Annotated in this window: 51 protein-coding genes, 7 pseudogenes and 1 riboswitch (1 of these 59 cut by a window edge); of the genes and pseudogenes, 34 read left to right on the forward strand and 24 right to left on the reverse strand. The window is 72.0% G+C overall.

Annotated elements, in window-relative coordinates; genetic code table 11:
- Window positions 1-105, forward strand: a 105-nt coding sequence (locus ACZ4WV_RS17420) for a cold shock domain-containing protein (RefSeq protein WP_360333732.1), incomplete at its 5' end; no start/stop codon positions are given.
- Between the two features lie 98 nt (window positions 106-203).
- On the opposite strand, the gene ACZ4WV_RS17425 is transcribed toward ACZ4WV_RS17420, so the two are convergent.
- Entirely contained in the window at window positions 204-1,793 is a 1,590-nt protein-coding gene (locus tag ACZ4WV_RS17425) for a PTS transporter subunit EIIC (RefSeq protein WP_465747499.1), read from the reverse strand.
- A 31-nt stretch (window positions 1,794-1,824) separates the two neighbouring features.
- Window positions 1,825-2,331 (reverse strand): MarR family winged helix-turn-helix transcriptional regulator, encoded by a 507-nt coding sequence (locus tag ACZ4WV_RS17430; protein ID WP_465747501.1) that lies wholly within the window; start codon window positions 2,329-2,331, stop codon window positions 1,825-1,827.
- 247 nt (window positions 2,332-2,578) lie between these two features.
- Between ACZ4WV_RS17430 and ACZ4WV_RS17435 the strand changes: the two genes are divergently transcribed.
- The 4 genes from ACZ4WV_RS17435 to ACZ4WV_RS17450 all read left to right on the forward strand — a co-directional run bounded on the left by ACZ4WV_RS17435 (window position 2,579) and on the right by ACZ4WV_RS17450 (window position 6,365).
- Window positions 2,579-3,778, forward strand: coding sequence for a cytochrome P450 (locus ACZ4WV_RS17435; RefSeq protein WP_465747503.1), 1,200 nt, complete (start codon window positions 2,579-2,581; stop codon window positions 3,776-3,778).
- Between the two features lie 186 nt (window positions 3,779-3,964).
- Window positions 3,965-4,162: a ferredoxin gene (locus tag ACZ4WV_RS17440; protein ID WP_465747505.1), complete on the forward strand. Its 198-nt coding sequence runs from the start codon at window positions 3,965-3,967 to the stop codon at window positions 4,160-4,162.
- Window positions 4,159-5,358: an NAD(P)/FAD-dependent oxidoreductase gene (locus ACZ4WV_RS17445; RefSeq protein ID WP_465747507.1), complete on the forward strand. Its 1,200-nt coding sequence runs from the start codon at window positions 4,159-4,161 to the stop codon at window positions 5,356-5,358. The genes ACZ4WV_RS17440 and ACZ4WV_RS17445 overlap by 4 nt, the downstream gene beginning before the upstream one ends.
- A 278-nt stretch (window positions 5,359-5,636) precedes the next feature.
- Entirely contained in the window at window positions 5,637-6,365 is a 729-nt protein-coding gene (locus ACZ4WV_RS17450; RefSeq protein WP_465747509.1) for a hypothetical protein, read from the forward strand.
- A gap of 12 nt (window positions 6,366-6,377) precedes the next feature.
- Here ACZ4WV_RS17450 and ACZ4WV_RS17455 read toward each other — a convergent pair whose 3' ends face one another.
- Together ACZ4WV_RS17455 and ACZ4WV_RS17460 are read right to left on the reverse strand one after the other, a co-directional pair.
- Window positions 6,378-7,442 (reverse strand): SDR family NAD(P)-dependent oxidoreductase, encoded by a 1,065-nt coding sequence (locus ACZ4WV_RS17455; RefSeq protein WP_465747511.1) that lies wholly within the window; start codon window positions 7,440-7,442, stop codon window positions 6,378-6,380.
- 302 nt (window positions 7,443-7,744) lie between these two features.
- The gene (locus ACZ4WV_RS17460; protein ID WP_465747513.1) at window positions 7,745-8,719 is read right to left on the reverse strand and encodes an alpha/beta hydrolase family protein; all 975 of its coding nucleotides are present in this window, start codon (window positions 8,717-8,719) and stop codon (window positions 7,745-7,747) included.
- Between the two features lie 174 nt (window positions 8,720-8,893).
- Between ACZ4WV_RS17460 and ACZ4WV_RS17465 the strand changes: the two genes are divergently transcribed.
- A complete protein-coding gene (locus ACZ4WV_RS17465; RefSeq protein ID WP_465747515.1) occupies window positions 8,894-9,490 on the forward strand; it encodes a TetR/AcrR family transcriptional regulator in 597 nt (198 codons plus the stop codon).
- Window positions 9,491-9,705: 215 nt separating this feature from the next.
- On the opposite strand, the gene ACZ4WV_RS17470 is transcribed toward ACZ4WV_RS17465, so the two are convergent.
- On the reverse strand, window positions 9,706-10,644 hold the full coding sequence (locus tag ACZ4WV_RS17470; RefSeq protein WP_465747517.1) for a LysR family transcriptional regulator: 939 nt from the start codon (window positions 10,642-10,644) through the stop codon (window positions 9,706-9,708).
- A 139-nt stretch (window positions 10,645-10,783) separates the two neighbouring features.
- On the opposite strand from ACZ4WV_RS17470, the gene ACZ4WV_RS17475 reads away from it, so the two are divergent.
- Complete coding sequence (locus ACZ4WV_RS17475) at window positions 10,784-12,082, forward strand: MFS transporter (RefSeq protein WP_465747519.1); 1,299 nt, start codon at window positions 10,784-10,786, stop codon at window positions 12,080-12,082.
- Between the two features lie 85 nt (window positions 12,083-12,167).
- Here ACZ4WV_RS17475 and ACZ4WV_RS17480 read toward each other — a convergent pair whose 3' ends face one another.
- Entirely contained in the window at window positions 12,168-12,800 is a 633-nt protein-coding gene (locus ACZ4WV_RS17480; protein ID WP_465747521.1) for an SAM-dependent methyltransferase, read from the reverse strand.
- A 124-nt stretch (window positions 12,801-12,924) separates the two neighbouring features.
- Here ACZ4WV_RS17480 and ACZ4WV_RS17485 point away from each other — a divergent pair, with 124 nt between their 5' ends.
- From ACZ4WV_RS17485 to ACZ4WV_RS17495, 3 genes are all read left to right on the forward strand, one after another.
- Window positions 12,925-13,512: a helix-turn-helix domain-containing protein gene (locus ACZ4WV_RS17485; RefSeq protein WP_465747523.1), complete on the forward strand. Its 588-nt coding sequence runs from the start codon at window positions 12,925-12,927 to the stop codon at window positions 13,510-13,512.
- A gap of 168 nt (window positions 13,513-13,680) precedes the next feature.
- Window positions 13,681-13,860, forward strand: a riboswitch (M-box (ykoK) riboswitch).
- Window positions 13,861-14,175: 315 nt separating this feature from the next.
- The gene (locus tag ACZ4WV_RS17490) at window positions 14,176-15,543 is read left to right on the forward strand and encodes a magnesium transporter MgtE N-terminal domain-containing protein (RefSeq protein WP_465747525.1); all 1,368 of its coding nucleotides are present in this window, start codon (window positions 14,176-14,178) and stop codon (window positions 15,541-15,543) included.
- Window positions 15,540-16,985 carry a divalent metal cation transporter gene (locus ACZ4WV_RS17495; protein WP_465747527.1) on the forward strand — a complete coding sequence of 482 codons (1,446 nt, stop codon included), beginning with the start codon at window positions 15,540-15,542 and terminating at the stop codon, window positions 16,983-16,985. Before ACZ4WV_RS17490 ends, ACZ4WV_RS17495 begins: the two co-directional genes overlap by 4 nt.
- A gap of 55 nt (window positions 16,986-17,040) precedes the next feature.
- Here ACZ4WV_RS17495 and ACZ4WV_RS17500 read toward each other — a convergent pair whose 3' ends face one another.
- From ACZ4WV_RS17500 to ACZ4WV_RS17510, 3 genes are all read right to left on the reverse strand, one after another.
- Window positions 17,041-17,247, reverse strand: a complete 207-nt coding sequence (locus ACZ4WV_RS17500) for a hypothetical protein (RefSeq protein WP_465747529.1) — start codon at window positions 17,245-17,247, stop codon at window positions 17,041-17,043.
- 119 nt (window positions 17,248-17,366) lie between these two features.
- Window positions 17,367-17,612: a hypothetical protein gene (locus ACZ4WV_RS17505; RefSeq protein WP_465747531.1), complete on the reverse strand. Its 246-nt coding sequence runs from the start codon at window positions 17,610-17,612 to the stop codon at window positions 17,367-17,369.
- 650 nt (window positions 17,613-18,262) lie between these two features.
- The gene (locus ACZ4WV_RS17510) at window positions 18,263-18,967 is read right to left on the reverse strand and encodes a hypothetical protein (protein WP_465747533.1); all 705 of its coding nucleotides are present in this window, start codon (window positions 18,965-18,967) and stop codon (window positions 18,263-18,265) included.
- 1,713 nt (window positions 18,968-20,680) lie between these two features.
- Here ACZ4WV_RS17510 and ACZ4WV_RS17515 point away from each other — a divergent pair.
- Both ACZ4WV_RS17515 and ACZ4WV_RS17520 read left to right on the forward strand, forming a co-directional pair.
- Window positions 20,681-22,078, forward strand: coding sequence for a UDP-N-acetylmuramoyl-tripeptide--D-alanyl-D-alanine ligase (locus ACZ4WV_RS17515; protein ID WP_465747535.1), 1,398 nt, complete (start codon window positions 20,681-20,683; stop codon window positions 22,076-22,078).
- A gap of 552 nt (window positions 22,079-22,630) precedes the next feature.
- A complete protein-coding gene (locus tag ACZ4WV_RS17520) occupies window positions 22,631-23,026 on the forward strand; it encodes a hypothetical protein (protein ID WP_465747536.1) in 396 nt (131 codons plus the stop codon).
- On the opposite strand, the pseudogene ACZ4WV_RS17525 reads toward ACZ4WV_RS17520, so the two are convergent.
- Both ACZ4WV_RS17525 and lepB read right to left on the reverse strand, forming a co-directional pair.
- A pseudogene (locus tag ACZ4WV_RS17525) lies at window positions 23,018-23,148 on the reverse strand (IS5/IS1182 family transposase); the annotation flags it as partial. The gene ACZ4WV_RS17520 and the pseudogene ACZ4WV_RS17525 sit on opposite strands and share 9 nt — an antisense overlap.
- A 271-nt stretch (window positions 23,149-23,419) precedes the next feature.
- Window positions 23,420-25,144 (reverse strand): signal peptidase I, encoded by a 1,725-nt coding sequence (lepB, locus tag ACZ4WV_RS17530; protein ID WP_465747538.1) that lies wholly within the window; start codon window positions 25,142-25,144, stop codon window positions 23,420-23,422.
- A gap of 815 nt (window positions 25,145-25,959) precedes the next feature.
- Here lepB and ACZ4WV_RS17535 point away from each other — a divergent pair.
- On the forward strand, window positions 25,960-26,292 hold the full coding sequence (locus ACZ4WV_RS17535) for a hemerythrin domain-containing protein (protein ID WP_465747540.1): 333 nt from the start codon (window positions 25,960-25,962) through the stop codon (window positions 26,290-26,292).
- 382 nt (window positions 26,293-26,674) lie between these two features.
- Entirely contained in the window at window positions 26,675-28,102 is a 1,428-nt protein-coding gene (locus ACZ4WV_RS17540) for a glutamate decarboxylase (protein WP_465747542.1), read from the forward strand.
- 499 nt (window positions 28,103-28,601) lie between these two features.
- On the opposite strand, the gene ACZ4WV_RS17545 is transcribed toward ACZ4WV_RS17540, so the two are convergent.
- On the reverse strand, window positions 28,602-30,197 hold the full coding sequence (locus ACZ4WV_RS17545) for an eCIS core domain-containing protein (RefSeq protein WP_465747544.1): 1,596 nt from the start codon (window positions 30,195-30,197) through the stop codon (window positions 28,602-28,604).
- An 896-nt stretch (window positions 30,198-31,093) separates the two neighbouring features.
- On the opposite strand from ACZ4WV_RS17545, the gene ACZ4WV_RS17550 reads away from it, so the two are divergent.
- The 6 genes and pseudogenes from ACZ4WV_RS17550 to ACZ4WV_RS17575 all read left to right on the forward strand — a co-directional run bounded on the left by ACZ4WV_RS17550 (window position 31,094) and on the right by ACZ4WV_RS17575 (window position 33,942).
- A complete protein-coding gene (locus tag ACZ4WV_RS17550) occupies window positions 31,094-31,510 on the forward strand; it encodes a CBS domain-containing protein (protein WP_465747546.1) in 417 nt (138 codons plus the stop codon).
- Between the two features lie 58 nt (window positions 31,511-31,568).
- A complete protein-coding gene (locus tag ACZ4WV_RS17555) occupies window positions 31,569-32,024 on the forward strand; it encodes a DUF6098 family protein (RefSeq protein WP_465747548.1) in 456 nt (151 codons plus the stop codon).
- Window positions 32,025-32,245: 221 nt separating this feature from the next.
- Window positions 32,246-32,458, forward strand: a pseudogene (locus ACZ4WV_RS17560) (GTP cyclohydrolase I); the annotation flags it as partial.
- Window positions 32,459-32,674: pseudogene (locus ACZ4WV_RS17565) on the forward strand (integrase core domain-containing protein); the annotation flags it as partial.
- 98 nt (window positions 32,675-32,772) lie between these two features.
- Window positions 32,773-32,946 (forward strand): annotated as a pseudogene (locus tag ACZ4WV_RS17570) (IS5/IS1182 family transposase); the annotation flags it as partial.
- 378 nt (window positions 32,947-33,324) lie between these two features.
- Window positions 33,325-33,942: a hypothetical protein gene (locus ACZ4WV_RS17575; protein WP_465747550.1), complete on the forward strand. Its 618-nt coding sequence runs from the start codon at window positions 33,325-33,327 to the stop codon at window positions 33,940-33,942.
- Window positions 33,943-34,172: 230 nt separating this feature from the next.
- Here ACZ4WV_RS17575 and ACZ4WV_RS17580 read toward each other — a convergent pair.
- The 3 genes and pseudogenes from ACZ4WV_RS17580 to ACZ4WV_RS17590 form a co-directional block, all read right to left on the reverse strand.
- Window positions 34,173-34,561: pseudogene (locus ACZ4WV_RS17580) on the reverse strand (IS701 family transposase); the annotation flags it as partial.
- A 16-nt stretch (window positions 34,562-34,577) separates the two neighbouring features.
- Window positions 34,578-35,888 (reverse strand): SgcJ/EcaC family oxidoreductase, encoded by a 1,311-nt coding sequence (locus tag ACZ4WV_RS17585; protein WP_465747552.1) that lies wholly within the window; start codon window positions 35,886-35,888, stop codon window positions 34,578-34,580.
- Window positions 35,885-36,139, reverse strand: coding sequence for a hypothetical protein (locus ACZ4WV_RS17590; protein WP_465747554.1), 255 nt, complete (start codon window positions 36,137-36,139; stop codon window positions 35,885-35,887). Before ACZ4WV_RS17590 ends, ACZ4WV_RS17585 begins: the two co-directional genes overlap by 4 nt.
- A gap of 512 nt (window positions 36,140-36,651) precedes the next feature.
- Between ACZ4WV_RS17590 and ACZ4WV_RS17595 the strand changes: the two genes are divergently transcribed.
- The 3 genes from ACZ4WV_RS17595 (at window position 36,652) to ACZ4WV_RS17605 (ending at window position 38,539) form a co-directional block, all read left to right on the forward strand.
- Window positions 36,652-37,173: a SigE family RNA polymerase sigma factor gene (locus tag ACZ4WV_RS17595; protein WP_465747555.1), complete on the forward strand. Its 522-nt coding sequence runs from the start codon at window positions 36,652-36,654 to the stop codon at window positions 37,171-37,173.
- The gene (locus ACZ4WV_RS17600; protein ID WP_465747556.1) at window positions 37,163-38,098 is read left to right on the forward strand and encodes a hypothetical protein; all 936 of its coding nucleotides are present in this window, start codon (window positions 37,163-37,165) and stop codon (window positions 38,096-38,098) included. The genes ACZ4WV_RS17595 and ACZ4WV_RS17600 overlap by 11 nt, the downstream gene beginning before the upstream one ends.
- A 318-nt stretch (window positions 38,099-38,416) precedes the next feature.
- Window positions 38,417-38,539: a hypothetical protein gene (locus ACZ4WV_RS17605; RefSeq protein WP_465747558.1), complete on the forward strand. Its 123-nt coding sequence runs from the start codon at window positions 38,417-38,419 to the stop codon at window positions 38,537-38,539.
- Window positions 38,540-38,646: 107 nt separating this feature from the next.
- On the opposite strand, the gene ACZ4WV_RS17610 is transcribed toward ACZ4WV_RS17605, so the two are convergent.
- Entirely contained in the window at window positions 38,647-39,156 is a 510-nt protein-coding gene (locus ACZ4WV_RS17610) for a J domain-containing protein (RefSeq protein ID WP_465747560.1), read from the reverse strand.
- 361 nt (window positions 39,157-39,517) lie between these two features.
- Between ACZ4WV_RS17610 and dnaK the strand changes: the two genes are divergently transcribed.
- From dnaK to ACZ4WV_RS17635, 5 genes are all read left to right on the forward strand, one after another.
- Complete coding sequence (gene dnaK, locus ACZ4WV_RS17615) at window positions 39,518-41,371, forward strand: molecular chaperone DnaK (protein WP_465747562.1); 1,854 nt, start codon at window positions 39,518-39,520, stop codon at window positions 41,369-41,371.
- Window positions 41,368-42,069, forward strand: a complete 702-nt coding sequence (gene grpE / locus ACZ4WV_RS17620) for a nucleotide exchange factor GrpE (RefSeq protein ID WP_465747564.1) — start codon at window positions 41,368-41,370, stop codon at window positions 42,067-42,069. Before dnaK ends, grpE begins: the two co-directional genes overlap by 4 nt.
- Before the next feature lie 243 nt (window positions 42,070-42,312).
- Window positions 42,313-42,585 (forward strand): hypothetical protein, encoded by a 273-nt coding sequence (locus ACZ4WV_RS17625; RefSeq protein WP_465747566.1) that lies wholly within the window; start codon window positions 42,313-42,315, stop codon window positions 42,583-42,585.
- Between the two features lie 366 nt (window positions 42,586-42,951).
- Entirely contained in the window at window positions 42,952-43,110 is a 159-nt protein-coding gene (locus ACZ4WV_RS17630) for a hypothetical protein (protein ID WP_465747568.1), read from the forward strand.
- Between the two features lie 168 nt (window positions 43,111-43,278).
- Window positions 43,279-44,925 carry a PP2C family protein-serine/threonine phosphatase gene (locus ACZ4WV_RS17635; RefSeq protein ID WP_465747570.1) on the forward strand — a complete coding sequence of 549 codons (1,647 nt, stop codon included), beginning with the start codon at window positions 43,279-43,281 and terminating at the stop codon, window positions 44,923-44,925.
- A 590-nt stretch (window positions 44,926-45,515) separates the two neighbouring features.
- Here ACZ4WV_RS17635 and ACZ4WV_RS17640 read toward each other — a convergent pair.
- Window positions 45,516-45,977 (reverse strand): hypothetical protein, encoded by a 462-nt coding sequence (locus ACZ4WV_RS17640; protein ID WP_465747572.1) that lies wholly within the window; start codon window positions 45,975-45,977, stop codon window positions 45,516-45,518.
- A gap of 702 nt (window positions 45,978-46,679) precedes the next feature.
- The gene (locus tag ACZ4WV_RS17645) at window positions 46,680-47,420 is read right to left on the reverse strand and encodes a helix-turn-helix domain-containing protein (RefSeq protein WP_465747574.1); all 741 of its coding nucleotides are present in this window, start codon (window positions 47,418-47,420) and stop codon (window positions 46,680-46,682) included.
- A 123-nt stretch (window positions 47,421-47,543) separates the two neighbouring features.
- Here ACZ4WV_RS17645 and ACZ4WV_RS17650 point away from each other — a divergent pair, with 123 nt between their 5' ends.
- The gene (locus tag ACZ4WV_RS17650; protein ID WP_465747576.1) at window positions 47,544-48,161 is read left to right on the forward strand and encodes a DUF2867 domain-containing protein; all 618 of its coding nucleotides are present in this window, start codon (window positions 47,544-47,546) and stop codon (window positions 48,159-48,161) included.
- Between the two features lie 25 nt (window positions 48,162-48,186).
- On the forward strand, window positions 48,187-48,588 hold the full coding sequence (locus ACZ4WV_RS17655) for a DUF6463 family protein (RefSeq protein ID WP_465747578.1): 402 nt from the start codon (window positions 48,187-48,189) through the stop codon (window positions 48,586-48,588).
- 336 nt (window positions 48,589-48,924) lie between these two features.
- On the opposite strand, the pseudogene ACZ4WV_RS17660 reads toward ACZ4WV_RS17655, so the two are convergent.
- Both ACZ4WV_RS17660 and ACZ4WV_RS17665 read right to left on the reverse strand, forming a co-directional pair.
- Window positions 48,925-49,014: pseudogene (locus ACZ4WV_RS17660) on the reverse strand (DNA-binding response regulator); the annotation flags it as partial.
- Window positions 49,015-49,045: 31 nt separating this feature from the next.
- Window positions 49,046-49,663 (reverse strand): TetR/AcrR family transcriptional regulator, encoded by a 618-nt coding sequence (locus tag ACZ4WV_RS17665; protein ID WP_465747580.1) that lies wholly within the window; start codon window positions 49,661-49,663, stop codon window positions 49,046-49,048.
- A 98-nt stretch (window positions 49,664-49,761) separates the two neighbouring features.
- Here ACZ4WV_RS17665 and ACZ4WV_RS17670 point away from each other — a divergent pair, with 98 nt between their 5' ends.
- From ACZ4WV_RS17670 to ACZ4WV_RS17685, 4 genes are all read left to right on the forward strand, one after another.
- The gene (locus ACZ4WV_RS17670) at window positions 49,762-50,046 is read left to right on the forward strand and encodes a hypothetical protein (RefSeq protein ID WP_465747582.1); all 285 of its coding nucleotides are present in this window, start codon (window positions 49,762-49,764) and stop codon (window positions 50,044-50,046) included.
- Window positions 50,047-50,181: 135 nt separating this feature from the next.
- On the forward strand, window positions 50,182-51,186 hold the full coding sequence (locus ACZ4WV_RS17675) for an AI-2E family transporter (RefSeq protein ID WP_465747584.1): 1,005 nt from the start codon (window positions 50,182-50,184) through the stop codon (window positions 51,184-51,186).
- A 438-nt stretch (window positions 51,187-51,624) separates the two neighbouring features.
- Window positions 51,625-52,302, forward strand: a complete 678-nt coding sequence (locus tag ACZ4WV_RS17680; RefSeq protein WP_465747586.1) for an NAD(P)H-binding protein — start codon at window positions 51,625-51,627, stop codon at window positions 52,300-52,302.
- Window positions 52,303-53,221: 919 nt separating this feature from the next.
- On the forward strand, window positions 53,222-53,437 hold the full coding sequence (locus tag ACZ4WV_RS17685) for a hypothetical protein (protein WP_465747588.1): 216 nt from the start codon (window positions 53,222-53,224) through the stop codon (window positions 53,435-53,437).
- Between the two features lie 39 nt (window positions 53,438-53,476).
- Here the strand turns inward: ACZ4WV_RS17685 and ACZ4WV_RS17690 are convergent, their stop codons facing one another.
- From ACZ4WV_RS17690 to ACZ4WV_RS17705, 4 genes and pseudogenes are all read right to left on the reverse strand, one after another.
- A complete protein-coding gene (locus tag ACZ4WV_RS17690) occupies window positions 53,477-53,773 on the reverse strand; it encodes a hypothetical protein (RefSeq protein ID WP_465747590.1) in 297 nt (98 codons plus the stop codon).
- An 11-nt stretch (window positions 53,774-53,784) separates the two neighbouring features.
- Window positions 53,785-53,883: pseudogene (locus ACZ4WV_RS17695) on the reverse strand (DUF4235 domain-containing protein); the annotation flags it as partial.
- Between the two features lie 19 nt (window positions 53,884-53,902).
- A complete protein-coding gene (locus tag ACZ4WV_RS17700; protein WP_465747592.1) occupies window positions 53,903-54,385 on the reverse strand; it encodes a DUF3618 domain-containing protein in 483 nt (160 codons plus the stop codon).
- Window positions 54,382-54,538 carry the 3' end of a phage holin family protein gene (locus tag ACZ4WV_RS17705; protein WP_465747721.1) on the reverse strand. Its footprint extends 215 nt past the window's final position, so the window shows 157 of its 372 coding nt (coding positions 216-372); the start codon falls outside the window, past its right edge; it ends in the stop codon at window positions 54,382-54,384. The genes ACZ4WV_RS17700 and ACZ4WV_RS17705 overlap by 4 nt, the downstream gene beginning before the upstream one ends.

The raw sequence follows: 54,538 nt of genomic DNA on the forward strand, positions 1-54,538 counted from the left end.
ATCAACGCCAACGGCTTCCGTGAGCTGCTCGAGGGCCAGAAGGTCGAGTTCGACGTCACGCAGGGCCAGAAGGGCCCGCAGGCCGAGAACATTCGCCCGCTGTAGTTCTCTGCGATGGCTCACGCCTAGCAGTGACGGGCCCGCACCGCGCATTTCGATGCGCGATGCGGGCCCGTCGGCGTTTCCGCGTGACGCTCCCCGCTTCAGGAGCGGAGGTCCGCTCCCCCGGGCGCCTCGGCGGCGGGCTGGGCGGCAGCGGAGGGCTCGGCGGCGGACTGACCGGCCGACGCCGTGGCGGGCTGAGCGGCGGGTTCCGCGGTCACGGCGTTGTACTCGGCGAGGCTCGCCCGGGTGAAGCCGAAGAAGTAGGTGGCCAGGAAGCCCACCACGTAGCCGGTCAGCAGGCCACCGCCGTACACGGCGGCGCTCGCGGCCATCCCGTGCGGGCCGGCCAGCAGCGGGAACAGCGCCCAGCCGGAGGGGCCGACCGCGGTGGAGCCGACCGCGCTGCCGAGCTGGCCCGCCACCCCGACGAAGGCGCCCCCGGCCGCACCGCCCACGCAGGCCGTCACGAAGGGGCGCCCCAGCGGCAGGGTGACCCCGTAGACCAGGGGCTCGCCGACACCGAGCAGCCCGGCCGGGAGCGCGGACCTGATGACGGCCCGGATGGACGCGTTGTGGCGCAGCCTGAGGTAGACGGCCGCGGCGCAGCCGACCTGTCCGGCGCCGGCCATGGCGAGGATCGGCAGCAGGACGGTGGAGCCCTGTTGCTGGATGAGCGTGGCGTGGATCGGGATCAGCGCCTGGTGCAGGCCGAGCATGACCAGCGGCAGGAAGAGGCCGCCGAGCACCAGTCCGGCGAGCAGGCCCCCGTGGGCGAGCAGCCAAGTGGCGGCGTGGCCGATGGCGGTGGAGACCTCCCCGGCGATGAACATCAGGCCGAACAGGGCGGCGAGGCCGCCGACCAGGACGGTGACGGTGGGGGTGAGCAGGACGTCGAGGGCGTCGGGCAGGAGCCGCCGGGCCCAGCGCTCGACCTGGACGGCCAGCAGCGCGGCGCCGAGCGCTCCGACCACACCGCCCTGCCCGGGGGTGAGGTGGTGGCCGAAGGCCTCCACCTTGGCGACGCCCGCGTAGACGATCACACTGGCCACGGCCCCGCCCAGCACGGGCGTGCCGCCGAACTCCTTCGCCGTGTTGTAGCCGACGAAGACGGCGAGCAGGGACATGAACCCCGCCGAGACCGGCCCGAGGGCGGTGACCAGCCCGGGCGCCCAGCCGAGGTTGGCGAGGGCGCCGGAGAGGGCGGCGACGATGCCGCAGCCGATCAGGGCGGGGATCAGCGGGACGAAGATGTCGGCGATCCTGCGCAGTGCCCGTTTCACCGGGGTCGCGTTGCGGACGCGAGCCTCGGCCCGGATCCGCGCGCCGCTCTCGGCGAGGTCCGCCGCGGTGGGGACGGCGCCGGCCCCTGGAGCGGCCGCTGAGACGGCCCCAGGACCGGCCCCCGGACCGATCGAGGCAGCGGCGGCGCCGCCGGAGTCCAGGAGCCGGCGCAGCTGCGCGGTGACGCCGGCGACGGCTCCGGGGCCGAGGACGATCTGGTAGGTGTCGTCCTCGACGGTGCCGAGGACGGCCGGCAGCGCCCGCAGGGCCTCGTGGTCGACCAGCGAGCGGTCCGTCAGGCCCAGCCGCAGCCGGGTCATGCAGTGGGCGACCGAGCGGATGTTGGGGGCGCCGCCGACCAGCGGGAGGATCGCCTCGGCCGTGGCGCGGTTCTTCTCGTCCGACATGCCGGGGGACGTACCCGGATGGTCGCCGGGCTCAACCGGCGCGGTGCGGTTCGTCCTCCGACCGCATCGTGGTGCGCACCCGGTGCACGTACCGGTCGACCAGGTGGCGCAGCACGCTGACGGTGGCGGCGACGTCCGGCTCCGGGACGCCGTCCAGTGCACTGGTCAGTCCGGCGATGTTGGCCTGTTTCAGCCGGTCGAGCATCGTCCGCCCGTCGGCGGTGATGGCCACCTGGCGGGCCCTGCGGTCCAGCGCGTCGTGGCTGCGTTCCACCAGGTGCTGGCCCTGGAGGCGGTCGATCTGGCGGGTGACGTGGGAGGGCTTGACCATCAGCCGGTCGGCCAGGTCGCTCACCCGGCTGGCCCCTTCGGCCTCGGCGAGGGCGCGCAGCAGGTAGACGTCCGAGCGGGCGGCCGTGATGCCGGCCCGGGCCGTGCGGCGTTCGTGCTCCTGCGAGCGCGTCAGCAGGTAGGCCAGGGAGGCCAGTACGGCCTCCAGGTCGGAGGTGGTGGTCCGATCGTCTTCGGCGTCCGGCATGGGGGAACTGTAGCGATCCGGTACGGGCCGCGGCTGCACCGGGCACCGGTGACCGGATTTCGGACAGATTCGGCCGTCACCCGATGCGCCCTTTCCTCACCACGGACCGCGAGTTAGCGTGACGATCAGTTAGTTGCTTTTGGCACGTAAATTGCGCGCCTCAGCGGCCCCGACGACCTGCGCCGCCACACCCGCAGGCCCACCGGCACCGCCGGCCCCACCCAGCTCCGAGAAGGGGAGCCTCCTGATGGCCACTGCCGCGAAGACCCCACGCTTCAGCCACCCCGCCGCCCGCGGCGCCTGCCCGTTCGCCCCGCCGCCCGTCTACCAGCAGGCCCGGCAGGAGGAGCCGATCAGCCGCGTCTCCCTGTGGGACGGCTCCACGACGTGGCTGGTCACCCGCCACGAGGACGTCAAGGCGGTCCTCGCCGACGCGCGGTTCAGCTCCGACTCCACCCGCCCGGGCTTCCCCTTCATCAGCGCGGGTGCCCGACAGCTGAACGCCGGTCAGCCCACCTTCATCCGGATGGACGACCCCGAGCACTCCCGGCTGCGCCGGATGCTCACCGGCGAGTTCATGATCAAGAAGGTCGAGGCGCTGCGCCCCGAGATCCAGCGCATCGCCGACGAGCTGCTGGACCGGATGACCGAAGGATGCTCCAGCGCCGACCTGGTTCGCGAGTTCGCCCTCCCTCTGCCGTCCCTGGTGATCTGCCTGCTGCTCGGCGTCCCCTACCAGGACCACGCCTTCTTCCAGGAGTGCAGCCGCGTCCTGCTGCGCCGTGACTCCCCGGCCGAGGAGGTCACCGCCGCCCAGGACCGGCTGGCCGACTACCTGGTCAAGCTCACCGAGGCCAAGCGCAGCGAACCCGACGACGGCATCCTCAGCCGCCTGGTGGAGCGCGGCGACCTGAGCACCGAGGAGATCGGCGCGATGGGCCGGCTGCTGCTGGTCGCCGGACACGAGACCACCGCGAACATGACCGCGCTCTCCGTCCTCGCCCTGCTGCGCAACCCCGAACAGCTCGACTTCCTGCGCAAGCACCCCGAGTCCGTCCCCGGCGCGGTCGAGGAACTGCTGCGCTACCTGACCATCGTGCACTCCGGGCTGACCCGGGTCGCCACGGAGGACGTCGACCTGGGCGACGTGCGGATCCGCGCGGGCGAGGGCGTCATCTGCATGGTCAACACGGCGAACCGGGACGAGCAGGAGTTCCCCGGCGGTGACGACCTCGACGTGACCCGCGACGCGCGCCGCCACCTGGCCTTCGGGTTCGGCGTCCACCAGTGCCTGGGGCAGCCCCTCGCCCGGCTGGAACTGCAGATCGCGCTGAACACCGTGCTGCGGCGGTTGCCCGGGCTGCGCCTGGCCGTCCCGTTCGAGGAGGTCAGCTTCCGCGGCGAGATGCTCATCTACGGCGTCCACGAACTGCCGATCGCCTGGTGATCCGGCCGGTTCCACCGGATCCTGCCCCAACCCCGGGCACCGCGCACCGCCCACGCCGCAGTGAGCAGTGAGCACCGCGCACTGAGCAGTGAGCACCGCGCACCGAGCGCGCCGACGCGCCCACCATCCAGCGGAGCCGGCCCCGTCGGGGGCCCTCCCCGTCCGCCATGTCCCGAAGGGAAGACCATGCTCATCCAGATCGACCAGGAGAAGTGCTGCGGCGCCGGCCACTGCGTACTCGCCGCCCCCGACGTCTTCGACCAGCGCGACGAGGACGGCATCGTCGTCCTGCTGGACGCCGAACCGCCCGCCGAACTCCACCAGGCCGTCCAGGACGCCGCCGCGGTCTGCCCGGCCGCGGCCATCCGCCTGGAGCAGGTGTGACCGCTCTGCGGGACGTCGCCGTCGTCGGCGCCGGTGCCGCAGGGCTGCACGCCGCCGAGGCGCTGCGCCGGGCCGGCTACGACGGCCGCCTCACCCTGATCGGGGCCGAGGACGAACTGCCGTACGACCGGCCGCCGTTGTCCAAGCACCTGCTCGGCGGGGAGTGGCAGCCCGACCGCCTCGCGCTGCGCGGACCCCAGGCGCTGGAGGAGCTCCGGCTCGACCTGCGCCTGGGGGTCCCGGCCGACCGCCTGGACCGCCGGGAGCGGACCGTACACCTCGCCGACGGCCACCGGGTACGCTGCGAGGCCGTCATCGTGGCCACCGGGGTTCGCCCGCGCCGGCTCCCCGGCGCCGACGCTCCGCTGACCGGTGCCCACGTGCTGCGCACCCTCGCCGACGCCCTCGCCCTGCGCGAGGAACTCCGCGCAGGCGTCCGGCTGTTGGTGGTCGGCGGCGGACTGCTCGGCGCCGAGGCGGCCGCCACCGCCGTGGGACTCGGCGCCGAGGTGACGTGGCTGGCGTCGACCGCCGTTCCCCAGGCCGCCGTCCTCGGCACCGAGACGGCGGCGCTGCTGGCAGGCCTGCACCGCGAGCACGGGGTGCGGATCCACCGGGGCACGGCCACCGCACTGCTCCGACGGCACGGCCGGGCCGTCGGCGTGCGCCTGGCCGACGGCTCCGAACTGGCTGCCGACGCCGTCCTGATGGCCATCGGCTCCGAACCGGCCACCGAGTGGCTGGCCGACAGCGGCGTCCCGCTGGACGACGGAGTGGTCTGCGACGCCTACTGCGCCGCCGGCCCGGGCGTCTGGGCCGCCGGCGACGCCGCCTCCTGGCCCGACCCGCACACCGGCCGCCACCGCCGCCTGGAGCAGCGCACCAACGCCACCGAGCAGGCGATGCACGCCGCCCGGAACCTGCTGGCCGGGCCGGACGGCGTCCGGCAGGCCTACCAGCCGGTCCCGTACCTGTGGACCGATCAGTACGGACTGCGGGTCCAGGCGTTCGGCCGGCCCGGTGACGCCGACCAGTTCGAGGTGGTCGACGGCAGCCTCGCCGAACACCGCTTCGCCGCCGTCTGCGGCCGGGACGGCGTGGTCACGGGCGCGGTCGGCATCGCCTCCGCCCGCGCCCTGCGCCAACTGCGGGCCCAAGTGGCGGCGCACAGCGCGTGGCCGTCCGGGGCGGGCTGACTTCCGCCATCGATGAGGTGCCCCGCCGCCCCGGCCCCACCCGGCCGGGGCGGCGGGCGTTCCTGTCCTGACGTACGGGCCGGGCCGAACCGTTCGGGGACGACGCTCGAAGCGGTCGTATCCGGGGGCGTAGTGATCCGGTGACGCGGAAGGCGTCATTCCGTCGATTGTTCGTACTAGCTTCGATCGTGCACGCCCACTCCGCCGCCTCCCGGCCCCCTTGCGGGAGAGGCGCACAACGGGCGTGTCCTCACCCGCACTTCACTCAGGAGCACCGCATGCCCACCGTGACGACCCGCCACGCGACCGCCGTCCGCACGCTGGCCGGCACCGTCCTGGCCGCCGCCCTGCTGGTGCCCACCGCGACGGCTTGCGGCCCCACCTCCGACGCACCCGCCAGCACCGCGGCGGCCGACGCACCCGCCACGAGCGCGCCGGCCACCACCGCCGCCACGCAGGCCACTTCGGCCACGCCCGACACGAACAACACCACGCCACCCAGCGCCGCGCCGACCAAGCACGCCACCACCGTGCCGGCCGCCACGCCCGACGCGCGCCACAGCACCGCGCCCGCCGCCCCGGGCAAGGGCGCCTCCCCGGTCCGCACCCAGACCCTGGTGGACGGCAGCACCGCCGAGATCCGCGACCTCGGCAACCAGCGCTACCAGGCCAGGATCGTCAGCCGCGGCGACGTCCTGGCCACGCTGGAGACCACCGACACCGACGCCGGGCTCGACGCCAACGACATGTTCGTCGTGCTCTCGATGGACGGAACGGTCCACTCCTGGATGGGCGGTGGGCACCAGGGCCCGGGCACCTTCAAGCTCGCGGGCGGCTGGACGGCCAAGGTCACGAAGGTCGGCGAACTGCACTACCGCGCGCAGATCATCGGCAACGACAACGCGGTGGACGGGACGTGGGAGGCGAACCAGCACGACGCCGGCGGCGTCGCCAACGGCGTCTACATCGTCCTCACCGCGGGCGGCGAGATCAGCGCCCACATGTGAGTCGAACGGCCGCTACGACATCGGGCGGCCCTGTTGTCCGGCCGTTCCTTCCGTCCCGGTCCTGCGATCCGAACCGGGCGTCCGGTCGGCGGAGTCGAGCGTTCGGCCGTCCGGCCCACCGGACCCGTCCAGGACGGCGAAGGCCGGGTCGAATCCAGTCAGGTCGCGGCTGGCCGCCCACAGTCGGGCCGCGGCCGTGGCGTCGGCCAGGTGGTCCCACAGCGGTTCGGCCCTCGGTGTGCCGCGCAGTCCGAAGGCCCGGGGGCTCCACAGCCGGCCGCCGCGGACGTTCGGGTCGAGCACGGCCCGGACGGCGGGCCACGCGGCGGCGTCCTTGCCCTGGACGACGAGACCGAGCGGCAGGTGGCGCACCCGGTCGCCGGTGGTCCGGACGTGGAACGGCGGGCGCGAAGGGGTGAGGGAGTCGAGTGCGCCGCCGGGGTGGACGAGGATGCTCAGCGTCGTGCTGTCGGCGGCGCGCAGGCGGCGGTCGAGCTCGACGGCGAAGAGCATCTGGGCCAACTTCGAGCGTCCGTAGGCCCGTTTGGGCCGGTAGTCGCGGGCGCTCTGGAGGTCGTCGAAGTCCAGGCGTTCGGTCTTGGCGGCGAAGCTGCCGGTGGTCACGATCCGGCTGCCCGGCGTTGCCGAGAGCAGTGGTGCCAGGAAGTGGGCCAGCGCGAAGTGCCCCAGGTGGTTGGTGCCGAACATCAGCTCGTGGCCGTCCCCGGTCTGCCGGCGCGGTGGATGGTCGAGGGCCACACCGGCGTTGTGGACCACCGCGTCGAGGCGGTCCAGCCGGAGCGCGCCCACGGAGGCCCGGAGCGAGCCGAGGTCGGCCAGGTCCAGGGGCAGGTGTCTCACCTCGGCGCCGGGGACGCGCGAGTGGATGGAAGCGATCGCGGTTTCGGCCTTCGCCGGGTCACGGCTGCCGAGCACGACGGTGGCCCCGGTGCCGGCGAGCTGCTCGGCGACGAAGTACCCGATGCCCGCGTTGCCGCCGGTGACCAGGAAGGTCTTCCCGTCCGCGCGGGGCAGCCGGTGGACGTCCCAGCGCAGGACCTTGGGTACGGATGACATGGCGGGCTCCCGGAGTCGAGCTGGTCTGGAGTCGGGCGGGCCGGAACTTCGCCACCGGTCACGCCCGGTCCCCAGCCTCCCCGGGGCCACTCACATCCCACTGACAGGCCGCTGTCCGCGCTGACGGCCGGCCGGTATCGCGCGACGCGGCGCCAGTGACGGATCGACGCCGGTGGTCGGCCGCCTCGGGAGCGGGCCGACCACCGGCGTACGGGTGGTGCCGTGCGGCGGTCAGGCGGTCAGGCGGTCAGGCGGTCAGGCGGTCAGGCGGTCAACTGCCGGGCGGTCAACTGCCGGGCGGCCTACTTGGTCTCGACTCGCCCGACCGGGTCGGGCCCGGTGGTCAGCTCCTCGCACGCGGCGTGCCAGGCGCGGTCACCGGGGTTCAGCTCGGTGCGCAGGTAGGCGGCGGTGAGCCGGGCGAGGGCGGCGACCCGCTCGGGGTTCTCGTCGGTGGTCTCGGCGGCGTCGTATCCGGCGATCCCGCCGAGTCCGTGTTCGGCGTCGAACAGGGTCAGCAGTGTCTTGGGGCCGGGGGCGAGGGCGTAGGGGTCGGCGTGCCAGTCCGGCCCGACGTCGGTGAAGTGCCGGGAGTCGTCCTTGTCGCCGGCGACGACCAGCGCGGGTGTGGTCATGGTGGAGAAGTCGATGCCCCGCAGGATCGGCCACTGCTCGGCCATGGGCCCGTTCTGGACGTCACCCCGGCCGGGCGCGGCCAGGAGTACGCCGGCCTTGATCCGGTCGTCGGCGAGATGTGCTTCCTCCCCGGTCTCGGGGTCGGTGAGCCCGGCGCCCAACAGCAGGCTGGCGGTGAAACCGCCGAGCGAGTGTCCGGCCAGGGCGACCTTGGTGCGGTCGATCCGCCCGGCGAGCTGCGGCACGGCGTTCTCGATCACGTCCAGCCGATCGAGGATGTGCGTCATGTCCTCGGCGCGGGAGCGCCAGAAGAACGGCGCGCCAGGGGCGTCGGCGACGAGGTGGGTGAGCGTCCGGGAGGTGAGGTGGGTGGGCTGGACGACGACGAATCCATGGGACGCCCAGAAGTCGACGAGCGGCGCGTAGCCGTTCAGCGAGGAGAGGTGGTTCGAGGGGCCGTGGCCGTGGGAGAGGAGGAGGACGGGGAGGCCGCCCCCGGTCGCGGGTGCCGAGACCCGTAGGTGGAGCTCGACGGGACGCCCGGGCACGGGTAGGACGACAGGGCTGAGGGAGAGGACCGGGACGGGCGCGCGCAGGGCGTCGGCGGTGGCGGGCCCGGTGGTGGAGGCGGAGTTGCTCACGATGCGGGTTGCCTTTCGACAGGCGGCTGCCGGTCCGCGGGCGGGTGTCGGCAGACGCGTGCGGGGCGATCGGCGGCGGCCGGCCCCTTTCGGATAAGCTGAAGCGGAACAGTGCTCCACTTAATATCCGGATCACTGCTCCGTTTTGTCAAGCGGTACTGAAGGAGCAACCTCATGACCTCCGAGAGCCCCGCCGGCCGGCCATCGACCCGGAACCCGCGGGCCGACGCCCAGCGCAACCGGCAGACGGTGCTCGCCGCCGCCGCCGAGGTGTTCGTCGCCTCCGGCGTCGACGCGCCGATCCGGCAGATCGCTACCCGGGCGGGCGTCGGAATGGCCACCGTCTACCGCCACTTCCCCACCCGGTCGGACCTCGTCACCGCCGTCTACCGGCACCAGATCGAGGCCTGCGCCGAGGCCGGCCCGAGGCTGCTGGCCGCCGCCGACTCCCCGTTCGACGCGCTGCGCCAGTGGATCGACCTCTTCGTGGACTTCCTGGTCACCAAGCACGGACTCGCCGACGCCCTGCAGTCCGACAGTGACCGCTTCGCGGCGCTGCACACCTACTTCCTCGACCGCCTGTTGCCCGTCTGCGCCCAACTGCTCGACGCCGCGGTCGAGGCCGGCGACATCAGGCCCGGCACTCAGCCGTACGAGCTGATGCGCGGCATCGGCAACCTCTGCATCGGACGCGACACCGACTCCCGCTACGACCCCAGGCGCCTGGTCGACCTGGTCCTCCGGGGAATGCGGCGATCCGGACCGGCCTGACGCCCACGGCCGGGAACCGGAACCGGTCTGCGCGGAGGCGTCCGCCGTCGGCATGCTGGCGGCGGACGCGCCCGCACCGACAGCGCCGACAAGCTGGAGCTGCGCGCCGTCATCGGAACCCAGCTCACCGACGCCCCGCGCTGACCGCGCGGCTGTCGCGGCGGCGCCGGCGGCGCCTCGGGTCTCGGTACCGCCGGGTGGCCGGCCCGCTCCCGTCAGTGCGGGAGCACCCAGCCCGGCCGCCACGTCCCGGCGGCGTCGCGGCCGACCGCCGCCGTGGCGGCGAGGTGGGCGCGGAGGGTGGCCAGCGCCGGGTGGGCGTTGTCCCGGTGCCAGAGGAGCGAGTGCGGGTACACGGGCGTCGGGTCGGTCACGGGGATCCGGCGCAGGCCGTAGCCGGCGGGCCAGACCAGGCGGGTCTGCTCGCTCATGAAGGTCGCCAGGGCCGGGGTGTCGGCGATGGTGTCGAGGAGGGCGTCGGAGCCGAAGTTGGGGCCGGTCGCCTCGATGGTGAGGCCGAACTCGGCGACCAGGTCGTCGTAGTAGGCGCCCCACTCGGTGCCGGGGACGATTCCGGGCATCCAGATCCGGTGGCCGACCAGGTCGGCGACGGTCACGGACTTGGCACCCGCCAGCGCGTGGGCGGGCCCGGTGAGCAGGTGGAGCGGCTCGTCGAACACCCGCACCGACTCGATGTCGCCGGGGAGGGGCCGGCCCGGCATGGCGACGGCGCGGAAGGACGCGTCGATCGCACCGGAGCGGATGGCGGTGACGGCCTTCTCGACGTCAAAGAGCATCACCACGTCGAGGTCGATCTCGGGGTGCGCGCGGTGGAAGCCGCGCATCAGGCCCGACTGCGCGCTCCGCGAGGTGAGCACGTCGACGCGCAGCGGGCGGCGGCCGGCGTGCACGGACGACACCGCGCGTTCGGCGACGCGCAGCAGTTCGCGTGCGTGCGGCAGGAAGGCCTGCCCGTCGATGGTCGGCTCGGCGCCGCGCGGCGTACGGGTGAACAGCCGGACGCCGAGGTCGCGCTCCAGCGCGGCGACCCGCTTGGAGACGGCCTGCTGGGTGACCGCGAGGTCGACGGCGGCCTTCTGGAACTGGCCGGCCTCCGCGATGGCGACGAAGGTGCGCACTGCTTCGAGATCCATGGCGGCCAACCCTAGTGAACAACCTGTGGTTGTGCGTATGCCGGGGGTCGGTTGTTTGACCAGCCACTGTGGTCTCCGATTAGCTCTCATCGGTCAACTCCGGTTTGTTCGGTCGAGGCATCGAGGGGAGCCGCACACGATGGGCAGGAGACGGCTGGGCCGGCGGTTCGGCTGGCTGTGGGCGGCGTACGCGGTGAGCGCGTACGGGTCCGGGCTGGGCTTCGGGGCCCTGCCGTTGATCGCCGTGACGGCCTTGCACGCCTCGCCCGCCGAGGTGTCCGCGCTGTCCGCGACGGGCCCCGCGGTGGGCACGCTGATCGCGCTGCCGCTGGCGCCGTGGGTGGAGTTCCGGAGCAAGCGCCCGGTGATGATCGCCATGGACCTGGCCCGGTTCGCGGCGATGGCGACGATCCCGGCCGCCTACGCCCTCGGTTGCCTCGGTTTCGTCCAGCTGCTCGTGGTTTCGACGGTGGTCGCCGCCGCCAAGATCGCGTTCAACGCGGCCGGCGGCGCCTTCCTGAAGGCGCTGGTCCGGCCGGCTGACCTGCTCACCGCCAACGCGCGCTTCGAATCGACGAACTGGAGCTCCATCGCGGTCGGGCCGCCGCTGGGCGGGGCGGCGATCGGCCTGTTCGGGCCGGTCACCACCGTGGTGGCCGATGCGCTCAGCTACCTGCTCTCGGCGCTGGGCATCGCCGCGATCCGCGGCCGGGAGGAGACGCCCGAGGCGCCCGAGCGGAGCACGGTGCGGGCGGGCGCGGTACGGGCGGGCAGTGCAGGGACGAGCAGTGCCCGGCCCGGCGGCGCACGGGCGGGCACGGTGCTCGACGGCTGGCGGCACATCATGGGCGATCCCGGGTTGCGAGCGCTCTACCTCAACAACATGCTCGTCTCCGGTCTGATCATGGCTACCGAGCCGGTGCTCGCCGTCCTCCTGCTCCGCCGCCTGCACTTCGCCCCGTGGCAGTACGGCCTCGCCTTCGCGGCGCCCTGCCTCGGCGGGCTGATCGGCTCCCGGCTGGCCCAGCGCGTCGTGACCCGCTACGGCCGCGACCGGGTGTTCCGGACGGTCGGCACCCTGCGCGCCGTCTGGCTGATCGGCCTGGTCCTGGTCCGCCCGGGCGTCGTCGGACTCGTCACGGTGATGGCCGTCGAGTTGGCGATCATCGTCAACATGAGCCTCTACACCCCGGTGCTGGCCACCTACCGGCTCGAACGCACGCCCACGCACCTCGTCGCCCGCACCCTGTCGGCCTGGTCGATCGGCCAGCAGGCGGCCATCGCCTCGCTCACCGCGCTCGGCGGCCTGCTGGCCGACGTCACCGGTCCGCGCGCGGCCCTCGCGGTCGCGGGACTGCTCATCCTGGCGACCCCGCTCCTCCTCCCCCGGCCCGGCCAGACCCCGCAGCTCCGGCCGGACCCGTCCCCCAACCCCTGAGAGATGTCGGTGCGAGGGGAGCGGGTGGGCACGGCGGTCCTCCTGGCGGGGCTGGCGACGGCCTCGGGCCGGCGGTTCGTGGCGGTCAGACCGTCCGGCGCACGGCGATGACGTTGTCGGTGACGGTCGCGCGCTGTCCTTCGGGGCCGGTCGCAGTACGCCGGGGCGCGTGGCAGCGCTCGATGTGCCAGCCGTCGCCGAGGCGCAGGTCGGCGAGGGCCTCCTCGGCCGTGGGGAAGCGCACGTCCTGCCCCGCCTGCCAGGACCACGGCGCCACCGAGGCGTGGTCCACCACGATCAGCAGGCCGTTCGGAGCCACCGCCGCCGCGGCGCGGCGCAGGACCTGGGCGCGGGGGATCTCCACCGGCGTGTGGAAGTAGCCGGCGCTCACCAGGTCGAAGTGGCCCTCCGGGAAGGTCCGGGCCAGGTCGTGGCGGACGGGGTGGACGCGGGCGGACAGCCCGGCGGTCCTCGCCCGCTCGGCGACGCGGTCGAGGGCGGTCCGCGCGACGTCGACGGCGGTGACGTCCCAGCCCCGGGCGGCGAGCCAGAGCGCGTCGCCGCCGTGTCCGCAGCCCAGGTCCAGCGCCGCGCCGGGGGTGGACACGAGGGCGGTGACGAGCTCCTCCAGGACGGCGTTCGGCTCGGTGCCCCACTGGGCGTCGAGGCGGGAGTAGTGGTTCTCCCAGAAGGTCGCGGAGTCGTCGGCGGTCTGCATGGCTGGTCCTCTCGTCGGGCGGGGGCGGTTCGCCGCGGCCGTGCGGCCCGGGCGTCCGGAACGACGGTGCGCCCCGCCCTGCCGGGCTTGCAAGGAAGCATGCCGTTTCGGCAACCTGGCCGGCATGGGCACCACGAAGAAGGACGTCCTGGCCTCGGTCGGCCCCCGGCTGCGCGAACTGCGGCACCGGCGCGGGATGACGCTGGCGGAACTCGCCGAACGGACCGGGATCAACGAGAGCACCCTGTCCCGGCTCGAGGGCGGCAGCCGCAAGCCCACCCTGGAGCTGCTGCTGCCGCTCGCCGACGTCCACGCCGTCCCGCTGGACGAGCTCGTGGGCGCGCCCCGCACCGGCGATCCGCGCATCCACCTGCGCCCGGTGGTCCGGGACGGGATGACGTACGTGCCGCTCAGCCGCCCCGGCGGTGTCCAGGCCCACAAACTGCTGATCCCGCCGCGGCCGGACAGCGAACCGGAGCTGAAGACCCATGAGGGGTTCGAGTGGGTCTATGTGCTCAGCGGACGGCTGCACCTGCTGCTCGGCGACCAGAGCCTGGTGCTCAAAGCGGGTGAGGCCGCCGAGTTCGACACCCACGTGCCGCACTGGCTCGGGCCCGACGGCGACAAGGCCGTCGAACTCCTGGTCCTCTTCGGGCACCAGGGCGAACGGGCCCACCTCCGGGCTCGCACGGTACCTGACGACGCATCATAGTCCTGGTGGCCGAGCCCTGTTCGGGTACCGGGCGGCCGCCGGGCGGTCCGCCACGCGGTACCACCGGCCGCACGCCCGGCGGCGCCCCCACTGATCGGTCCACGGTCAAGCTCGGGTCAAGGATTACGCCGTAGGGGCCGCGACCCCCTATCCTGGGGCGGATTCGAACAGACACCTCGTTCGGTGAGGCGTCTTCACGGACACAGGCCACTGATCCCACCCGTCGAGAGACGCTCCGGATCAGGACAGGTCTCCCCGGCTCAAGGGGTGACCCCAAGTGGCTTCCCGTCGGGCAACGACCAGGGACACGCCGTGGAGTGCCAAAGCTCTGACGAGTGGGGGTGCCCAGGCGGCGACGTCGGTCTCCCCCTGCCGCGCCGCCGCGACCTCGATGCGCGGCCGAGACCGGGAGGAGGCGTGATGGACGAAGGTCCTGGCCATAGTCGGCCCTTTCCCTTGACGTATTCGCCGTCCTCGCCGTCCCACCGCCGCCCGAGGCGCCCCGTCCTTCCCTGACCCGATCCGGTCCACTCCGCCCTTCCGCCCGTCCCGGCGCGGGCGGCCCTGGCGCATGCCTGGAACCGGCTCCGCGGTCGCGGACGGCGGCGGCGCACCGCCGGGCGGCCCGATGCCCCGTCCTGTCGGGGCGAGGGGGTTCCCACCATGGCTGCCGCCACCCTGTTCACGTCCACCACCGCCCGGCTGCGCGACCGCACCGTCGCCGCCGAGCGCCGCACCGCCGTCACCCGCGCCGTCCGGTCGTCGCTGGTCTCGCTCGCCGGGCTGGTCGGCGGGCCGGTCGCCAACCAGGCCGGTGAGGAGGTCGGCCGCGTCGTCGACGTCGTCGCCCGCCTCTACGGTGCGGAGCCGTACCCGCCCGTCACCGGCCTGATCATCCGGATAGGCCGGCGCCGCACCTTCATCGCCGCCCGCGCCGTCGACCGCATCATGACCGGCCGGGTCCGGCTGCGAACCGCCCGGCTGGACCTGCGGGAGTTCAACCGCCGCCCCGGCGAGGTGCTGCTCGCCCGCGACGTGCTCGACCACCAACTCGTCGACGTCGACGGCGTCCAGGTCACCCGCGCCGCCGACCTCTACCTGGCCCCGCTGGCCGCCCGCACCGTGCTCGTCGGCGTCGACGTCTCACTGCCCACCCTGCTGCGCCGGCTCGGCCCGCGCCGCTGGCAGGTCCGGCCCACCCCGGAGCGCGTCCTCGACTGGCAGTCCGTCGCCCCGTTCGGCGAGCAGGCCACCCACGGGCCCGCCGAGGTACGGCTGCGTGCCTCCCGCTCCGCGCTGCACCGGCTGCGCCCCGCCGACCTCGCCGACATCCTGGAGGACCTCGGCCGGCACGAACGCCAGCAGCTGCTGGGCTGGTTGGAGCCGGAGCAGGCGGCGGACGCGCTGGAGGAGATGGAACCCGCCGAGCTGGAGAACCTGCTGCGCGAAGTGCCGCCCGAGCACGCCGCCCGGCTCGTCGACGAGATGGAGCCGGACGAGGCGGCCGACGCCCTGCGCGACCTCGCACCCGGCGAGCGCGAGACCCTGCTGGCCCGGATGCCCGAGCCCGAGGCCGCCGAGCTGCGCTCCCTGCTCGCCCATCGCGAGGGCACCGCGGGCGGCGCGATGACCACCCTGCTGGTCACCGCCGGCCCCGCGCACACCGTCGCCCAGGTGCGGGCGGAACTCGCCGCGCAGGCCGAGCACCGCACCGACATCGACGCGGTCACCGTGCTGGACGACGACGGGCGGCTGCTCGCCGACATCCCGCTGTTCGACCTCGCCGTCGCCGAGGACACCACCGTGATCGGTGATCTCGCCAGCTGGCTGGGCCAGTTCGGCCCACCGGTGACCGTACGGCCCGACACCCGCCTGGCCGAGGCCGCCGACCGCCTGGTCGCCGCCCGGGCCACCTCCCTGCTCGTGGTCGACGACTTCGGGCGCCCCCTCGGCCGGGTCCTGGCCGACGACATCCTCGACTCGCTGCTGCCCGAGCGCGGGCGCCTGCACTTCCGGAGGCTCCTCAAGTGACCCGCGACCTCGACGCCCACCGGGACGTCGCCACCCGACCGGACACCGCCGACGCCGCGTCCGTCCCGGCGCCCGATCCCGCGTCCGACGCCGCATCCGTCCCGGCGTCGGCGCAGCCATCGGCGCAGCCATCGGCGCAGCCATCGGCGCAGACGTCCGCGCAGGACACCGGGAACGCCCCGAGCACCCCCGGGCGCACCGGCCGCCGCCGGGGCCTGCGCCGACTCGCCGCCGTCGCCATGGTGGCCGGCCCCGGCCTGGTCGCCGCCAACGCCGGCAACGACGCCGCGGGCATCGCCACCTACGCCAGCGCCGGCTCCCAGTTCACCTACGGGACGCTGTTCTTCATGGTGCTGGTCACCGTCGCCCTGGTGATGGTGCAGGAGATGGCCGTCCGGCTCGGCGCCCACACCGGCAAGGGCCTGGGCGCGCTGATCCGCGAGCAGTTCAGCCTGCGCCTGACCGCCCTCGCGGTGTTCTGCCTGCTGCTGGCCAACACCGGCCTGGTGGTCAGCGAGTTCGCCGGCATCGGCGCCGCCTTCGAGCTGCTCGGCGTGCCCAAGTGGGCGGTCATCCCGCCGGCCGCCGTCCTGCTCTGGTCGCTGGTGCTGTTCGGCTCGTACAAGTGGGCCGAGCGCATCTTCCTGGTGATGTCGCTGGCGTTCTTCGCCTACCCCGTCGCGATGGTCCTCGGCCACCCGGACTGGGGGCAGGTCGGCGAGCACCTGGTGGTGCCGCACCTGGAGCCCGGCAAGGACTTCATCCTGCTGGCCGTCGCCCTGATCGGCACCACTGTCAGCCCCTACATGCAGTTCTACGCCGCGGCCGGCGTGGTCGACCGCGGCGTCAAGCCCGCCGACTACAAGCTGATCCGGGCCGACGCCGTACTCGGCGCGGTGTTCGCCTGCGTGATCAGCCTGACCATCATCATCGCCACCGCCGCGGCGATCGGCGGCACCGGCCCGCTGGAGTCCGCCGCGCAGGCCGCCGAGGCCCTCAAGCCGGTCGCCGGGCACGGCGCAGAGCTGCTGTTCGCCTTCGGGCTGATCGGCGCCTCCGCCCTGGCCGGTGCGGTGGTGCCGCTCTCGGCCAGCTACGCGATCGGCGAGGCGGCCGGCGTCGAGCGCTCCGTCTCCCGCAGCTTCCGCGACGCCCCGCTGTTCCTCGGGCTGTTCACCGCCCAGATCGTCCTCGGCGCCGTGGTGGCGCTGACCCCGGTGGACGTCATCCAGCTGCTGATCGGCACCCAGGTCCTCCAGGGCCTGATCAGCCCGATCGTGCTGGTGTACCTGCTGGTCCTCACCAACCGCCGCGCCGTGCTCGGCGCCGCGGCCAACGGCCCCCGCTACCGCGTCGCGGCCACCGTCGTGGTGGTCGGTGTCGCCGCCATGTCGACGATCCTGCTCGTCCAGACCGTCCTCGGCTGGTTCGGCCTCGGCTGACCCGGCCCGGGCGGCGGCCCGCTCCGGCCCCGCCGGACGCCGGGGCGGGTCGTGATCAGTACTCGTTCTTGATGACGAAGAACGAGCCGCGGATGGTACCGGCGAGCTTCGACTTCTGCCGGGCGAACTTGAACCGGGACGCGAGCTCCTCCGGGACCTCCATCCCCTCGGAGAGCTTGAATCCGACGGCCCGCTTCCCGGCGTCGTCGAGGGTGGACATCACGCTGACCGACACTCCGCTCTCGTAGAAGACGTAGGCCATGCGGACGTTCTCGACCTGGAAGGGCTCGGCCCCCGCAATGGGGAGCCGAGCCCTCTCCAGTAGCGATCAGCTCGCGTCCGGGCTCTTGCCCGTCAGCGCGTTGCGTAGCTGGGCGGTGGTCAGTCGTTGTAGTAGGGGGTGACCGAGACTGTGCCGTCAGGGTTGATCATGCAGTTGTAGGACACGATCAGGTTCTGCGAGACCAGCTTGTTGCCGACGGCCTGGCAGTCCGCGATGGTGGTGCCCGGGACTACGATGTCCTGTCCCTGGTGCACCGCCGAAGCGGCCTGAGCCGCGCCGACGGCGGTGCCGGAGAGGGCCAGGAGGCCGGCGCCGGCAATGGCTGCACGCGTGAAATTGCGCATTCTTCCCTCTTTCATCGGGTTGTCGAGCACACCCCGCGGGGCGCGGGCGCTTTCCACCCGGGGGCACGGAGCAGCGTGTGCCCCTGCCACCCGGTACCGGCCCCGTGGACCGTTGCATATGACACCTTTCTCCGGTGCGGAGCTGCAAAACGAGCGACATGAAGTGACGTCTGCCACAGGAGCGTTGACCTGCCGTTATGTGATCAGGACGCCAGGGAGACAAACAGGGCCAGTCGACGTCCTGCAGCCAGGACGCGGATGGACGTCGTCGAGCACCACGTCGAAGGTGCGTGGGTGATCGTCTACGGCCCGTCTACACGAGTCCAGCGCCGCCGCGGCCTGTCCGACGCGTTGCCGAGCCTGCGCACCCGCATGCCCGCTGGGGGGGGTCTTCTCCATGCCGGGCTGGGACACGTACAGCTGTGGCCGAGGACGAGATCGATCTCGGCGAACAGTTCCTCGCCGACGGCCACGGCAGAGCCCAGGTACAGGCCCTGTTCCTTTGCGTGCGAGTGACGCCCTCGCCCACTCCCCAGCTGCGTAGCGGTCACGACCCGTCGGCCAGGGCGGCCTGCCCGTCGGGCCGGCGTTGTTCGGCCCACCCGCTGCCGGCGATCAGCCGAATGCCGAGCCGCCGATCGCCGCCGCCATCACGGCATGCGCGCGCTGAGGGTGCGTGCAACCTGGCGCAGCACCTTGTCGCTCCAGTTCCGGTCCGCTTTCAGGTACTCCCCCAGGCCGCTGGCCGTCGAGGTGCCGCCCACCTCGAACTCGTACGGTCCCTGGTGACAGGTCAGGTTGCCCCTGGAAAGGTCGCCGGCGTAGCAGCCCTGCGGGCCCAGTGAAGTGCCGAGGTCCTCGAACTCCTTGTGGTACTTGGTCGCGTCGTCACGGGCGTGGGCCAGGTCATCGGCATAGCTCTTCGCGACGAGCGCGGGATCGGCGACAGCGGTGAAGGTGAGCTTGATGCTGCTGTTGCTGGTGCTCTCGGACTTGTCGGGCAGGCCGAAGCTGAATTTGCAGCCGCCCTCGGGCACATCGCCCGTCGTGCCCTGATCTGCCTCGGACAGCGGGTTGAAGTTGATCACGGTGACCTTGACCGGCTGTCGCTTGATGCCGTCGGCCTGCGGAAGGATCGCCTTGATCTCGGCGTCGCTCAGCACCTCGCAGCCGCGCGGCCATTGGGCCAGGGCCAGCGAGCGACCCGACGGCGGCTGCGCGGCGAGCCGGTTCCCCGACGGCTGCGCGGAGCCGAACCTCAGGGCGGGCACCTCCTTGCTGCATCCGGCGAGCAGGAGTACCGCGGCCCCGACCAGGGCCGTGGCAGCGGACAGTGCGTGGGTGCGCGTCGTCATCGTTCCCCCCGGAATCGTGCGTGTGCGTGACTGGCAGGCGCGCCAGCGAACAGGACAGGGATGATCCTTCCATTGGAAATACCCATGGTCCATCCGGCCATCACCCGCCTCTCGGTCCTGCACGGGGAACCGAGAACACCGGGCGACACCGTCGACTGGGACGAGTCACCCACGCCGGCTCTGCCAGGTCGCCCGGACGATCATCCCTTCCAAGGAGAGGTGCTCGCTGGACAAAGGTGCTGGCGGGGGTACTGCAGGCGCAGTCGGAGCCGTCGTAGAGGTGGCAGTGGACGAAGTGCCGGACGGCTGGCGTGCTGGGGCTGGCTCATCGGACTTCCCCGCTCTGCTGGGGGGAACCAAAAGCCGTCGCCGTCCTGCCGAAGCGCTCCGCGCCGCCGTCGCCGCTGACGGGCCGGCGAACGGCGGGTTCGACGGCGTCGCAGTAGTGGTGCGTCTCTTGGTGCTTTCGGGGGAGGCTGCACTGGACGTTGGCAGCCGGAAGGTTTCGGGGCAGCGGACCTGCTCGCCCCACTGCGGGGTGTCGACGGGCTGCGGGCTGGTTCATCGGCTGGTCTCCTCGATGGCGAGCCGGTCTGCGGCGGCGCCGCGGATTCGGGCAGGGGCGAACCGGACGAGGGCGTCCGGGTCGATCACGCGGACCGGATCAGCAGGTGCGGGGACGCGGGCGCAGCCGGACGGCCCGCCGGCGCGGGCGCCTGGTCGAGGGTGTCGTCCATGCCGGAGGCTCTACCCGCCCCGCCGAACCTGACCACCACCCGGACGGATCAGCTCGCCCGTTCTCACCGGTCGCTGATCTGGCATCCGAGATTTTACCGGCGGTGTCGGGGACGGCTATGACCAGCTCAGGACGTCGGTTGCGGCTGCACGCGGAACGCAGGCGGCTGCGGTGGGCAGCGCTGGGTCTTCATTGCTTGACGCGCGGGCAAGGCTTCAAGAGGAGCTCGAAATGCCATACCAGCCGCCGTTTTGCTGGCGCCCCTGCTGTGTGTCGATATGACGGCGCCAGCCGAAGCAGCCATCGATCACGTCAAGCCGGTGCCCCCATCCCCGGTGACGGGCCAGCTCAGCAGCGGGTGCGGGCGTGACGCGGCCCCTGGACATCCTTCCGAACCCCCTGCGCCGCGGACCTGCGCGGCCGACCCCGATGGGCGGCGGAGGGAGCGGTCACGGCCAGGACCATCGCCAACCCAAGCGGAACCAGCAGCAGAATCATCGACACGGCCATCCACGCCTCCCAGGAATCGTCGAGCACGGCACCGGTCCCTGCGTCCTGCCCCGTATCGCGGACACCATGTCAGCCGCTGTGGTCGTCGCCCTGGCCCATGACGGCGCCCTGCGGCGTGAGGAGCTCGTCCAGCTCGACGTCGGCGACTTCGAGCCGGCCTACTGGCTGATCCACCTGCGCGCCGTCACCACGAAGTCGATGCACGGGAGGTGGCATACGGCGAGGCGACATCGCAGCTCTTCGCCGCGTATCTCACTGAACGCCGAAGACTCTTCGGGGGGAGCAGCTCGGTGCCCTCCCACCGGTAGGGGCCAAGCGTCGGGTACTCATGCCTGATTCAACGAGGCGCCGCCCAGCCGAAGGACGGGTCCCGGCGGGCGTGGGACTTCGAGCTAGGGCCTGGGGAGCCGATAGCGTCGGTGGAAGACGCCCCGAAGCGGGGCGGGTGTCGATGGATCGGAGCCACCGTGGTCCCCATGACCGTGCAAGAGATCGCCGAGGCCGTCGGGGGCGCCCTGCACGACGTCCCGGACCCGGACGCGGTGGTGGACCGGCCCGGCGTCATCGACTCGCGGCTGGTGGAGCCGGGGGCGCTGTTCATCGCGCTGCCCGGTGAGCACACCGACGGGCACCGCTTCGCCGAGGCCGCCGTGGCCGCGGGCGCGGTGGCGGTCCTGGCCGCGCGGCCGGTCGGGGTGCCGGCGATCGTGGTGGGGGACGTACAGAACGCGATGGGCGCGCTGGCCCGCGCGGTGCTGGCCCGGCTGAACGCGCCGACGGTGATCGGCCTGACCGGCTCGGCCGGGAAAACCAGCACCAAGGACCTGCTGGCCCAGGTGTTGCAGACGATGGACACGACGGTGGCCACCCCGCTGTCGTTCAACGGCGAGATCGGCCTGCCGCTGACCGTCTTCCGGGCGGACGAGGGCACCCGGCTGCTGGTACTGGAGATGGGCGCGCGCGGCAAGGGGCACATCGCATACCTGACGGGGATCGTCCCGCCGAAGGTGGGCCTGGTGCTCAACGTCGGGACCGCGCACGTCGGCGAGTTCGGCGGCGGGAAGGAGTCGATCGCCGCCGCGAAGGGCGAACTCGTCGAGGCCCTGCCCGCCGACGGCCTGGCGGTTCTGAACGCCGACGACCCGTACGTCATGTCGATGGCCCCGCGCACGGTCGCGCCGGTCCTCACCTTCGGCCTGGACGGCGGGGACGTGCGGGCCGTCGACATCGAGCTGGACGCCGCGGGCCGACCCTCGTTCACCCTGACCCACGAGGGCGAGCAGGCCCGCGTGACGCTGGGGCTGCACGGCGCCCACCACGTCGCCAACGCGGTCGCCGCCGCTGCCGTGGCCATCGGCCTCGGTGCGGGCGTCCGGCAGGCGGCCGAGGCGCTGAGCGGTGCCCGGCAACTGACACCGGGTCGGATGGACGTCACCGAGCGTCCGGACGGGGTGACGGTGATCAACGATGCCTTCAACGCCAACCCCGATTCGATGGCGGTCGCCCTGGCCGCGCTGACCGCGATGGCCGGTGACGGGCGGAGGACGGTTGCGGTGCTGGGTGAGATGCGGGAGCTGGGCGAGGAGTCGAACGCCTACCACGCGGAGCTGGGGCGGATGGTGGCCCGGGCCGGTGTCACGGACTTGATCGCGGTCGGCGGGGCGGAGGCCGCCCTGGTGCACGCGGGCGCGGTCGAGGGCGGTGTGACGGCCGCGCTGGTGGCGGACCGGGACGCCGCCCTCGACCTGTTGCTGACCTACCTCAGGCCCGGTGACGTGGTGCTGATCAAGGGCTCCCACAGCGTCGGGCTCGAGGACACCGCGATGCGGCTCGCCAAGCCCGACGCCGGGGGCGTCGCGCGCTGACTATGCGGCCGGAGCGGGCGCCGGCGTCCGCGTGCAGGAGAGTAGAGCTCGGCCACCACGCCCGGTGAACGGCCGCTCCGGCACCCGGCCGGGAACCGGAAGGTGGCGGCCGAGCCGGCTGCGGCCGCTGCTGGTCAGCAGCAGGTCCACCGGGTGGCCGGCACCGTCGACGTCCTCGCATCGCAGCGCGAGGCCGAGCCCGTCAGGCAGTGGTTGCGGTAGGCCGGCGGCCCGGGACCACCGGGCCGTCACCGCGTACGTGCCGGGCCGGTCGAGCCACTCCGTCCCCCACCGCGGCCGCGAGGGCGCCACCGTGAGGTGGCCCGTGAGAATGACCCCGTGCGGATGCAGGGCGGGCCGCCCTCGCACGTGGCTCACGACGCGAGCAGCCTGGAACGCCAGTCGCTCCGGCCCGCTCGCGAAACCACCCCCACCCCAGCTGTCGGACATGGCCCACGCCTACCCCGTTCGACGCAGCCGACGCGTCCGGAGTGTGGGGCGCCCCGAGCGGGGCAGCCGCCTGGCCGGAAGAACCCGAGCGAGGAGGCGGTCATGCCCGAAGCGGTCACCGTGGCGCGCTCCCAAGGACTGTTCAACCTGGTGGGCGGCCTGTGGCCCATCCTGTCGCTGAGAACCTTCGAAGCGGTCTACGGTGCCAAGACGGACCGCTGGCTGCAACGCACCAACGGCGCCCTGCTGGCCGCCACCGGCATCAGCCTGCTGCTCGCCGAACCGAGCACCGAGGGCATGCGGCACGCCCGCCGTGTCGGCGTCGGCAGTGCGCTCACCTTCCTGGCCGCCGACCTGGTCTACGTACCGCTACGCCGGATCCCCGCCACCTACCTGCTCGACGCCGTCAAGGAGGCAGCCTGGTTGACGGCATGGGCGGTCGTCCAGCGCCGGGAGCCCGCTCACGGCCCTACCGCGCGCCCACCGGACGAGCGGTGACCGATGGCGTGCCCACGCCGAGTCGTAGCCGCGGTCGGCGAAGAGCCGCTGGGGGGGCGTCCACGCAGGCCCCGGATGCGGGGAATGGCGTCGAGCAGCGGGATGAGCTGGGTGACGTCGTGCCGGACGAGGAAGACGACGATGCCGTCCACTGAGCCGCGCAGGCGGGCCTAGGGGGCGAAGTGACCGGCGTAGAGAGCGAATCCGGCCGACGCGCTGCGCACCACAGCAGCACGGCGAGGACGCCGCCCGGCGAACCCCGGCGCACACCCCACGCCTCACACGGCCGGTGCGAAACAGGACGAAACCGGGACCGTGACCACGCCAGAAGTGACACCTGGCGTCAACCTTCAGCTCCCGGGCGACGGCTGTCCGGTGAGCTGGCCGAAGACCTCACCGCCCGGCGGACGTCTCTCGACGACGGCTCCTGCCGACGAGCCGCCCCACCGGCCCCCAGACCGCCCCGACCAGGGTCAGCACGGCACCCGTCACGGTGGTCCCGAGGATCACGTCGAAGGGCCCCGGCTCGGAGATGCCGCCGGGCAACGCGGCGAATCCGGAGGCGGGACTCAACGTTCCGTTCATCGGCCAGGCGACCGCATCGACGTGCGTCGACACAGCGGTCAGCGGGAGCGTGCCGAAGGTGCCGTCCTGCAGGTGCATGCGGGAGTCCACCGCGTCCTCCCGGTTGTCACCGAGCAGGAAGAGCCTGCCGTCCGGTACCTTGACCGGCCCGAAAGGCATCGCGGAGGCCGACCCGCTGCTGCGCAGATACGCCTCCGTGATCGGCTCTCCGTTGACCGATAGCTTGCCGCCGTCGCCGCAGCAGGCGACCACGTCACCACCGACGGCTACGACGCGCCTGACCATGGGCTTGGTGTCCCACGCCCCGGCCTTGAGGACCACCACGTCGCCCCGGTGGACGTCGTTGCCGTCCACGTGCCGGGTCAGCACCCGGTCACCGTTCAGGAGGGTCGGAGCCATCGACTGGGAGGGCACGGTGTACGACTCGTACTGCATGGCGCCCCAGGTGAACCCGCCGAGCAGCAGGGCGCAGCCGACGCCCAGGACCGCTCGCCGGGCGATCCGCTGCGCGCGGCGCCGGCCCGGGAGTTGATGCTTCGCCTGCGGTCCGGGATCCGGCTGCCCCGCTGGTCTGGGCGGCAACGCCGGCTGCGTGGGGAGGCGGTGCGGGGTCGAGAGAGGCATCGGTTCGGCGGCGAGGGCCGATCCCGGGCCGGGCGCCATGGCCGCTGCGAGGCCGATCGCGGCCGACGGGGAGACCGGGACGGCCGGTGCCGATGGTGGCGACGTGTCCAGGGCGCGCAGCTCGGCGTGGACGGCCGCTGCCGAGGCCGGGCGGTCCGAGGGGTCCTTGGCCAGCAGTCGCAGCACCAGGTCGTCGAGGGCCTCGGGAACCCCGCGCCGCAGTTCGCCGGGCCGCACGGGCGCCTTGTGCAGATGGGCGGTCATCATGGACACGGCGCCGCTGGCCTGGAACGGCGTGCCGCCGGTGAGGAGTTCATGCAGGACGCAGCCGAACGCGTACAGGTCGGTGCGGGCGTCACCGCTGTGGTCCTCGAACCGCTCGGGCGCCATATAGGCGAGAGTGCCCATGACTTGGCTGGACTTGTCGGTGGCTTCCATGAAGCGGGCGATCCCGAAGTCGAGGATCTTGATGTCACCGCCTTCGGTGAGCATGAGGTTGGCCGGTTTCAGGTCCCGGTGCACGATGCCCGCCCCATGGGCGGCGGCCAGCGCGTCCGCGAACTGGGCGGCCCATCCCACCGCGACGGGGACCGGCGGCGGCCCTTCCTCGCGCAGCACCGTGGCCAGGTCCCGGCCGACGACGAACTCCATGACCAGGAAGAGCGTTCCCTCGCCCAGGTCCTGGCCGATGTCGTGGACGGTGACGACCCCGCGGTGACTGAGCCCGCCGGCGGTACGCGCCTCACGGAAGAACAACTCGGCGCTCGGGTCGTCCCGGCGGTAGGGAAGGAGTTTGACGGCGACTCGGCGTCCGATGACACGGTCGCGGCCCTCCCAGACCTCACCCATGCCTCCCCGGCCCACGAACGACACCAGCTCGTACCGGTCCCCGAGTACGCGCACGCCCATCCCTCCCCGCGCTGATCCGGCACGCCGTCGGCCGCACCCTGAACCGTGCCAATGTAACCCCACCTTGATCCCCGGGCGAGACTGCCCCGAGCCGGTCCGGTGGCCGAACGCACCCGGTCGGTCTCGGAGTTGAGCCTCGCCGCCGCGAAGGAGCCCGAACGGCCTTGTTCCTGCTCCGACGTTGGCAGCGTCTCCAGCAACGACACGTGCTCGGCGCGTGGGATCGACCGGGCCCTGTATCCCCCGAAGTCCTGGACGGACGACCGCGAGCGCCGGGCCGCGGGGATCGGTGACAACGTCGGGTTCGCCACCAAGGTCCAGCTCGCGAGGGCGTGGTCCGCCGCGCGATCGACGGCCGGGTCCCGTTCCGTTGGGTGACCGCGGATGCCGGCCACGGCTACAGCAGGGGCCGGCGCTGCGAGTTGGAGCAGGCGGACGTCTTCCATGTCGTGGCCGCCACTCGCCACGACACCGTTGTCACTCGCCGGGCCCTGGACCACCCGTTCCACGACCTGGTTGCGGGCCTGTCCCGGCAGAAATGGGAGTGCCGTGCCTGGCGGGTCGGCTGGGCCTTGTGCACCCTGTCGGCCCCTGCCCGTGGCCGTCGTTTGCCCGAAGCAACTGTGGGAAGCCGCGTCCGGACCGCGGATTCGTAGACGAGACAGGCATCGGCCGACCGGGCCTCTCGGTGTCGATCCGCGTTGCACAACCGGATCCTGGGCAGATGGCGGCATGCTCGGGGGTGGGGGCAGCGTGCCGGCGCCCTTTCGGGGTAGGCGGTGCACCTGGCCGCAGCCTGATCGTTGGGAGAACACATGCCGAAGAATGTCGTTGAGCTGATCACCGCGGACCACCGCGAGGTGGAGAAGCTGTTCGAGCGCTTGCGGGCGGTCGGCGGGGACCGGGTCGCCGTCCTCGACCGGGTCCCGGCCCTGCTGATCGTCCACTCGCGGGCCGAGGAGGAGTGGGTGTACCCGTCGTCACGAAGCAGGCGCCCGGGGAGACGGCGCAGGTGGCCACAGCGAGGACGAGCAGGAGCAGGCGGAGCACCTGATCAAACGTCTGCAGGCCACCGATCCGGAGTCGACGAAGTTCGACACCCTGGTCGTCGAGCTCGTCGAGGCGGTCAGGCACCACGTCGAGACTGAGGAGTCCGAGATCCTGCCCGCGCTGCGGCAGGCGGTGGACGAGCGGCGGGCTGCGGGAACTCGGCGCAAAGTTCCAGGAGCGGCGCGAGGAAGCGCTCGCCGAGGCATAGCGGGAGGCGGTCGAACGTCACGGGGGCAACACTCCGACCGAGGACGAGCTGTACCGCCAGGCCCAGGAGGCGGAGATCCCGGGACGCTCGCCGATGACCAAGCACGAACCCGCCGACGCGCTGGACGCCCGGGGGTGACGACACCCCGATTGCACGCGCACCGGGCGGCGGTGCCCGCGCAGCGGACCCGCGCCGGTGATCACGACGCCCGCCGTACGCCCCGTGGCCGCATGGCGGCCGCCCCCTGAGGAGTCGACGAAAGGACGCCGAGCATGCCGCTCAAGCGAGGCCAGCACAACGATCGCCCCAGCCGTGACCTGGAACTGAACCCGGTCTTCAGCCGCGAGCCCGTCAAGGTTCCCCGTGATGCCCTGCCGAAGGGGGAGATGGAGCCGGAAACCGCCTACCAGCTGGTGCACGACGAGCTCATGCTGGACGGCAATGCCAGGCTGAACCTGGCCACGTTCGTGTCGACCTGGGCCGAACCTCAGGCGCTGCGGCTGATGGCCGAGTGCGCCGAGAAGAACATGATCGACAAGGACGAGTACCCGCAGACGGCCGAGCTGGAGACGCGCTGCGTGCACATGCTCGCCCGGTTGTGGAACGCCCCCGACTCCCACCGGGCGGTGGGCTGCTCGACCACCGGTTCCAGCGAGGCGGCGATGCTCGGCGGCCTGGCGCTCAAGCGCCGCTGGCAGCAGCGCCGCCGCAGCGAGGCGCCGACGGCCAGGCCGAACCTGGTCATGGGCATCAACGTGCAGATCTGCTGGGAGAAGTTCGCGGACTACTTCGACGTGGAGGCCCGCTACGTGCCGATGGAGGGCGAGCGCTACCACCTCTCCCCCGAGGCCGCGGTCGAGTTGTGCGACGAGAACACCATCGGCGTTGTCGCAGTGCTGGGCTCCACCTTCGACGGCAGCTACGAACCCGTGGCCGAACTCGCCGCTGCTCTGGACGGCCTGCAGGAGCGCACGGGTTTGGACATCCCGATCCACGTCGACGGCGCCTCCGGCGCGATGATCGCCCCGTTCCTGGACCGGGAACTCGTCTGGGACTTCCGGCTGCCGCGTGTCGCCTCCATCAACACCTCCGGCCACAAGTTCGGCCTGGTGATGCCCGGCGTCGGCTGGGCGCTGTGGCGCGACGAGCAGGCCCTGCCCGACGACCTGGTCTTCCACGTGAACTACCTGGGCGGTGACATGCCGACCTTCGCGCTCAACTTCTCCCGCCCGGGTGCCCAGGTCGTCGCCCAGTACTACAACTTCTTGCGACTCGGATTCGACGGCTACCGTCGCGTCCAGCAGACCTGCCGCGACGTCGCCACCCGGCTGGCCGCCGAGATCGCCAAGCTCGGCCCGTTCGAGCTGGTCACCGACGGGAGCCAGACCCCCGTCTTCGCCTTCCGCGTCCGCCAGGGGATCGAGGCCTTCAGCGTCTTCGACGTCTCCGCCGCGCTGCGCGAGCGCGGCTGGCTGGTGCCCGCCTACACCTTCCCGAAGAACCGGACCGACCTGGCGGTCCTGCGGATCGTCGCGCGCAACGGCTTCAGCCACGACCTCGCAGACCTGCTTCTGACCGATCTCAAGCGCGTCCTCGAGCGCCTGGAACACCAGAACGGCCCGCAGCGCAGCGCCAACGACGCGGGCGGTTTCGCACACGGCGCAGAAACCAAGAACCCCAAGCATCCAGGCCGCAGCTGACGCTCCGGCATGCCGCGCTGCGGGTCACGGCGCCTACGGCGCATCATCTGCTCGGCTGCCCAGCCCGCACCGCGACGATCCTCCGCATGTCCAAACGAACGACCCTCATAACCGGCCATCCCGGCCGGCACAGCACTGTTCGACTCCGCGCCTGGGCAGGTGCCCGCCCGAGCTTCAGGCGCAGGCATCATCACCGGACTTCCGACGCTCCGGGCCCCAGGAACCCGTGCCGCACGGCCACTGCGAAACTGACGTCGGCCGCGACCGGGCCCGGGAACGACGCGGGTTCGTTCCGCAACGGCCCGGCCAGCGGGAGGCCGGCCGGGCCGTACCGGCAGCCGGTGCCTAGGCTCGTGTGCCCGGCGGTCGGGAACGCGAGCTGCCCGCCTCCGGCTACCACCAGGCCGCCCGCCTAGCCCTGTCCAACCCTGTCCAGGCCCTCACCTGGCACGAGCGCTCAACCACGGCGCCGACGTGCCGCCCTGGACCTCGTCCGCCATCAGAGAATGTCGGCGAACACGATCACCACGGCGCTCTTTCCATACTTGTTCTCCATGTCCCCTTGGTGATCGCCCTTGCGCACCAGGATCTGCTTGACCTTGATCTTGGTGCCGACCGGGAAGGTCATCTCCTGCTCGGACTGGTTGTTCTTGCCCAGCGCCCGTCCCTGGTGGCCTTCCGGCAGGCTGAACTCCCACACGATCTCTTTGCCCGCCACGTACGAGTGGGTCAGCGGATCGCCGTATGTGGTCGACAGGATCGCGGGCCAGGTGATCGTCTTGTTGATCGTGACGTAGCCGCCGTCCGGGTGGTTCTCGTGCTTCAGGACGCCGCCGAACGACTCGTACAGGTACTTGCTGTCGCCGCGCACGACCTTTCCCTCCGCATTCGCGGGCGGTGTCGAGAAGTCGCTCCACACGCCGTTGATCCGGGCGAACATATCGAAGGTGTTGCGGAGGTCATTAGCGTCCCAGCCCTCCGCGAGGGCCTCGTCCGCGTAGTTACGCGCGACGGCCACCTCGCGCCAGGCCGCGAGCACCTGCGCCTCCTTCGGCTTGTAGGAGAAGCCTGGCTGGATGATCTCGTCAGGGGTGTAGCCGACCATCTCGAAGGCCGCGAGGAGCGGGTTGATACGGCGGTAGTCCGCACTGAGGTAGTTCTCGCCGAGGTCGAGGTCCTGCTGCTTCTGCCTGGCCGCGACGGCCTCCGGGGCCAACTCCACTTCGCGGGCGGCCAGATAGGCCCTGCGGGACTCCTCGCGACCCTCGACGGTGCCCCACTCCTTGGCGATCGGGGTCGCACGGACCTTCTTGCCGTCGTCGCCGACGATCAGATAGGAGCTGAACTTGGAATTGACGATCTTGTAGCCCATCGGGCTGTCCGCCTCGTCCTCGTGCTTGACGACGGGGGTGTCCTTCGCGAGCCCCGGCCCCAGGACGCGCTGGACGGCCACCTCGCCGCGCCGCCCGTGCGCGTGCGCCGGCTCCATGGTGTGCGCGTGGTCCGCCGGTGCCGGGCCGGACATCGCGCGGGCCGCGTTGGCCTCCGCTTCCTGTTCGAATCGGTCGGAGGGGTCGCTGACCCTGAGGCCGTCACCCGTGTCGGTGCCGGACACGGGGCCGGTGCGCTGCTGGATCACGTGGGTGAGTTCGTGGGCGAGCGTGTGCTTGTCCCCTCCGTCCGGCCCCACCACGACGTGGTTGCCCGAGGTGTAGGCCCGAGCGCCGATCCCGGCGGCGGACCGCTGGGCCGCCTGGTCGGTGTGGACCCGCACGTCGGAGAAGTCCGCGCCGAGCCTGGCCTCCATCTCGTCGCGCAGCGCGCGCTGGAGCGGCTGCCCCGGCGAAGCCAGCACCCGCTGCACGGACGAACTCTGTACGGAGGGGTCCTGCGCGGAGCCGGAGCCCTGTGCCAAGGAGCGCTGCACCATCCGTGTCACCGCCGCGTTGCCCACGGAGCGCTGCAGCGTCGCGAGCAGTTCCGGGCCGGGCGCGGGATGCCCGGGCACCGGGGACGCCCCCTGGGCCCGCGGCCCCGTCCGGGCGCCCCGGGGCGCGGGGGCGGGCCGCCCCGGCTGTTCGCGTTCGCGTTTCATGGTGGCTCTGGCTCCTGTGGCTGGTGGTCCGGTCTCCACTCATAGCACCCTCCGACCGCCGGGAGAGAGGGCTGCGAGGGCAATACCGAGGGCAGACCGGACAGCGGATTCCGCCCCGCCGCCACACCATGCAAGAAGCTCCTGAACCGCGGCGGCAAGGAGGAGCGCTGGTGGCACTTCGAGGTCAGGTGCGGCAACGACGCGTTGTGGAGCGCCTGACCATCCGCCACCAAACGGGCGAGGTCCTTCAGTCGCGGACGGCTCGGGCCTCAATGCCAGCCCGCGCAGTCTCCGAGCAAGCTGCTCGATCTCAGCAACGTCGCCCCGTGCTGACCTGACTGCCAGCCTCGAGCATCCTCCTCGCCTCATTCAGGTCGATCGCCCCGGGGCGCTGGTGAATGCCGGGCACACGCCGGCCAGCAGCCCCTCGCCGAGCGCTCGGGGTCCGCTGGCGCCGTCGTTGCCGCCGGCTCCGTTGCCGCCCGCCGATTCCTCCGGTGCCGCCTTTTCCGCCCCGGCCTCCGACGCTGGTGCCTGCGGGGGTGGGATTACCGCGCCAACGGGCGCGGGCTCCTCCCGCGTCTCCCGCGCCGCCGTCTCCGCCCCGGCCGCCGATTCGTCCGGGCCGGCGGTCGGGTTCTCTGTTGGACTACTCGCAAAATGGGCCGTTGTACCTCGGCTGGCGGGACCAACGGCCCTCGGTGCCGGGCCTTGGCCTGGCGGATTCGCAGGCAGCCGCTGCGAAGCCGAGTCGGCAGGCATGACCCGGGCTCCGGTGGGCAGCCGAGCTGGCGAGAGGGCGGACGACACCGGCAACGCCGCCGCAGGGCCCCACGCAAGGGCCCCGCGCAGCCCGACGAGGTCGTCCGTGACCCGTGCAACGAGAGGAGAACACCATGACCACGGCTCGCGAGATCATGACCGAAGGCGCCGAGTGCATCGGCGAGCAGGAGGCCGTCCTGGAGGCCGCCAAGAAGATGACCGAGCTGGGCGTCGGCGCCCTGCCGATCTGCGGCACCGACGACAAGCTCAAGGGAGTCCTCACCGACCGCGACATCGTCGTCAAGGTCCTCGGGGCCGGCAAGGACCCCGCCCGGGTGAAGGCCGGCGAACTCGCGCAGGGTGAGGCCGTCACCATCGGCGCCGACGACGACGCCCACGAGATCCTCCGCACCATGGGCTCCCACCGGGTTCGCCGGCTGCCCGTCATCGACGGCCACCGCCTGGTCGGCATCGTCGCCCTGGCAGACGTCGCCCGCGCCCTGCCCGACGCCAAGGTCGGGGACCTCCTCGAGGCCATCTCCACCGACTGACCACCCCGCCGCACTGCCCACCGGCCGGCCGGCCCCCTCACCCAGCGGACCCACGACCATGCCGCTCTTCCCCCACCCCGACATCACCACCCTCGACGCCCTCGCCGACCTCCTGCGCACCCATCCCGACCGGCTGTACGTGCGCTGGTCCCGCGGCCCCGACACCGACCTGACCGACGACAGCCGCAGCCTCGACGACCTCACCGGTGTCCCCCTGCCAGGGCTGTCCGTCACCCCGCTCGCTGTCGAGGACTGGTGGCAGGACCGCCCGCTGCGCCTGTGGGTCGCCCGCCGCCTGTACGACTACTGCCACCTACGGCGCGACAAGGCCCCCGGCGTCCATCCCTGGATCCTCACCGGCACGGAGACCGGCCGCGGACCGGACAACGAACCGCTGCTCACCGACGCCCGCCCGCTCGCCCGCATCAGCCCCGACGTCATCGCCCAGGCCGAACACGAGATCACGCACCAGCCCGGCGCCTGGGGTCCGCTGCGCCGTACCGGCCGGCCGTGACACCGCCGGCGCAAGCGCCAGAGGCCGCCTTCGCCGTCCGCCGGGTACCGCGTTGCCTCCGCCGCCCGCATCCTCGGCGAGGTCAACCTCGTCCCCACCGAACTCACCGGCACCCACGCCCACACCGTCTTCGGCGCCCTGCCCCTGGCCGGGCCGGCACCCACCACTCGCCGCGGCGTCGCCCTCCTCCGTCCTCGCCAACTCCGCCTCACCCCGGCGCCATCCCCATCCGCTCGGTGTGCGAGCACTACCTGCTGCCCTTCGTCGGGATCGCCCACGTCGGCTACCTGCCCGGCCGGCGGATCCTCGGCCTGTCCAAACTCGCCCGCATCGTCGAGCACTTCGCCTGCCGCCCCCAGGTTCAGGAACGCCTGACCAAGCAGATCGCCGACTGGATCCAGAACACCCTCGTTCCCAAAGGCGTCGGCGTCGTCACCCCACACCTCAACGGCAAGGTCGAACGCCCCCACCGCATCGGCGCCGAGGAGCTCTACCGCATGCTCGCCGGTGTCGTCATCGACGACACCGGCGTCCTCAACGACAAACTCCGAGAATGGGAGGACTATTACAACTACCACCGCCCACCCGGCGCTCTCGGTGGCCAGACCCCCTATGAACGCCTCAAGCAGAAGGCCCAGGCCCGGATGTAACCAAGCTCCGGCAGATGCACAGCTAGGCCGTGGCCTGGAGACCCGGTGAGATTGATATGACTGTGGGGTCACAGGGGTGATCTGACGGTGCTCACCGGGAAACCGTTCACGAGCGGCATCGGCGTTGGTCGGCGGATGGAACGTGGGAGCGGCTGCCCCAGCGGGTGCAGGCCGAGGCGGACGTGGCCGGGGACATCGACTGGGACGTGTCCGTGGACTCCACCTCCGTGCTCGCTCACCAGCACGCGGCCGGTGCCCGACACTCGCCGCCCCCGCGCGTCAGAGAGGGCTCCTCCCAGGCAGTCAGGACTGCTCGGATCCGGGCGGAACTGGTCGCCCTGCTGGCGGAGGTGGTACGGGAGGTGAGGTGCTCGCCCCTCACGCGGGGCATCACCACAAGAGTCCACTGAGCGCGGACGGCCACTGCCGGGTCCTCTCTATAGCCCTGACGTCCCGTCAGCGACCCGACTGCATCCAGTTCGAGTTACTCCCCGTTCGGAGCCCGACGCCCGTGTGTCGGTGCCGGCGCCCCGTCCACCGGATCGGTTGGTGCTGCTCCGTGGTCCCTGGTTGGTTCAGTGTTGGACGACGAGGACGCAGTCTTCGGTCTCGGGGTTCCTGGGGCCGGGGGTGTCTCATACGCTTTGGGCATGAAATCCGGGGAGGATGCTGCGGTTCGCAGCGGGAGTCTGGGGTCCGTCGCCCATCGGGCTCGATGGGTCGTCGGCGGCTTGGGCCTGCAGTTCATAGGCATCGGGGGGCCGCTCGCGTATGTGGCGGCGAGGGTCAAGCATGAGGACGTGGGTGGGCTGGTCACGCTCGCCACCGTGCGTCTGGCGTGGCACGAGTCCTTGCATGCCAAGGCGGGGATCGCGTTGTTGGCGGCTGGCATCGTGCTGTTCGTGGTCGGCTCCGTGCTGTTGGCCCGGCCGTTCGTTCGGCGCAAAGTGACGCTGCTGCTGGCAGTGCCGGCCGCGGCGCTGGTTGGCGGGCTGGTGATGGGCGCCGCGGCGTTGCTCGTCGTGGTGGTGGTCCTTGTCGCGCTGGGTGACTCGTCGGGGTCTGGCGGAGGCTCGAGTAGTGGTTCCGGTGGCAGTGGCGCCGGTGGGCATCACTCCGGCGGTAGTAGCGGCTCCAGCGGGCACAGCTCCGGGGGCGAAGGCGGCAGTGCCTACGACTTGTCCGGCCTGAACACGAACGGTTCGTCTTCGTCGAAGGTGCCGCGGCGGGAAGAGGAAGCGGCACGCTATCCACGTCCCGTCGAGTGAACCGCAGGCATCGCGCACTTCAGCCGGATTTTTTCCATTCCCGCTGGTCAACGGCGCGATTGAGGGGAGTTTGGCGGGGTGGGTGCGGGTGTGGGGCGGTCTTGGCCGGGCGGTCTTGGCCGAGCGGTCTTGGCCGGGCCGTCCCACCAACGGATGACTTCGCCGCATGTAGTGACTGCGGCGGGGTTCAACTGCCAGCAGACGGCGAATGTCGGCCGGTGCGAGGTCTACGGGGTCGGGTGCGTCCCGTTCGGCACCCTGTTTTCGCGCTCCTGACTGGCCATCACCGCCAAGAAGGCGTGGGCGAGCGTGGCGAGCGGTGACGTGCCGGTACCAGCCCACGTGGCGGCGGCCTTCGTACTGGTCCTGACCGCATTCGTCCTTCGCGCCCTGCGAGCATTCCTCGGGCTTGGTGGTGCTGCGCCGGCCGGCATCCACCGCTGCCGGGTGGGCTCGTCGCCGTCGAATTTCCATGCGGCGGCAGGCCCGCGGCGGCCCAGTCGTAGGAGCGCTCGTCCTTCGCGCCGCTCCTGGCTCATAGTCGCTGCCAGGCTTCGGCCGGGGCTTGGCCGGTGAGGTGGTCCATGCGTGGGCCGTGGACCTGGGACTTGGGCACCGCACCGCCACGACATGGATCAGTCGACGGTGAGGGTGTTCTGGGCGGCGCCGACGCGCCAGGTGTCGTTCTCCTTGACCAGGACATAGAAGGGGTGGCCCTCGGGCCGGTCGGCGATCCGGGCGCCGTCGTGGCGGACCGGCTGCTGGCGGACGTTCACCGCGGCGACATCGGGCCGCAGGAACAGCACGCGCTCGACGTCGTAGACGGCGGTGGACTCGGCCGTCGCACCGGGCAGCACCTTCCGGGTGAAGGCCGCGATCTCCTCGAAGCCCGACAGCCGCTTGCCGTGGCCGGTGGTCCACACCGGGTCCTCCCGGCGGAAGACACTCAGGAACCGGTCGACCAGCTCGTTCTGCTGGGCGTGCTCGATCTCGGCGACGAGGCGGCGGATCGCGGCCACCTCAGCGTCGGTCTCCGGGCCGTCGGGGGCGCCGAACACCTCGACCGGCCGGTACGAGCCCGACGCGAGTTCGGCCACCGCGCCCGGCCGGCTCGGCCGCCAGCCGAGAGCGGTGCGGGCAGCGGCGCCGCTGACGCTCTGGTCGAGGGCGAGGGCGTCCGCGAAGAGCGCGCCGAAGACCTCGGCGGCTTGCTCCACCGGCACCGCGTGCGGGGCGGCGAGCACTCCGGCGGCGCGTCCGGCGGCCCGGGCGAGATCACGTACGGGGACGGCCGACTCGCCGACGCCGTGCCAGACGGTGCCGGCCTCCGCCCGCTCGACGGCGGCCACGAACAGCTCGGCCAGGTCGTCCACGTGGACGGTCGGCCAGCGAACGCCCTCTTCGCCGTAGTACTCGGGCATGCCCTGCCGGCGGGCCCGGTCGACCAGGATGGCCGGGATGCCGCCCCCGCGGCCGTACACGATGCCGGGCCGCACGACGACGGCGCGCACGCCCTCGGCGGCCTCGGCCAGCACTCGCTGCTCGATCCGCGGGCGGTAGCCGACGATGTCGATCGGGTCGGTCGGGGCGTCCTCGCCGACCTCCTGAGCCTCGCCGGTCGCGCCGAGCACCCAGACGCCGCTGGTGTAGACGAACGGGCGACCGGTCCCGCGCAGGGGCGTGGCGAGCGCCTCGATGACAGCAGTGTCGACGTCGACGTCGCCGCTCGGAGGAGCCAGGTGCATCACGGCCTCGATCTCAGGCGTCACCGCTCCGGCCAGCGAGGCCGGGTCTGCGGTGTCACCGACTACCCGGGCGTACCAGGCCCGGCCGGGCTGGGGCTCGGCGCCGCGCGTGAGCGCGACGACCTGGTGGCCGGCGGCGGCGAGGTGTTCGGTGACGGCGGAGCCGATGTAGCCGGTGGCGCCGGTGAGAAGGACCTTCATGGCGTTCCCCCATTGTCGAAAGCGTCGAAAATTTCGATGTCGAAACTATAGGTAGGGCCGTTGGTCCACGACGCCGGCGAGGCGGTGAAGGCCGAGGCCGACGCCGAGATCGAGGAGCGGTCGATACCGGCGGCTGCCTTGGCCTGGCTCCGCTCCGGGCGCTCCGCGTCGGACAGCAGCTCCGAGGCCTCCAGCGAGGTGTACGGGTGGGCTCGCGTTGCCGTGGAGACCCGGGAGTGGAACGTCATCACGCGGCGCAGGCCGAGGTCGGCGAGCGGGCCACGCCGATGAGGTGGTCGAGGTCCATCACCCGTCCTCGTCGAACGCCAGGATCGTGCTGCCGCCGACGCCCGCTCCCTCGTTCCCCTGCGCTGGGCTCGGGTGCCATGGGGCCAGTGTCTCGCCGCCGCCGGCACGGCACGCCCGTGGTGGGGGGCCCTCACACCCCGGCAGATCTCGGCCTGCCTGCGGCGGGCGAGTCGGGGCAGGGTGGATGGTGTCGCCCGGTCACCTGCTCCCTCAAGGCGTCAGTGATCTCCAACAGCGACATGGCCGAGCACGTTCCGTGAGCCGAGGAGACCCTCCGCGTCATCAGCGTCGAGTACGGCGTGCCCGGCCCGCGCCGCCGCAAGGCCCGGAGCCTGCGCTCGAAGCTCCGGGGCTGACGGCCTCCGGGCAGCACGAGGGGCCGCACATCCAGACTTGAGCACAGGCTTCTCGCCGTCCTGTCATCCGTTTGCGGCCGGTGGGGCGTCATGTGGGTATGAAGCGCGAATCCATGCGCCCGGGGGGCTCCGGATCCGACCCGTTCGACGAGTTCGTCGCGGCGCAGTACCAGGCTCTGCTGCGGGGGGCGTACCTGATCACCGGAGACGTCCATGACGCCCGAGACCTGTTGCACGACGCCCTGGCCAGGGTGTACCCGAAGCGGGCGACGATCCGGGAGCCCGCGGCGGCCGAGGGGTACGTCCGGCGGGCGATGGTCCGTACCCACGTCTCGCGCTGGCGCCGGACCAGGCGCGAGGTGCTGACGTCCGCTCTACCGGACCGGCCCATGGCCCAGGAGGCCGAGCGGGACGGGCAGTTGGCGGCGGCCCTGGCCGGGCTGCCGAGGCGCCAGCGGGCGGCTGTGGTGCTGCGGTACTACCTGGACCTCTCCGTCGCGCAGGTGGCGGTGGAGCTGGGGTGCTCGGTGACCACGGCGAAGACCCACCTGGCCCGGGGGCTCAAGGCGCTTCGACAGGAACTGGAACCGGCGGAGGAGTTGGTGGGGCGTGAGTGCTGAGGACAGGTTCGAGAAGGAGCTGGCCATCCGGCTCGGAACGCGCGCGGCTGGGGTCGGCGGCAACCCGCCGCTGGCCGAACTGCGCGAGGCCGGGCGGCGCCGGGCCCGGCGACGGGGGGTCGTGCGGGCCGTGACGGCGGTGGCGGTGCTGGCGGTCGGCGCGGGAGTGCTGACCCAGCTGGGCGGTGGCTCCGAGACCGGCCGTACGGGCGTCGCCGGGGTGGGCGTTCCGTCGACCGGATCACCGTCGGCCGGCGCGGGGTCGCCCTTGACGGGGGCGGACCCGTTGCCGGGAGCGGGGCCCGACGAGTTGGTGAAGACAGTGCTGGGCTGTCAGTCCGGCCCGTCCTCGCTGCGGACGCCGGGCTGGGGCGGGACGTCGGGGCTGCCGTCCTCGTCCTCGTCGGGTGGGCTGTCGTCGGGCGCGCCCTCGTTCGACCTGCCGTCGGGCCCGCCGACGTCGGCCCGATCCACCCCCACGACGACGGGGGCGCCGTCCTCTCCGTCGTCGCAGCAGCAGCGGCAGGCCGATCTGGCGCGCGCCGGCGAAGCGGTCGAGAAGATGGCCCGCGAGCAGTACGCGGACCACTACTTCGCCACCTGCCGGGACGCGAGCACGCAAACGCTGTACGTGATGCGGACCCCGGATACCGACCTCGACGCCGCCGTGACCCGGACGGTGGCCGACTGGCCCGGCGTGAAGCTGGAGTTCAAGGCCACGCCCGGCTACCCCCAGCTGCAGAGGCTCGCGAGGACGATCCGGGCCGAGGCCGGGGACTGGGCGGCGACGAAGGGCGTGCACATCCAGTCCGTCCAGATCGCCAACGACGGCGCCGGGGTGATCATCCAGACCCCGCAGGCGGCCACCGCCCGAGCGGAACTCATCAGGCAGTACGGCCAGTTGGTGGTCGAGGTCCGACTGTGACGCCCTGAGCCGGACGCGATGGGCCGGTGCCTCCACCCGGTGGCGCGGCCCGTCACGCCGCGAGGTCGTGGCGGAGATCGGCGGCAGGCTCTCGTCGATGTAGCCGCCGCTCTTGCCGTAGGACGTCGCAACCTTGGTTCCGTACTGGCGGTTCACCCACGATCCGGTGCCGGTGTAGTTCATGGCGTAGGAGTGCAGTCGTACATCGGGTCTTCGCTGCCGGTGAAGCCGTGGCCGCTGCGCGCGGGTGCGCCTCGCCGGGGATGGCGACGCGGATGGTGCGCTTGCCGTCGACCTCGTTCTCGCTCCCAGGCGCCGGTGGCTCCGCCGCGCCGGGCAGCAGGCGGGCAGCTGCGCAAGCAGGTGGTGGACGAGATCGCGGAGCTGACCGGCGCGATGCCGGGGTCCGGGACCCTGATCAAGGGCGCCCCAGGCCTGTGAAGCCCGTGTCTGCGGCGGCGGGGCTCAGCCTGACGGCCCGATGGGGGTGAGGACGGCGGCGCCCTTGCGGCCGCGCGTGCCGGGGCCGGCGGTGACCATCCGAGGCTTCAGGGCCATGGGTCCACCCAACGCAGTGCTCGGAGCGCCCATTCCCACACGTCGTCCTCCTCGCAGGTAAAGGGGAGACGCGTGTACGCCGTAATCCGCGCCGGTCCCACTCGCAGGGCGAACGGACTTGGCCGGGGGGCGCGGAGCTCCGCGGCGAGAGGCACCTCGGCGCGCCGGGTGCCCGGACCGCGCGCCGTCGGTACTACGCGAACGCGCACGTGCACCGGCTGGCCGCGGGTCGCGGCGGCACCGGTTGGGGCGGCACCGGTTGGGGCGCTACGGCGTGTGGGGTGTGCGGCGTCGTAGGCGGCCCGCGTCGTCGGATTGTGCAGGACCTCGTAGGCCGCCGTGACCTCGGCGAACCGCTGCGCATCCGCCGTCTCGGGGCGGGCATCGGGATGCAGCATGCGGGCCATTGCCCGGTAGGCCGAGGTGATCTGCCGCATGGACGCCGAGTGCGCTACGCCCAGGACGGCGTAGTGGTCCTGTCCGCCGAGTGAGGACGCCATGGCAGCCTCCGCGTATGGCAGCGTGTGGACGTGCCTTCTCAATGGCCTGAATAGAACCTCGGCTGTTTCCTGTCAAGAGACGGCAGGAGGTTGTCCCGCCGGCGGCGTGACGCCGGTGTCCGGGCAAGGCAGGGTGCTCCCCGCAGGCCACCTGCCGCCCGTCCTCGCCCCTCCCTGTTCCACTCCACGGAGGAGGGCGTGCCGGCGTACCAGGAGCGCGGCGTTGACATGCGAGCGAGGGGCGACGTATCCCGGAAATCGAAGGAGCGACGCGGGGTGCCCGAACCGCGATCCGGACGGGCGCCACACCCATCCCGCGGGTGACGAGCCCGTACGGATGGGGAGGGAAGGGAGCGGGATCATGGCACGCTCAGTCGGTATCGACCTCGGCACGACGAACTCCGTCGTCAGCGTCCTGGAGGCCGGGGAGCCCACCGTCATCCCGAACGCGGAGGGCGCGCGGACCACGCCGTCGGTCGTGGCGTTCGGCAAGGGCGGCGAGGTGCTGGTCGGGGAGATCGCCAAGCGCCAGGCGGTGACCAACGTTGAGCGCACCGCCCGGTCGGTGAAGCGGCACATGGGCGAGGCGACCTGGCGCTTCCCCGAGGCCGGCGATGTCGACGGCAAGCGCTACACCGCGCAGGAGATCTCAGCCCGGGTCCTGCAGAAGCTCAAGCGCGACGCCGAGGCCTATCTGGGCGAAGACGTGACGGACGCGGTCATCACAGTGCCGGCGTACTTCAACGACTCCCAGCGCACCGCGACCAAGGAGGCCGGCGAGATCGCGGGCCTGAAGGTGCTGCGGATCATCAACGAGCCGACCTCGGCCGCGCTGGCCTACGGGCTGGACAAGGAGAGCGACCAGACGATCCTGGTGTTCGACCTGGGCGGCGGCACGTTCGACGTGTCGCTGCTGGAGATCGGCGAGGGTGTGGTGGAGGTGAAGTCCACCAACGGTGACACCCACCTGGGCGGCGACGACTGGGACCAACGGGTCGTCGACCACCTGGTCAAGCAGTTCAAGAACGGCTACGGGATCGATCTCGCCCAGGACAAGATGGCCACCCAGCGGCTGCGGGAAGCGGCCGAGAAAGCCAAGATCGAACTGTCCTCGGCCACCGAGACGACGATCAACCTGCCCTACATCAGCGCCTCTGCCCAGGGGGCTCTGCACCTGGACGAGAAGCTCACCCGCGCGCAGTTCGAGCAGCTGACCGCGGATCTGCTGGAGCGCTGCAAGCAGCCGTTCCACCAGGCGGTGAAGGACGCCGGGATCGAGGTCTCCGACATCGACCACGTGATCCTGGTCGGCGGCTCCACCCGGATGCCGGCGGTCACCAGCCTGGTGAAGGAGCTGACCGGCAAGGACCCGCACAAGGGCGTGAACCCCGACGAGGTCGTGGCGATCGGCGCGTCCCTGCAGGCCGGCGTGCTGAGGGGCGAGGTCAAGGACGTCCTGCTGCTCGACGTCACGCCGCTGTCCCTGGGCATCGAGACCAAGGGCGGTGTGATGACCAGGCTGATCGAGCGCAACACCACGATCCCCACTCGGCGCTCCGAGATCTTCACCACCGCGGAGGACAACCAGCCGTCCGTGCAGATCCAGGTCTACCAGGGCGAACGCGAGATCGCGGCGTACAACAAGAAGCTGGGAATGTTCGAGCTGACCGGTCTGCCGCCGGCGCCGCGCGGCCTGCCGCAGATCGAGGTCACCTTCGACATCGACGCCAACGGCATCATGCACGTCTCGGCCAAGGACCTCGGCACCGGGCGGGAGCAGAAGATGACGGTGACCGGTGGCTCCTCGCTGCCCAAGGACGACATCGAGCGGATGATCCGTGACGCCGAGGCCCACGCGGAGGAGGACCGGCGCCGCAAGGAGGCCGCCGACACCCGCAACAGCGCCGAACACCTCGTCTACACCACCGAGAAACTCCTCGCCGAGAACCCCGACAAGATCCCCGCCGACGTGAAGGGCGACGTCGAGACGGCGCTGGCCGAGGTGAAGGAGAAGCTGAAGGGCGAGGACACCGCTGCCCTGCGCACCGCCGTCGAGCGGGCGGCGAGCGCCGCGCAGAAGATCGGCGCCGCCCTCTACTCCCAGGCCCCGCCCGGCCAGACCACCAACGCGCAGGCCGGCAGCAGCCCGGGCGAGGAGGAGGTCGTGGACGCGGAGATCGTCGACGACGACACCAAGGGCGGTGCGGCCCGATGAACCAGCGACCCCGGTCCGACGGTCGCAGCGCCAAGCCGCCGCTGGTCATCCACGACCGGCGGCGCATCGACCCGCTCACGCTCCGACTGCGCGATCCCGACCGCCCCGCCATCACCCCGGCCGCCCCCGCCCCGGCCCTGACCGGAACCGCCCCCCAGCGGGACGCCCGGGACACCGAAGGCGTCCCTGAAGCGCCCGAGGAGGACCGGCAGCGCGAACCGAGCGCCGCGGCCGGGGGCAGTGAGCGTGACCAGCTGCGACTGCTGGAGGCGCGGACGGCCGAGTACTTGGCGGACCTGCAGCGCGTGAAGGCCGAGTACGACAACTACCGCAAGCGGGTGCAACGGGATCGTCTCGCCGTCCGTGAGGCGGCCGTGGCGAACGTCCTGTCCGGTCTGCTGCCGGTCCTGGACGCCATCGACCAAGCCCGAGCCCACGGCGAAGTCGTGGGCGGGTTCCACGCCGTTGCCCAGCTCCTCGAATCCCACCTCGCCGGCCTCGGCCTGCGCAGCGTCGGGGAGGTGGGCCAAGCCTTCGATCCCCGCCTGCACGAAGCAGCCGCCGCACCCGCCGACGCCACCGGCGCGATCTGCACCGAAGTGCTCCGCCCCGGATACCGCGTCGGCGAGCACCTGCTGCGTCCCGCCCAGGTGCGCGTCGGCGACCCGCTCACCTCCGACCCGTCGGAGGCCCTGTGAAAGGCGAGCGCGTCCACTGCGGTACGCCGCTCCACAGAGAGGCGACAGCCGGGGAACCCTCCAGGCACGAGCGGCGGATCCTGGCCGACCCGGGTGGGACTTCGGGTCCGACGATGCGCGAGCAGTAGCGGCAGCGCGAGCAGTAGCGGCAGATCGTGGCCGAAATGGTGGTCTTGCCCGATCTTCCATCTGGCCTCACCGTGCACTCGGGGCCCGCACGTGGCCCAGGTGAGGAGACGGCCTATGTCCACCAATCCGACCGCCGCCGGACCGACCACTGTCCCGCTCCGCTTGCGAGCCCGCACCTGGCAGGGCGTCGCCCTGGGTTGGATCGCGGTCGTCCTGCAGCACACCGTCGCGGGCGCCGGGATCCGCCGGAAGTACAAGGCCCATCGCGACCGCGCCATTCGCGCCGCCCTGCGCCGGGACGTCCCCGTCGACCGCCTCGCCGGACGGCTGGGCCTCGCTCCGAAAACCATCCGTGACATCAACCAGGGACAGAAAACCGCCGAGTAGTCACCTGACCCCGGAGGGTCGGACGTGTCGTCGGCGCGAACCCCAGCCCGGTGATCGAGTACAGGGAAAGGGCCCGTTCCCCCGCAGCAGGAAGAGCGGGCCCCTTCGCGTTCCGGAGGCGGCGGGATCGAGGCGGGTGTACGACGTGCCCGGTCGATCATGCGGGGCGTGGCCATCCCCGCCGCAGGTCGTTGACCTTCGCTCACGACATTGGCCTGTTCCCGGTCGGCGAGGACGCCGCTGAGGCGTTCTACCGAATCATCGCCGCGGCCTGCGAGCGTCGCTCCATCGCGGTGGGCCGAGAGGACGTGGCAGGTACTCGGGCGCGTCACGAGCTGTGCCGGTCGGCTTGGTGCCGACGACGCCTTGCGGCTTCGCATGTGGGCGGTCAACCGGGCGCTTGCCACCTTCGAGTACGAGCCGTGCTCTGCCGACGGAATCGAGGAGGCCGTTCGCGCCTACTGGGCCGCTGCCGACTGGCTCCCTGAGGGCGCCGACCCGCCCGTCGGCCGGGACGCCGGATGAGGCTGCCGGCCACGCTCCGGCACGGGCGCTGCGGGTGACCGCTCACTTTCGCCGGGTCGCCGCGAACGGCGCCGCGGCCGAGCCGGAGCGTGCTCGCGGTGAGTGGACCCGGCGGAGGCCGTGCCGGGCGAAGGCCCCTCGACTGGCGAACATGACATGCTCGTTCCCATGAGGGACCAAATGGACTTGGCAGCGGGGGCGGCCGACGGCGGCTCCGAACCGGATGCCAGGGGCGGTGCCTTCTCCTCGGACCGTTACCTGGCCCTTCGGCGACCCACGGGCCAGAATCCGGCGATCAGCCCGGCTGAGCCCGTAATCCAGCAGGTGCTGGCCGGTGTCGCCGGTTCGGTGGTCTTCCTCCAGCCGGTGTCCGGGCCCGGGGGCGAGGTGGTGGATCTCCGCTTTGTGGCCGCATCACCCGGCGCGGTAGACATCGGAGGGCGCCGAGGCGAGGAGCTGGTAGGGCTGGAAATCCTCAGGACCTACCCGGGCGCGGCCGACAGTGACCTGTGGCAGGGCTATCTGAAAGCACTGGTGGCCGGGGACTGTTACGAGGGTGAGCTGGAGTACGAGGAGGTCGCCGCCGGCATCCCGCGTCTGTCCCGCTACGGCGTTCGGGCAGTGCCCTGCCAGGGCGGACTGATCGTCTCATGGACCCGTCTGGACAGCGGCGAGCGGGAACAGCGCCGGCTGGCGGCCATGCAGCGCCTGGCCGGGATGGGCTGGGCGGACTGGGACCTGGTCCGCAACGTCATCACCTGGTCCGAGGAGGTCTACGCGATCTTCGGCCGGCGCCCCGCCCTGGGCCCGATGACCTTGGAGGAGCTGCCCTCCCACGTTCCGGATGAGGACCTTCCCGCCCTTGGCGCAGCCGTGGAACGCCTCCTGGAAGAGGGGGAATCCATCGACCACACCTTCCGGATCACCACCGCGGACGGGCAGGTCCGGCACGTGCGGGTCGTCGCCGAGGCCGAGGTGGACGCGCTCGGCGCTCCGGTCGAGGTCCACGGCTTCGTCCAGGACCTCACCGCCGCCAAGCGCACCGAGCAACAGCTGCTGGAACACCAGCAGTCCGCCCTGGCACAGCAGAGCCTGTTGACTGCCGAACGCGCCCTCGCCGCCCGCCTCCAGGACACCCTGCTGCCGGTGCCACAACAGGTCCTGCACCTGGCCGGCCTGACCGTCGACGTCGCCTACCAGCCCCTTCAGGAGAGCCTCAACCTCGGCGGCGACTGGTACAGCGCCATCGAACTGCCCGACGGCAATGCACTGCTCGTCGTCGGCGACGTCGCCGGCCACGGCCTGGACGCGGTGGCCACCATGGCCCTGCTGCGCTTCACCGCCAAGGGCATGGCCATCACCGGGACACCCCTGCCAGCCGTCCTCGACCGGCTGAACGCCCTCCTGCTGCACGCCAACGAGCCGCACTCCGGTACGGCGACGATGATCATGGCTGTCTACCAGGCCGCGACCTCCCGGCTGACCTGGGTACAGGCCGGCCACCCACCGCCCCTGCTCCTACGCCAGGGCAACAGCCGCTTCCTGACAGCCCCCGAAGGCATTCTGCTCGGGGCGACCGCCGCGCCCCACTACGAGGCAGCGACCCTGCAACTGCTGCCCGGCGACCACGTCCTGCTTTACACAGACGGCCTGGTCGAGAATCCGGGCGAGCCCCTCGACGATGGCCTGGCCCGCCTGGCCCGCACCGCCCTGAGCCACGCCGGCCCATCCGGTTTCCTGGACGGGCTCCTCACCACCCTCGTCCACCCGGAAGCACGCCGCGACGACATCTGCGTGCTGCACATCACCCGCTGACCACTCGCAGCGGCAGTCGGCAGCACGCCAGAATTCGCCTCGGCACGGGTACCCAAGATCGCCAAGCGGCGAGGAGGCCGCTGATGGGCGGCGCGGGTAAGCGCCAGGGATGTGGTCCCTGCGTCGTGCCGGATGAGGCCGTGCTGCTCGAACTCGCGGCCCCGGGTCCCGAAAGCGGTCGAGAGCAGTGCCGTGCGGCTGTTCCGTGGGGGCTCGGTGTTGGCCGAGCGGCTCGCGCACGAGCGGGGCCCGTCGCGGACGGTGGCCTACAGGGGCCTGGCTCACAGTGGCCTGACGGCCATCTCGTCAGTCAGCTGGCGAGGAGACCGGCAGCTGTAGCGCGAAGGTGTGTGCCCTGCGGGTTTCCCGCCGGGCACACACCCTCAGTTCACGCCGGCGCGGGCGTGACGGCGCTGTCATGTTGGCGGCTGCCTGATCGTCTGATGGTCTGTCGGGCTGTGGTGAGGCCCGGTCTCGGGTCCTGGGTCAGATCGCCGTGGGCAGGTCTATGCCGGTGGTGATGTGATCCCAGATGGTGAAGCGGATGGTCACCTCAGTGCGGCCACTCAGGTCGCGGCGGCGCTTCCGACTCAGGTCGCGAAGACGCGGCGGCGTGCCCGGGACACCGTCACCGCAGCGGCACCGAGGGCGGCCAGCGCGAGCACCAGACCGCCCACCAAGACCGGGTTGACCCAGGACGGCACCAGTTCACCATCCGGCCCGCATCGCACGCTCACCGGAAACATCCGGGTGGTGACCCCGTCCGCAGGAAAGCCCAGAGTGGCGCAGTACTTGTCGGCCGGCATCAACGTCTGCCCCGACATCAGTCCGGTACTGAACGCCCCGTACGCCGTGCAGACACCCACGAGGGACAGCCGGACGAGCGTGCCGGAGTCGAAGGACGACCGCCGCGCACGCCGGGCGCGCACCACCCGGCACACCACCACGACCACACCGATCAGGAACAGGACCGGTGCGATCACCGGGCCGAAGAGGACAAGGCCGACACAGACCATCTCGGCGTCGCCGGCCCCGGAGGCCGTCTCGATCACAGGAAGCACTTGGGACACGCACCGTTGGACTCGCTGCGCCACCGTACGGTTCCCCACCCTCCCGGGCAGTTATCCATCGCGACAGATCGCGGCCGCCGTCCTGGCCGTGACGAGATGGCCGCCGCCGCGACGCGGCCTTGGCACGTTGGAAGGCCTCCGCCGGCCGACCCCGGCCAGGGAACAGACGGCCGCGCAGCACCGACCGGAGCAGGGCGCAGCAGGCCCCGACCGCGGCCGCCCGGCAGCACCACCCCAGACGAAACCGAACACCAACCCCCGCCGCCAACCCACCCAGCCACAATCTCAAATCCGATCCACACCACCACCGGCAACCAATCCCGGCGCTGGTCGCAGGCGGCCCGGTTGTTGGGTTTGTCCAGCGCCTCGGTGAGGGAGTGCCGGCCCGTCCCCGACGGCCTGCTGCCGGTTGGCCGGCGCGATGGGTCCGGCGTGGGTGACGACCAGGGCCACCGGCGGGTACCCGGCGCGGGTGCGGCCGGGGTAGACGCCACCAGTGCGCCATCCGGTCAGCGGCTTCCTCGCCGGAGCGGGCCGGCCCTGGGCCGTGAACCCTGATCCTCTCGCCATCCTCCGACGTGGTCGGTAGGTGGCTGATCGTCAGTCCGGTGGTCATGTCTTCAGCGCCCTCTGCGGTCAAGACTGTGACCTCCCGGACGACGTCGACCGACGAATCGTCCCTGCTCAACTTTTGGTAGAGCGTTTCAAAGCTTCCGTGATGGCGGAGCCAGGGGTACGACCGATGAACGCGGCGATGGTGCGGGTCATGTGTGCCTGGTCGGCGAATCCGGCCTCGGCCGCTGCGGTCGCCAGGGTGGCGGCGCCGCTGTGAAGCATCGCCTCGCGGGCGCAGTGCCAGCGGCGCAGGCCGGCGAGCGGGCAGCCGACGGCTTCGGCTGACAGTTGCCGCAGACGACGCGGGGAGATGCCGACTTGCCCGGCGACGACGGTCAGCTCCGTTCCGGTGCGCAGCATGCCGATGGCCTGTCGGAGGCGGGAGTCGACGGCGGCAGGCGCTCCGAAGAGGCTGTTGACGGCGCGGCGCACGGCGTGGAGTTGGAGGTCGCTGTTGACGGCGGCCAGGAGGGTGCGGACTTGCGTACGGTCGAGTTCGTGGATGCGCTGCCGGGCGGGGATCGCCAGGCAATGCGGGTCTATCCAGAGCCGGGTGCCCCCGTCCGGGCGCGTGATGGTCGTGGGCAGACCGGGCGGGATCAGCAGCCCGGGGCCGGCGGCCACCCGGCCGTGATCGTCGGCGGCTGTGATCGGACCGCCCCAGGACAGCGTGAGCTGCCACGCCGGCGCGGCGTGCCGGCGCATGGTGCCGGAGGTGGACGCCGCGAAGCAGGTGAACTCGGCGGCGACGGCGGCGAAGGCCAGTTGTCCGTCGCGGTGCAGCTGCCAGGACCGTGACTGCTCGACCACGTCGGCATCGTCGCACGCGGTCCCGTTCCCGGTCCCCGCGGGGCCTCACTTGCGCGAGGCGCTCCAGGCGTCGATTGCCGTTCTGTTCAAGCCTCGGCCCGGCGGCAGGAAGATCCTCTCCCCATGAGGATTCCCGCTGAAGCCCACGCCTCGCGGCCGTGGCGCATCCACGAGATCGCCCCGGACTTCCGGATCGAGGACGTGTGGGCGTTCCGCACCCCCGGCGCCGGTCCGGATGACTTCCCGGTGATGCTCACCGCGCTGGAAGCCGGCAATCGGTCCGGCGAGACGACGTGGCCGACCCGGTTCCTGTTCGCGGTGCGCTGGAGACTCGGCGCGCTGTTCGGCTGGGACAAGCCGACGGACGGACTGGGCGGCCGCGTCACGTCCCTGCGCGAGCGCCTGCCGGACGACTTGCTCCGATGCCCGGGCCGCAACGATCCGAACATCCCGTTCACGCCGGTGTACGAGACCCGCGACGAGTGCGTCAAGGAGATGGCCAACACCACCGCGCACATCCTGTGCCACCTGGGCTGGGTCCCGGTCGGCGACGGCGGCTACGAGCTCCGGATGGCCGCCCTGGTCAAGCCCAGCGGCCGACTCGGGCGGATCTACATGGCAGGCATCAAGCCGTTCCGCTACCTGATCATCTACCCGGCCCTGACCCGGCGCTGGGAGAAAGCCTGGCTCGACCGCGACCGAGGCCTGAACGAGGGATCCGACCATGACGACGAAAGCTGATGCAACGCCGACTCGAACCACAGGAATGATCAAGTGGGCCGCATGGCTCCTGGTGGCGTTCGGAAGCGCCCACACCCTGCTCGCGCTGACCATCGAACACGCCGCGAGTCATGCTGGAGACTGGTTCAACGGAAAGCTGTGGGGCGCCGACCTGGCTGCGATGAGCCCGGCCGAGAGCGCGTACTGGCTGACCTTCAACAGCTTCGCCCCGCCCTTCGTCATCATCGGATTGACGATCCTGTGGCTGAACCGCCGCGGCATCACTCCGCCGCCGTTCATCGCCTGGGCCCTGCTGACCTGGACGGTGGTCGGCGCGGCGCTGGCCGGGTTCTCGCCCCCGCTCGACCTGGCGGCGGAGGTCCTGTTGCTGGTCGCCGCCCACCGCGCCAAGCGGGCGACCAGACCGGACGCGATCCATCATCGGTGACAGCGGCACACACAGCCGTACGGGCGTACGCCGGCCTACAGACCTGCCCCCGCGAGCAGGTCGACCGCGCTCTGCTCGGTTCGGTGAAGGCGACGGTGACCGGGTCGGCCTGCGGCGGCGTCAAGGCGCCGAGTCGGCCGGCCGGGCGGGTGACGGCTGCTCGGGGTCGACCCGGCACCGGGCCCGTCCGGGTCTGGTCGCGGGATCGGCCCGGATCACCGCGCGGCGACGGCGGCGACGGTGGTGCCGGGCGCCCCGGCGCCCCGGCGCCCCGGAAGTAGGGCGCGCAGGATCCGGCGGCGCCTGGCCCGGGCGCCGTGCGCCGTCCTTGGTCGCGGGCAGTTCGGCGCGTAGTGCCGCCGTCGCGTCCAGTCCGTTGCAGCCGGGCATCTCGATGTCCAGCAGGCACACGTCCGGCCGCGTGCCCCCTCGCCTCGTCCCAACGACCCGCGTGACACTACCTGCCCGGGTCCTCCCCCCGTACGGGCGGCCCGCTGCGTTTCAGGGGCCCCTGAGGACGGTCGCGGCCATCGAGCAGGATGGTGGCGGCGCGGTCCATGACGTCGGCGCGCCTGTGGCCGCCGTGGTCGGCGGCGAGGAAGTGGTTGCCGATGCGCAGACAGAACGCGAGCAGGCTACGGGCCTCGATCTCGTCGGGATCGGTGCAGAAGGTGCCGATGAGTTCGCGCAGCAGGTCCATGCGGCGGTTGTCGACGCGGCGCAGGCGTGCTGCGACCTGTGCGTCGCGCCGCGCCCAGTCCCGCACGGCGAGGTCGATCGGCATCAGGCGGTCGTCGGAGAGGGTGAGCCGTCCGGCCAGCCGGATCTTCGCCCGGGCGTCGCCGTCGGCGCGTTCGACGTGGTCGAGCACCTCGTCGATGCTCTCGCGCTCCCAGGCGTCCAGCATCGCTTCCAGGAGTGCGTCGCGGTCGGCGAAGTAGCCGTAGAACCCCCCTTTGGTGACGCCGAGTGCCTTGGCCAGCGCCTCGACGCGCACCGCGTCCACGCCGCCGACCGCGAGCGCCCTGAGCCCCTCCTCGATCCACTTCTCCTGTGGTGTGCGTGCAGCGCCCACAGTGTGTCTCCTCTCACAGGCCCCGATCTATACGCCATCGTATATCGCGGCCTACTCTCGTTCTGTACGCCACCGTATATAACGAGAGGGGCGACGGGATGACCGTCGGTTTCGTTGCTTTCCACTACCCGCGACCCGAGTACGCCGAGGAGTTCGTCGGCCGGGTGCGCGCGGTCGGTGCGTTCATCCGCTCCAGGCCGGACTGCCTGGCAGCCGACTGCTGGATCACGGCCGACGGCGACGCCGTCGTGACGACCGGCCAGTTCGAGTCCGAGCAAGCGTTGAAGGGGGCGTTCGCCGCCGCCCGCGACTTGGGCCTGATCACCGAGACCGACGACCGCGAACACCGGCCCCGCCAGTTCTTCACCCTGCTACCCGGGTAAAGAGCAACCGTGGAGTCCGACGAGCCTGCGGGGAACAGCCCCCGCGATCTGACACCGGCCAGGCGGGGGAGCGGCCCGCGCACCCGGATCCCGAGCGCCGAGCGGAGGCCGCCCCGAGGGAGGTCGTGGTTCGGGGTGGGCTTCTCGCTCGGCGTGGGAGCACTGCTGGCGTGGAATGTCGTGGATGCGGTGTTCCAGCTGACGTCGCTGCTGACGTTGCTGCTGCTCGCCGTGTTCATCGCGGTCAGCCTGGAGCCCGTGGTCGCCTGGCTGGTGCGGCGCGGCCTGCGCCGGGCATGGTCGGTGACGGTCGTGGTGAGTGGGCTGGCCGCCTTGCTGACCGGTCTGCTCGCGATGGTCATCCCGCCGGTCAGCGACGAGGTGAGCGCACTGGTCCATGCCATCCCCGGCTGGCTCCAGCAGCTCCACGACCACCAGTCGACCCTGGGCCGGATCGAGGACCGCTACCACCTGGTGGAGCGGGCGAAACAGCAGCTGGCTTCCGGGGGCTCGGCCTCCGGGGTGTTCGGTGGCGTGCTCGGCGCGGGCCAACTGCTGCTGAGCACCGTGACGGCCACGGTGATCGTCGTCAGCGTCGCCGTGTACGTCATGGCGGCCCTGCCGGTCATCAAAGCGTTCTGCTACCGGTTCGTTCCCCGCAGCCGGCGTCAGGGGGTGCAGGAGATCACTGAGGAGATCCTCCAGCGGACGGGCCGCTACATGCTGGGCAATGTCCTGACCTCAGCCATCGCGGGTCTGGCGACCTTCGCCTGGTGCGCGGCCACCGGCGTCCCCTACGCGGGGGCGCTCGGCGTGTTCGTCGCGTTGATGGACCTGGTTCCCATGGTGGGCTCGACGATCGGGGGCATCGTCGTCAGCCTGGTCGCGCTGTCGGTGTCCCTGCCGATCGCCATCGCCACCGCCGGCTTCTACATCGCCTTCCGGCTCCTCGAGGACTACCTGATCATGCCCAGGGCCATGAAGTTCGCGGTGAACGTGCATCCCATCGTGACGGTGATCGCGGTCCTCCTGGGCGGCGCGCTGCTTGGTCTCGTCGGCGCACTCGTCGCGGTTCCGGCCGCGGTCGCGCTCGGCCTGGTCCTCGACGAGTACGTCTTCCCCCGCATGGACAGCGCCTGAAAGGCGGTCGAGAGCAGTTCCGCCATCGTGACCTCGGCAATCCGAATTGATGACCCGTCAGCCGACTGCGTGCAGACCGCTACCAGCGGGATCGGCAGGACTGCCCGCGGGGAGGCGACCCTTGCCCCAAGTCGACGTGTCCGACGGCACGCCGGCGCGCCGTGGCGCCATCAGGAGTCAGGGCACCATGTGCAGGCGCAAGGGCCCCTGAACATGCGCTCGAGCGAGGGGCACCGAGGCCATTGCAGTGGCCGACCTCGATCACGGGCATGCCGGCCCGGTCGGCGGCCGCCGCGTAGGGGTGCAGTTGGCCGGCGTCGAGCTGGTGCCCTACGGCGTGGTGGCCGTCGCTCAGCGTCGGGCAGCGCTGCAGCCCGGACGACGATGGTGAAGCCGCTTGATGAACATGTGCGTGTTCGAGGCGTTACGGTGAGTGGCATGTCCGTTGTTATCGCAGGCGGCCACGGCAGGGTCGCCCTCAAAGTCTCCCGTCTGCTGGCGGACCAGGGCCACGGAGTCCACGGGATCATCCGCCGCCCGGAACAGAGCGCCGCCGTGCTGGCCACCGGAGCCCGGCCGCTGGTCATGGACTTGGCCACGGCCACCGCCGAACACCTCGCGCACCGGCTGGCCGGCGCGGACGCGGTGCTCTTCGCCGCCGGCGCGGGGCTCGGCGACGCGCCCGGGCGGGCGAACCCGGTCGACCACGACGCGGCACTCGCCCTCGCGGACGCGGCCGAGCTCGCGGGCGTGCGCCGGTTCGTCATGCTCTCCGCCATGGGCGCCGGCCCCGCCAGCCGCTACCCCGCCGACCCGCTCGTCGAGACGTACCTGCGGGCCAAGGGCCGCGCAGACGAGAACCTGCTGTCCCGCCGCGCCCTGGAGTGCACCGTGGTGCGGCCCGCCTGGTTCCGCGACGGCCCGGGCACCGGCCTGGTCAACCTCGCCGAAATCACCGGTCCCGGCGAAATCGACCGGGTCGACGTTGCCGCCGTCCTCACAGCCCTGCTCGCCACCCATGCCACAACTCCCCGGGTCCTCGAACTCACCTCCGGCACCACCCCCGTTGCCGAGGCCGTCGCCCGGGTCGCCCGGCAACGTGACGCCCACCGCTGAGTAAGCCACCGCCGGGCGATGTCGCTAGGGGGGGCGTCCGCGACGAGGGTTCAGCGAAAGCGGGCGAGCCCGACGGTGGCCTGGGGGCCCGCCATCTGCAGATGACACCTACCGCGTTCCAGCACAGGTGGGCGTGTCGAGGCGCGCGGGGTGCACCGACCTGATCAAGCAGCCCCGGAAGCGGCTGACCCGTCTGCACGCCGCGGGGGTGGCTCGAGTTCGTGACCCTGCCACAGGCCGGCTGGGCGAAAACCTGGCACCTCACCGCACAGAGCGCAGCAGTGGCAGCGACTTTCCCCCAGGCCCGCCGTCCAGCCGCCGTGCCGCTGACGGCCTGCGCCCAACTGTGGAAGCAGGCCGGCGAGGACGGTTCGGGGCGGGCGTGGGAGCGGCGCTGGCGATCCTCCCCGCGACTGCTGGTCGTCGTCGGGACGGCAACCGCCGGGGTCCGCTCAGCGGTGACGGACCTACGGCTGGCCGCCGAGGAGAACCCGGCCACGGCCGAGATGCTCACCGCCGTCCCGGCCAGCACCCCCCGATCGAGGACCTGGTCCAGCGCGGCCCGTCCGCGCCCATCTTGCGCCCGCTCAGCAACCGGGGGCGGGCGGCCGTCGCAGCTGTAGGCGGCAGGGAGGAGTGCCGGGGCGGTCTGCCGCCCCCTCCCCCGCTCCCATCTCCCGGCCGGTGGCGCCCCGAAGCGGGGCCGCCGGGCCAGCGCCCATGCCACAACGAACGCACCCGGTCGGGCGACCCGCCCCGGCCGATGGGAGAGCACCCGCGCCGTGCCGGCCGCACCCGGGATTGGCCGTCAGCGCAGGCTTCGCCAAGATATCCGTCATGACCGATCCAGGGGGAACGGCGGCCGGCACCGCCACGACGGGCATGCTCATCAGCGGCCGCTACCGACTGCACGAACGCCTTGGGCGCGGCGGTATGGGCACGGTGTGGAAGGGCCACCGCCGAACGGCTGCGCCGCAAGGTCGCGCTCAAGGAACCCGTGCTCCCCGACGGCGTCGACGATCGGGAACGCGACGAACGCTTCCGGCGGATGGAACGCAAGGCGCAGGCCGCCGCCGCCCTACGGCACGCCCTCCTCGTCGCCGGGGAGACGAGGAGGGCGTGCGGCAGGGCGTGAAGAGCGGCTGCTCTCCGCAGGCAGGGTCACGCCCCCTCGTCAGGGACGGGGCGAGCTCCGGCGCCAGGACGGCTGGACCCGGGGTCCGGCCCCGGCCGCACAGCGGGGACAGACCCGTGCGACCCGGTCGGCGGCCCCGCCGCTGGCCGGCTGTACCTCGGCCCACCCCACGTGGGCGAAGCGGCGCAGGTGGGCGCGGTGCAGCGGAAGACCACAGACGGTCTGGTTCTTCCCGCGTTCCCACGCGTGGACCTCACCGGCGGGCAGCCGCGTGTTGTCGTCCTCGTCGAACCACTCGCCGGAAGCAGCGACGGCGTAGAGCGTCGGACGCGACATCGAAGTCCTCCCTCGTCGTGGCCGAGCACCTTCCACGTCTGCTGGAACAGCACTCCCGCGGCCATGCCACCGACGTCGCCGAGCGCGAGACCGACCGGCTTGTAGGCGATCTTCGATGCCTCACCCGGCTCACCCCTTCCGGCGGCGGCAGGCCAGCCACACCACGGCGGCCGCCGCCGCTGCCGCCACCAGCACCTTGCGGTTGGCTCGCGCCCGCGGCGCCACCTGGGCGGTCTTCTCCCGCACCGGCTCGGGTGCCTTCTCCTCCCACAGCTGACCGACCTCGGCGGCCTTGGCCCGGGCCTGCCCGGCGGCCTGAGCGGCCTTGTCCTTGACCGGGTCGGGCAGCCGGTCCTGCACCTGGTGGGCCAGGTCCGCGACCCTCGCCTTCAATTCTCCGGCCTTGAGAGCGGCCTGTTCCTTCACCTCGCCTGCCTTCGCGGCAGCCTGCTCCTTGACCTCGGCGGCCTTCTCCTGGGCGCGCGCCCTGACATCGGTCTTCGCCGCGAACGCCTGGATCGTCTCTCCGAGCTCGGCCCGGGTCCGCTCGACTTGTTCGCGCAGTTCCTCGGGGCTGGAGGCGATGGGTTCGTCGTGAGGCGGCTGGGTCATCGGTGTACCCTCTCCTTGATCTCGGCCACGTCGGCCTTCACGTTCTCGACGGTCCGCTCGGGCACGGCCGACCCGGCCCTGTCGACCTGTCTCTTTCCACTCACGGCCAGCACCGCGGCGATCGCACCGAGCACCGCTGTGACGATCAGCCCG

The sequence above is a fragment of the Kitasatospora sp. NPDC029312 genome (assembly GCF_055569215.1).

What these genes read in the sequence shown, in the direction of transcription:
- ACZ4WV_RS17690 (WP_465747590.1), bottom strand. Translation starts at nt 53,773, where the DNA reads ATGTCGCGTCCGACGCTCTACGCCGTCGCTGCTTCCGGCGAGTGGTTC.
- ACZ4WV_RS17510 (WP_465747533.1), bottom strand. Translation starts at nt 18,967, where the DNA reads ATGACGACGCGCACCCACGCACTGTCCGCTGCCACGGCCCTGGTCGGG.
- ACZ4WV_RS17700 (WP_465747592.1), bottom strand. Translation starts at nt 54,385, where the DNA reads ATGACCCAGCCGCCTCACGACGAACCCATCGCCTCCAGCCCCGAGGAA.
- ACZ4WV_RS17475 (WP_465747519.1), top strand. Translation starts at nt 10,784, where the DNA reads ATGGGCAGGAGACGGCTGGGCCGGCGGTTCGGCTGGCTGTGGGCGGCG.
- ACZ4WV_RS17650 (WP_465747576.1), top strand. Translation starts at nt 47,544, where the DNA reads ATGAGGATTCCCGCTGAAGCCCACGCCTCGCGGCCGTGGCGCATCCAC.
- ACZ4WV_RS17470 (WP_465747517.1), bottom strand. Translation starts at nt 10,644, where the DNA reads ATGGATCTCGAAGCAGTGCGCACCTTCGTCGCCATCGCGGAGGCCGGC.
- ACZ4WV_RS17520 (WP_465747536.1), top strand. Translation starts at nt 22,631, where the DNA reads ATGCCCGAAGCGGTCACCGTGGCGCGCTCCCAAGGACTGTTCAACCTG.
- ACZ4WV_RS17610 (WP_465747560.1), bottom strand. Translation starts at nt 39,156, where the DNA reads ATGGCGTCCTCACTCGGCGGACAGGACCACTACGCCGTCCTGGGCGTA.
- ACZ4WV_RS17480 (WP_465747521.1), bottom strand. Translation starts at nt 12,800, where the DNA reads ATGCAGACCGCCGACGACTCCGCGACCTTCTGGGAGAACCACTACTCC.
- ACZ4WV_RS17500 (WP_465747529.1), bottom strand. Translation starts at nt 17,247, where the DNA reads ATGGCCTACGTCTTCTACGAGAGCGGAGTGTCGGTCAGCGTGATGTCC.
- ACZ4WV_RS17535 (WP_465747540.1), top strand. Translation starts at nt 25,960, where the DNA reads ATGCCGAAGAATGTCGTTGAGCTGATCACCGCGGACCACCGCGAGGTG.
- ACZ4WV_RS17550 (WP_465747546.1), top strand. Translation starts at nt 31,094, where the DNA reads ATGACCACGGCTCGCGAGATCATGACCGAAGGCGCCGAGTGCATCGGC.
- ACZ4WV_RS17425 (WP_465747499.1), bottom strand. Translation starts at nt 1,793, where the DNA reads ATGTCGGACGAGAAGAACCGCGCCACGGCCGAGGCGATCCTCCCGCTG.
- ACZ4WV_RS17455 (WP_465747511.1), bottom strand. Translation starts at nt 7,442, where the DNA reads ATGTCATCCGTACCCAAGGTCCTGCGCTGGGACGTCCACCGGCTGCCC.
- ACZ4WV_RS17440 (WP_465747505.1), top strand. Translation starts at nt 3,965, where the DNA reads ATGCTCATCCAGATCGACCAGGAGAAGTGCTGCGGCGCCGGCCACTGC.
- ACZ4WV_RS17505 (WP_465747531.1), bottom strand. Translation starts at nt 17,612, where the DNA reads ATGCGCAATTTCACGCGTGCAGCCATTGCCGGCGCCGGCCTCCTGGCC.
- lepB (WP_465747538.1), bottom strand. Translation starts at nt 25,144, where the DNA reads ATGGGCGTGCGCGTACTCGGGGACCGGTACGAGCTGGTGTCGTTCGTG.
- ACZ4WV_RS17625 (WP_465747566.1), top strand. Translation starts at nt 42,313, where the DNA reads ATGTCCACCAATCCGACCGCCGCCGGACCGACCACTGTCCCGCTCCGC.
- ACZ4WV_RS17545 (WP_465747544.1), bottom strand. Translation starts at nt 30,197, where the DNA reads ATGAAACGCGAACGCGAACAGCCGGGGCGGCCCGCCCCCGCGCCCCGG.
- dnaK (WP_465747562.1), top strand. Translation starts at nt 39,518, where the DNA reads ATGGCACGCTCAGTCGGTATCGACCTCGGCACGACGAACTCCGTCGTC.
- ACZ4WV_RS17655 (WP_465747578.1), top strand. Translation starts at nt 48,187, where the DNA reads ATGATCAAGTGGGCCGCATGGCTCCTGGTGGCGTTCGGAAGCGCCCAC.
- ACZ4WV_RS17435 (WP_465747503.1), top strand. Translation starts at nt 2,579, where the DNA reads ATGGCCACTGCCGCGAAGACCCCACGCTTCAGCCACCCCGCCGCCCGC.
- ACZ4WV_RS17595 (WP_465747555.1), top strand. Translation starts at nt 36,652, where the DNA reads ATGAAGCGCGAATCCATGCGCCCGGGGGGCTCCGGATCCGACCCGTTC.
- grpE (WP_465747564.1), top strand. Translation starts at nt 41,368, where the DNA reads ATGAACCAGCGACCCCGGTCCGACGGTCGCAGCGCCAAGCCGCCGCTG.
- ACZ4WV_RS17585 (WP_465747552.1), bottom strand. Translation starts at nt 35,888, where the DNA reads ATGAAGGTCCTTCTCACCGGCGCCACCGGCTACATCGGCTCCGCCGTC.
- ACZ4WV_RS17465 (WP_465747515.1), top strand. Translation starts at nt 8,894, where the DNA reads ATGACCTCCGAGAGCCCCGCCGGCCGGCCATCGACCCGGAACCCGCGG.
- ACZ4WV_RS17670 (WP_465747582.1), top strand. Translation starts at nt 49,762, where the DNA reads ATGACCGTCGGTTTCGTTGCTTTCCACTACCCGCGACCCGAGTACGCC.
- ACZ4WV_RS17450 (WP_465747509.1), top strand. Translation starts at nt 5,637, where the DNA reads ATGCCCACCGTGACGACCCGCCACGCGACCGCCGTCCGCACGCTGGCC.
- ACZ4WV_RS17430 (WP_465747501.1), bottom strand. Translation starts at nt 2,331, where the DNA reads ATGCCGGACGCCGAAGACGATCGGACCACCACCTCCGACCTGGAGGCC.
- ACZ4WV_RS17635 (WP_465747570.1), top strand. Translation starts at nt 43,279, where the DNA reads ATGAGGGACCAAATGGACTTGGCAGCGGGGGCGGCCGACGGCGGCTCC.
- ACZ4WV_RS17575 (WP_465747550.1), top strand. Translation starts at nt 33,325, where the DNA reads ATGAAATCCGGGGAGGATGCTGCGGTTCGCAGCGGGAGTCTGGGGTCC.
- ACZ4WV_RS17680 (WP_465747586.1), top strand. Translation starts at nt 51,625, where the DNA reads ATGTCCGTTGTTATCGCAGGCGGCCACGGCAGGGTCGCCCTCAAAGTC.
- ACZ4WV_RS17490 (WP_465747525.1), top strand. Translation starts at nt 14,176, where the DNA reads ATGGCTGCCGCCACCCTGTTCACGTCCACCACCGCCCGGCTGCGCGAC.
- ACZ4WV_RS17555 (WP_465747548.1), top strand. Translation starts at nt 31,569, where the DNA reads ATGCCGCTCTTCCCCCACCCCGACATCACCACCCTCGACGCCCTCGCC.
- ACZ4WV_RS17540 (WP_465747542.1), top strand. Translation starts at nt 26,675, where the DNA reads ATGCCGCTCAAGCGAGGCCAGCACAACGATCGCCCCAGCCGTGACCTG.
- ACZ4WV_RS17485 (WP_465747523.1), top strand. Translation starts at nt 12,925, where the DNA reads ATGGGCACCACGAAGAAGGACGTCCTGGCCTCGGTCGGCCCCCGGCTG.